This window comes from Micromonospora phaseoli (assembly GCF_900109115.1).
Classification (GTDB): Bacteria; Actinomycetota; Actinomycetes; order Mycobacteriales; family Micromonosporaceae; genus Micromonospora; species Micromonospora phaseoli.
In genome coordinates, this window is the sequence record NZ_FNYV01000016.1 from 1 (window position 1) to 57,671 (window position 57,671).

The following is a 57,671-nucleotide window of genomic DNA, read 5'->3' on the forward strand; positions in this document are numbered from 1 at the left end:
TCCGTCCGATGCGCTCGGCCAACACCAGCACCGGCGACGAGGTGAAAGGCGATCATGAATACCCGGCAACACATCACCAGGTGGTCCCGAAACCCCTTCGTGTGGATGGAGGTGGCCCTGCTCGCCGTATCCATCGGCACGGTCGCCCTGGTCACCTCGACCACCACCGCGACAGAACCAGCAGACCTCCACCAGCAGATCCTGACCCAGATGCGCACCACCCTCGAACAGTCGGACCCAGAGCAGCACAACCACGCCGGGCACACCGGCCAGGAAGTGACCAGCGAGGAGGCGGCCAAGCCGCCGGTGATCTGCGGGGTCCACGTCTACGGCTACGAACCCGCCGAGGTGACCTCGCTCGCCGACATCCACACCATCTACGGCTTCCACCTCTGCGGGATCGCCGAACCCAAACGCCCCTGGGACTGGGCGGTCAAACTCGCCGGCCCACTGATCATGGACATGACCACCCAACCTCCCGGCATCCAGGTCGTCGAGGCCACCGCCGACGTCATGTTCGTCGACCGGCTTCGAGAGATGTTCCCCGACAGGTACGAGGAGTTGGCGCTCAAGGAGGCGCTGGGCGCATCGGAAATGGCCGACCTACGCCGCCGATACGAAGCCGCCGCCGAGCTCTGACCATGACCGGACGGCCGGGCGCGCAGCCGTCAGGAGCCGGAGCGCCAGGCGGCCAGGACGCGGTCGATGTCGCTCCGGATACGCTCCCGCGCCTCGATGCGCGAGACCCCGGCCATCAGCAGCCGGTCGTACTCGGTGTCCTCGTGCCGCACAGAGGCGATCACCGCACGGGTCATCGCGTCGTCGTCCACCGCGCGGCCGGCCGCGGAACGTCCGACCCGACCACTCCCCCGCAGTCCGGTGTGCCCGGCGATCGCCTCTGCCCGGGAGGCCGGGCAACCCGGAAAGAGCCGACGGATCTGCTCCGCCATCCGGGCCATCAACGCCACATCCTGTTCAGCCCGGCGCTCCCGGTCCCGCTCACGGCGACGCAGCCGCGCGGCCTCGTCGCCCAGGCACTGCCGCTCGGCACTCTCCAGCCCCGCCGGCTCCACCAGCAGTCCCAACCGGTCGTACCGCTTACGCGACCGGTTGAAGCGCACCACCACTGCGGAGAGGACGCTGGCCTTCTTGGCCCGCCGCGTCATCGCCGCGTCCCCGGCCGGCAGGAAGACCAGATGATCCAGATCGGCGCAGGTCAGACAGAGAGTCTGCCCATCCTCGGAAACGAGCAGCTCACCGGTGCCCCGGCAGTCGACACAGCTCCACTGGGTCACGGCCGAGTGCACCACCAGGTCAGGTGGCGCGCTCCGCCGCTGTACCAGCCGCTGCCGGGCGGACTCGGAGAGCGCGGCCGAGGCCCAGTGCGTCCGGTACGCCCGCTCGACCTCCGGATCGCCGCCGGCGGTGAAGCGCAGTCGACGCCGGTCCCGGGTCGCGCCGATGTAGTCGACCTCGCCCGGATGCAGCCCCTCGGCCCGGGCCCAGCGACCGAGCATCTCCAGCGCCTCCAGCAGCCGCGACGCAGGCACCGCCGCCTCCCGCTCCAGCACCGGGATGCGGCCCTGGCGCCACCGGTCGACCACGTTGCCGGGGAGCCAACCGAGCGCGCCGAGCAGGTCCAGCGGCGAGACATACCGATGGCGACTCAGAGCGGCCTGCGCGGCGGCGAGAACCCGCCGCTCCAGCTTCGAGCCAATCGGCTGCCCATCCAGCGGGGTCGGGGTGGTCGGCATGATTCGCGAGGATAGCCAGCCGGCGGGATCGGCTGTCGACCGACGTGGCACGCCGAGGACGTCATTTCAGGTTCTTCGTAGCCACTATGCGATGCGCGCCGAGGCGACAGGGTGGGGAGAGCGGGCGGCCGGGTGATGCAGGCCCGGGTGGACACCCGGCGGGTTCCCGGTGTGGTCGGCGAGCCGCTGCAGGACGGCGATGAGCTGGGCACGCTCGCCCGCGTCGAGCGCGGCGAGAACCTCTTCCTCGTGCTGGTCGGCGACCCTGCGGGCCCGGGGTAACAGCTTGCGCGCGGCCCCGGTCAGGTGAATGGCGTGGGCGCGACGGTCGCCGGGATGCCTCCGCCGCTCGACCAGACCACGGTGCTCCAGGTCGTCGAGCAGGCCGACCATGACCTTGCGGTGAATACCCAGTGCGTCGGCGAGCTGCTGCTGGGTGCTCCCTTCGCCGTGCTCGAGGTGCATCAGGAGCCCGAAGTGGTTCGGCGCGATACCCAGCGGGGCCAGCCGCGCGGCGAACGCCTGCGCGATGTGAAACCCGAGCTGTGACAGCAGGAAGTTGGCCCGTCCGGCCAGCGGCCGGCGTTCCGCGCCTGGTGGAGGGTGGTCAGACACCCCGGTATTGTACCCTCCGCACATTGTCCGGTAAGGTGACAATAACCGTTGCTCCGTACCTGTGGAGGCGACCTTGCCCTGTCCGCTGCCCCAGTTCGCCGAGCCGGAGCCGTACGGATTCATCTACCTGGGTTTTCAGGCTGAGCCCGCGCAACAGCGGCCCGTCTACGCCCGCACCCCGAACCGGAATCGGACGGCCGCGCGGCTCGTGCAGGCTGTCCCCGCACTCACGCGACGCCCGGACGTCGTGTCCGTCGGCGTGTTCAGGGCGGTGTTCATCCCGCCGCTGCCGGGCGTGCCCCGGTACGACCTCGCGATGCTCATCCGCACCGTGGGCGTGGACCAACTGGAAACCGTGGGCACCTGCGACCAGGTCTCGGCCCTCGACGGTGAGCAGATCCTCGCCGGCGTCAACGTGGCCCGACTCGGCGACACCGAGGCCCGAACCGACGGCACCTTCCTGTTCAACCACTTCACCGCCGCACCAGACACCGACGCCGAAGCCGTCTGGCGCTCCCTCACCGGCTGGTACGTCACCAAGACCGGCGTGGACAACTCCACCGCCCTGCGACCCACCAGAGCATCGTCGTTCGCGCTCGTCAACTACGCGCGACTGCCCACCGGGCCGATCCGCTTCCTGGCCGGACAACTCGGGCGGCCGAGCTTCCATCGCTTCGTGCGGGCCACCCTCGACGCCCACGGGATGCGCGCCCTACCAGCCCTCCACCGGCTGGTCCACGCGTCGAGGTAACGCTCGTTCGAAAGGACCCCTCCATGCGCTTCTCTCGCCTTGCCGGCCTCGCCGGTATCGGGTTTGTCGCCATCCTGATCGCGGCCAACCTGCTTCTCACCACAGCGGGCTTCCCCACCCCGTCCGAAGCCGCGTCCATCGACGAGATCACCACAGTCTTTGCCGCCGAATCCGGGTCACTGCGCCTAGCCTCGGCGCTCCTGCCGACGGCCTGGTTTCTGGCCACGATCTTCGCCGTCGGAGTGTGCGTCTGCCTCCGGCGCGACGCACATACCCGCACAGACCCGTGGTCCCTCGTCGGTGTCGCCGGAGTGCTCATGCAGTCGGTGGTGTTCACCAGCGTCGAGGCCACCCGGCTCGCGCTGACGTCCGCAGCCCAGCACAACGCCGACGGCGTTGCCGGGCTCTGGGGCTTGTACACCGCCCTGTTCGGCTTCAACCAGGTGTTCCTGGCAACCGCGCTCGTCGGGTTGTCGATGTTCGGCATCCGCACCGGCGCCATGACCCGATGGCATGCCGGCACCGGCTTCCTCGCCGCCGCGCTGCTGTTCGTCACCGCCACGACGAGCCCCTACGGCGTTGGCGGCGTCAACCCACTGGCCCTGCTCGGCCTCGTCGGCTGGATCCTCTGGCTGGTGTGGATCGTGGCGTACAGCATCACCCTGATCCGATACCCGCCCGCACCCTCCGCTCCAACCGACAAGCGCTGACGGCCCTGACCTCCCTGGCGACGTCCACGATCCCTCATGAGCCCCGCCCTCAGCCGGGCCCATGCCCGTCTCAGGTCACCAGTCGGCCATCGGGGACAAGAACCACTTTGCCGGTCGTTGCCCGTGCCTCCAGAGCGGCGTGTGCCTGGGCGGGCCGTTACGGGAGCGGGCCGGTCTGCATAGCCATGGAGACCGTGCTGTCCGCAACCACCTTCGTCCCACCCGCCGGCGACTGGCTCGCCACCCACGCACTCGAACTGGTCGACCCGGTGAATACGGGCACCAGACCGGCGGCCCGTACGGCCTGGTCGGCCTGTGAGCGGAGCATCTCGCGGAGGTGCGGGACGGTCTTGTCCAGCGGCAGCTCCACCGAGAGCGAGACGCTGCACGAAGAGGTGGCGTTGAAGGTGGACAGGCCGATGAGGTGACCACCGGCGTAGAAGCCCTGCTCGGGGGTGAGGTTCAGCGGCGGCGGGACGAGGTTGTTCGGGATGCGGCCGGGCAGGTCGGGCCACAGCTCCGGGGGCAGGTAGTTGCCGAAGAACATCATGAGCAGGTCGTCGGTGGCGATGCCGACGTGGGGGCACGTCCCGCTGCTCGTCCGGCAGGGCACATCCTGGTTGTACGGGAAGTAGTCGTAGTGGTCGGCTCCGCCGTAGACGGCCCGGTGCTTGGGCTTGGCGATGGCGTTCCAGCTCGGGGCGTCGAGGGTGGCGTCGAAGTCGTCGACACCCCAGGTCAGCAGGCGGGGAACGGTGCCCTGGTGGATGGGTTTGGTGCCGTAGCCGGGCTGCCAGTCGTTCCACACCCCGCTGAGCGAGGCGACGGCGGCGACCTGGATGCGGGTGGCGAGGATGCCGGCGTGCAGCGCCCCGTAGGAGTGGCCGGCCAGGCCGGTCTTCGCGGCGGGAAGCAGCACCGCCTTGCCGGACCAGCCCTGCCGCATCCAGGTCACGGTGCTGGCGAGCACCTGCTGGGTGCCGGGGCTCTGCGCGGGGTGCACGTGGATGTTCGGCAACTCGGGCACGGCGACGATGTAACCGGAGCGGGCCAGCGCCGCCGGGGTACGGACCCAGCGCTGGTAGTGGTTGGCGTCCTGCGCACAGTAGCCGTGGGCGAACACGATCAACGGGTACCGTCCGCAGCCGCTGAGCAGCTGCGCCGTGCTCGGGCTGGGGTCGATGCTCGGGTGGAACACCCGCACACGGGTGGGCGCGCCGTCGCCCGGCCCGTACTCGCGCCAGCCCCAGAAGACAGGGGCCAGGGCGCTGGGCTGCCAGCCGAGGGCGCAGGTGGACGGTGGGGTGAGGGCGGCGGGTCGGATCTCGTCAGAGGTTGCATCGGCCACGGGTACTCCTCGCCGTGCGGACGGTCTGTCAGCGGCGTCTCACGCGCCGCTCAACCCAGCGTATTGGTGCAGGCCACGCGGGGTCGTCGGAGTTCCGCCGTTCTGCCGCTGATCCGACAGACCCCGTGGCCGGGTCCGGCGAAGCCCTGCACAGGGCGCACCCCGGCCAGAGTCTCGGCGGTTCGCACTGCCGAAGAGCAGCGGCGGTGCCATGTGGGCAACGCCTACCGGCGGTCGCCGCGCCAGATTGCGGTCATCACCGCCCGAGCCAACGACGGCTGACAGAGCACTGCCACGCTGTCCACGTACTGGTCAACAGCACCGACCGGCGGCAACGCGGCCACCTCGGGATCGTCGATACGGGCCAACAACGCCGCAGCGAACCGGTCCGCGTCGATGACCTGATATGGCCGGTCGAAGAACTGGCGCCGGGTGGCGTCAACCGGCACCGCGATACCCAAACGGTTCTGCCACTCGCCGACCTGCTCGTATGCCGCGCACAACGCGGCCTGCCGTCGCGTGCGGCTTGCGGCGACCAACGCCTCATCGCAGGCGGCGGCGATACCAGCGATGTCCGGCAGCCCGGCAAAGGCAGTGCCCAACCACTTGCTGTACGGCGGAAACCGACACGCCAGCAACAGACACTGCCTCATCACCTCGCGGACCAGGCGTGCGGCCACCACCCGGCTACCCACCTCGTCGCCGGCCTCGGCGGCGCGGCCCACGAACGCCTCCTCCGCACCGATGCGCATCCACTGGCAGGCCAGCACGTATCGCCACACGTCGTCCGGGTACCACTGGAGACGATCACGCAGCGAGGTCAACTCGCCGATGTCGTCGTGGAACACGACGCCGCCGGTGACCTCGGCCAACCGCTGCCCCGGGGTCGCCAGCCAATCCAGGACCGTCACGCCCCGGCGCGCGTCGAAGCCGAGCAGCTCATCACACCAAGCGCGGACATTGGTGACCACCACCCGGTGCGCCACCGGCCCGTCCGTCGGCGTCATCACCCGCACCCGCCCGTCGGAGGGCTCGAAGTTCGTCGGCCAGCCACGGAACCGCTTCGGCAGCCGCTCCGCCAGCACCGCCGAGATCGCTTCGCCGTAGCAGGCGACGTCGTCAGCGTTCAGGAACAGCTCCAGCCGCGGTCCCCAGTCGTGGTCCACCGAGCGTCCGCTGTCGAAGCCGAGCACATCCGACCCCGGCCCAAGCCGCGCGGCCGCGTACCGCAGGCCCGGGTACGCCTCGTCCAGCAGCGGCCGCACCGCCTCGACATAGAACGCCCGGCTCAGCTGCAACCCCGGCATGACGACGCCCGCACCCAGTCACCGTACGGACCACCTCATCGACGCCGCCACCACATTGCAACTCGTGCACCGCATCGCCGTGGTCAGGTCGCCGACGACCGCCTACCAGCCGGTCCGGGTATGCCGGCGTCAGCGCTTGCGGGCGACGAGTCCGACGAAGGTGTGGTAGGTGTCGCTCTGGCTCGGAGCGGCCTCACCCGGCTCCGGCCGCCACTCGGCCAGCGGCACCAGCCCCGGCTCCAGCACCTCAAGGTCTTCGACGAAGGAGAGGATCTCCTCATCGGTACGCCAACGACCGGTGCCGAGTGACTGGTTGAAGACGAGTTCGACCTCGCGCGCCTTGTGGGAGGCATCCGGGTGCCGCTCGCCAGGATCACGGAAGTGGGAGATCGCCACGTAGCTGCCGGACGGAAGCGGCTCGATCAGTCTCGTCGCCACCGCCTTCGGGTCCTCGTCGTCCCTGAGGTGATGCAGAATCGCGAAGAGCAGCAACCCGACCGGGCGGTCGAAGTCCAGGAACTGGCGCACCTCCGGGTGTTCCAGGATGGCCTCCGGCGATCGGATGTCGGCCTGGATCACCGTCGCGGCCCCATCGCTGGCCAGCAGCGCCCGCCCGTGCGCCAGCACGATCGGGTCGTTGTCGACGTAGACCACCCGCGCCTGCGCGTCGTGACTCGTGGCCACCTGGTGCACGTTGCCCTGCGTGGGCAGACCTGAACCGAGATCGAGGAACTGGTCGACGCCCTGCTCGGCGGCGAGGAAGCGCACCACCCGCCGCAGGAAGGCGCGGTTCGCCTGAGCGGCCTGCGGACCGTCCGGCGTGATCCTGAGGGCGTGCTCGGCGACGGCGCGGTCCACCGCGAAGTTGTCCTTGCCGCCGAGCATGAAGTCGTAGACCCGGGCAATGCTCGGAGCGCTCATGTCGACCCCGGACGGTGCCACCTCTGGACTGGTCACAGTTAGTCTCCTCGTCCTTACCGGATCACGGCCGGGCCGAACCACTTTGGACCGGGCGCCGCGACTGAGTGTAGCCATACGTCGAAACGGATTCGGCTCCTTCCCCTCAACGGCAGCTCCGACGATCAGCCCGCCGAACTACTCACCCTCTTCGGCCCGCAAGGAGCTCGTCTGGAAACGGGGCCACCGCCGCAGTTGGGGGTACCCGCGTCACACCGCGTCGTGCCATCCTGACCGAATGCGAGTCGTCTCGATTCACACGTACCCGGTGAAGGGGTGCCGCCGAATGGACCGCGACACGGCGCGGGTCGAGCCGTGGGGCCTGGACGGCGACCGGCGCTGGCTGATCGTGGACGAACACGGGCTCGGCCTGAGCCAGCACCAGCACCGGGAACTGGTGCGGATGCGGGCGGTGTCCCGGCCCGGCGGACTCACCCTGGAGGCACCGGGACTGCCCCCGCTCGATCTGGCCGAACCGACCGGCGGCGAGGCGATCCAGGTCCGGGTCTACCGGGAGCGGCCGCCCGCACCGGTACGCGCCGCCGGCCCCGAGGCGGACCAGTGGCTCAACCGACTGTTGGGGCGCGCCGCCCGCCTGGTCTGGCTCGGTGACCCCACCCGCAACCTCGTTCCCTGGCAGGTTCCGGCCGGCTCCGGCGCCGAGCTGAGCTTCGCCGACGGCAGTCCGCTGCTGCTGGCCAACACCGCATCGCTGGACCAGTTCAACGACTGGCTGCTGGAATCGGGCAGCACCGAGGGGCCGCTGCCGATGATCCAGTTCCGCCCCAACGTGGTGGTCAGCGGCGCCGCGCCATGGGCCGAGGGCGAGTGGGTCGGCCGGCGGATCAGGATCGGCGGGGCCATCTTCCACGGCACCAGCGAGTGTGACCGCTGTGTGATCGCGACGATCGACCAGGACACCGCTGAACGGGGGCGCGAGCCGCTGCGAACGCTCGCCGCACGACGGAGAATCGGCCAGAAACTCCTCTTCGGACTCCAGCTGACGGTGCGGACCGAACCGGGCGGACCATCCCACGAAGGTCGGACGGTCAGCGTCGGCGACACCGTCAAGGTGCTGGACTGACCGGGAACGCGCCGTTGCCCGATCCCACGCGTGTCCAGGCCAATCACGTCGTAACTGCCCGAAACGGCTCAATGAACCGCCGCTTGCCGATCAACCTATAGTTGCCAACGATGACTGACGGAGTGTTCCGCTTCGAATCATTCGACTTGGATGTCGTGCGCGGCCGGCTCAGTTGCAAGGACCGGCCGATCCATGTCGAACCGCGCGCCTTGGCCCTGCTTTGTCACCTCGTCAAGAACCGAGATCGCGTGGTGACGAAGGCCGAGTTGCTCGATACGGTGTGGCGCGGACGTTTCGTCACCGAGGCCGCCCTCACCACCGCCCTGCGGACCGCCCGCCGGGCGGTCGGTGACGACGGCGTCTCGGACCTCGCCCACCAGGTGAGGTGCCCCACGCTGATCATCCATTCCCGGGTAGCCGCGTCCACATCCACCGGCATGCCGAGCAGGATCGCGGCCTCGGCCCTGCCGGCAGCCACCACGGCCGGCACGGCACCGGCATCGAGTGCCTCGTCGTACCAGAACAGGGCCCGGTCGGGCGTGGCGAAGCGCAACTGGTCCGCGGCCTGCTGGTAGACGGTGGCCGCCGTGGGAGTGCGGGCGCGGGCCGCCTGCAACTGCTCGGCAGCGCGAACCGGGTCCGCGCCGGCGGTCAGCAGGGCGCTCGCCACGCAGTCGTGCAGCCGGCGGCGTTCCGGCGGCGACAGGTCGGCGAGAACCGCGCGGGCGACCGCCGGGATCATCCGTTCACCGTCGGGCACCAGCAGTCCCTGGTCGTACAGCGAGCGTGTCGCCGCCGCCTGCGCCGGATTCAGCCGAGCGGCGGCGCAGACGACGTCGTCATCGAGATCCAGGCCGAGCGCGAGAATCGTGGCCAGTTCCGCGGTGTCGCGGCCGATCCCGGCGAGCCGGCGTTGCAAACGGGCGACCAGCGCGGGTGGCGTGCCATCCGGGGCAGCCGCCACTGCCTCGGCCACGGCGGCCAAGCCTGCCGAGGCGGTGTGGACCGCGGCCACGTGCTCGGCGGTCGCCGGTCCGCCGAGCACGGCGGCGACCATTGCGGAGAGGGCGTCGTGGGCGAGTGGGCCGAGGTGTTCGACCGTGCCCAGGGCCGCGACCGCCTCATCGAGGTCGGCCAGCTCCGGCCCGCTGATCGTGGGACGGCGGCTGATCGCCATCGACACCCCGGTGCGGGCAGCAGCGGCCAACATCAGTAGCGCCTCCGCCGGCAGCCGGTGTGCATCGTCGACCACGACCATCGCGCCGTCGGTACGGGCGCGGGCAAGGAGGGCACCCAACTCCTCGGCGGACGTGGTGGCGACCGGGAGGACCGGCCGGCCGGCGGCTGCGGCGACCTCGCCGAGCCGACGGGATCGCCCGGCGCCGTCCACACCCACCACCACAGTCACCCGTGCGTTTCCTTTCGCCCTTGTCGTCCTGACAGCTCATGGTTGGCGGAAATGTGGCTGCCCCGAGGTGTACAGCGGAGGTCACCCGCCGGCGAGGCGGAAGAGTTCCGCGTGGACCTGGCGCTTCGGAACTCCGAGCCGGCGCAGGGTGTCCAGCACGGCCAGAGTGAGCGGCGGTGGACCGCAGATGAAGACGTCCCGTTCGGTGATGTCAGGTACGAGCGTGGCGAGGTTTGCCGGCGCGAAGGGGTTGTTGTCCGGTCCGGTGCGACCGGACAACAGGTGCAGCCGAGCACCCCGGGCCTGGGCGAGATTCTGCAACTCTCCGATAAGGACGGCCTTGGTGGCGTCCCGAACGCGGTAGAGGATGACCACGTCGGTCAGGTCCGGGTCTTCCAGCAGGGCGCGGATCGGCGTGACACCGATTCCCCCGGCGATCAGCAGGGTCGACTCACGGACGCGTTGCGACGCGGTGAGTGCGCCGTACGGTCCCTCGGCGAAGACCCGGGTGCCGGCCCGTAGACCACGCAGCCCCGAGCTGGTGGTGCCGACACCTTTGGCAGTCAGCCGCAGGGAGCGGCCGTCCGGGGCGGCGGACAGGGAGAACGGGTTCACCTGCCACCACGGATTGTGACCGGGAAAGCGCCACAGGAAGAACTGCCCGGCGCGGGCGGGCAGCAGATGCAGGTTCCGCCCGGTGATGTGCACCGAAACCGCGTTGTCCGGTTCGGGAACCACAGCGGCGACCCGTAGTCGATGCCGGGCGTTACGGACCAGCGGAAGAAACAGCCGGCCGATGAGCAGTGCGCCGATGGCCAAGGCCCACAGACCCCACCAGTAGATCTGAGTCAGGGCGTTACTGGTGAACGAGGTGCCCTTGTACACCTGGTGCAGCACGGCGAGCAGGATCGCCGCGTAGAGCAGCAGGTGGACGGTGTGCCAGACCTCGTACGGCAGGCGCTTGCGGGCGGCCTGCACCGAGAACGCGACCACGACGACCATCACGGCGACGGCGATCATCCCCAGCAGAACCGGCATCTGCCGGGACAGGGTGACCGTCTCGCTCAGGAACGAGACGTTGCTGTAGGTGGCGAAGCCCAGCAGCACGACCACCGGGTGCAGCACCGCGAGCCAGAAGATCGCGAACCCGGTCCACCGGTGCCAGACGGTGAGGTGATCCATGCCGAAACCGCGGTCCAGTAACGGCAACCGCGCAATCAGCAGCAGTTGCACGACCATCGCGAAGGCCAGATACAAGCCGAGGAGACGACCTATCGAACCGAGAACGTTGTACGCCGGCGGCCCGGCCAGGAAGAACATCGCGTGGACCACGACCATGTTGACGAGGAGAAAGGCCAGGGTCACGACGCGCGCGACCCTGGTGGGGTGGAGGGTGGTCGACATCGGTGGCTGAGAGATAGCGGTCATCCCGTCTTCCTATCGGTCCGTCATATCTGGGGCACCGCGATCCGCACGTCGTCGCGGGCCCCGCACAGGCCAGGCCCCTCGGCCGATCTTGTGCCAGCGACATCGGCGTCGGAGCCCCGGCTTGTTCTCACCTGCGCGGCCTTCCTCGACAGAAGGGCTGCGACTGCAGCCCCACCTATAGCTTCCTGGCCCGGCACCCGCAAGGCTTGGGGAAGATCTGAGGAACTGCTGAGGGGCCAGCCCGGTGTGCGGCCGCCGGATGCTCCCGCCGCCGCAACCGTTGGCCGGCGGCGGAAGTGGCCGTCCCAGCGCCGAGTACGACGTAGGTTCCGGGGACCAGCGAGTCGAGGGCTCCTACTCGTCCTCAGCGAACACGACCTCGCGGCGCTTGTGAATCGTCGGGAGGACGGCGAGGACGAGCGCCGCCACGGCGAGGGCCAGGAGCACTGCGGAGATCGGCCGGGTGAGGAAGACCGACGCGTCGCCACGGGAGATGATCAGCGCCCGCCGCAGGTTCTCCTCAAGCAACGGGCCGAGGACGAAGCCGAGCAGCAGTGGCGCTGGTTCGCAGCCGCACTTGATCAGGGTGTAGCCCAGAATCCCGAAGAACGCGATCGCGTAGACGTCGTACGCGTTGAAGCCCAGGGAGTACGTGCCGATCGCGGCGAACAGGATGATCATCGGGAACAGCACCTGGTACGGAATGCGCAGCATGCGCACCCAGAAGCCGACCAGCGGCAGGTTCAGCAGCAGGAGCAGCACGTTGCCGATCCACATCGAGGCGATCAGGCCCCAGAACAGCGCCGGTTCGTCGGTGAGGACGTTCGGTCCGGGGGTTATGCCGTGGACGATGAACGCGCCGACCATCAGCGCCATCACCGGGTGAGCGGGCAGCCCCAGGGTGAGCAGCGGGATGAACGACGTCTGCGCGGCGGCGTTGTTCGCCGACTCGGGACCAGCGACGCCCTCGATCGCACCGCGTCCGAACTCCTGCGGCCGCTTCGAGATCCGCTTCTCGAGGGCGTACGAGGTGAACGAGGCCAGCACGTGGCCACCGCCGGGCAGGACGCCGAGCGCGGCGCCGAGACCGGTGCCCCGCAGGATCGGGCCGACGATCCGGCGCCGGTCCTCGCGCGTCGGCCAGAGGTTCCTCACCTTGCTGATGACCGCCGCGCGGGTCTGCTCGTTCTCCAGGTTGCGCAGGATCTCGGCCACCCCGAACATGCCGACGGCGACCGACACGAAATCGATGCCGCCGTACAACTCGCGCTGGCCGAACACGAACCGCGGCGTGCCGGTGTAGATGTCCTGACCGACCGTGCCGAGCAGGACGCCGAGCGCAATCATCGCCAGTGCCTTGAGCGCCGTGCCACGCGCCAACGCGATCGACACGATCAGGCCGAACAACACCAGCGAGAAGTACTCGGCCGGGCCGAACTTCAATGCGACCCGGGCCAGCGGTGGGGCCGCGACGGCCAGCGCGACGGTCGCCACCGTACCCGCGATGAACGACCCGACCGCGGCGGTGGCCAGGGCCGCGCCGGCCCGACCCTGCCGGGCCATCTCGTGCCCGTCCAGCGCGGTGACCGCCGACGACGACTCACCGGGCACATTGATCAGAATGGCGGTCGTCGAGCCGCCGTACTGAGCGCCGTAGTAGATGCCGGCCAGCATGATCAGCGCCGTCACCGGCTCGAAGCTGAACGTGATCGGCAGCAGCAGCGCCACCGTCGCCGTCGGCCCGATGCCAGGCAACACCCCGACCGCCGTTCCGAGCAGCACACCCACGAAGCAGTAGAGGACGTTCTGCACCAGGAAGGCGACCGAGAAGCCCAACGCGAGGTTGTCGAGAAGTTCCACGTCTCAGTCCGACCCGACGCGTCAGAACCCGAGCCACGGGCCCCATAGCGGGATCCGTAGCTGAAGTCCGACGACGAAGATGAGCGTGCTGGCCACGGTCAGTCCGGCGGCCACGGCCACGGCCGTGAGCAGCCGCACGCGCGAGCTGGCCAGCGTGGTGAGCAGGGCGGTCACCGCCGACGTCGGCACGAATCCGAGCCGCCGGACGGTGAATCCGAAGAACAGGACCGCGAGCGCGATGACGGCGATCGCCCGCCAGGGAACCGGCCCGAACGAGACCACCTCACCGGCGATCAGTCCCTTGAGGACGATTGCCAGACCCAGGGCGGCCACGGTCGCGCCGACCAGCAGCGGGAAGGCGCCGGGGCCCATCCGCAGTGGAGTGCCCAGCTCGTAGCCGAGCGACCTCACCACGAACGCACCACCGATCAGAACGAAGACTCCCCCAGCGAGGACGTCCGGGAAGGACCGGCGGCGCTCCACCTCAGGAGGCCTCGACCCCGGAGTCCGCGATGACCTTTGCCCAGGTGCCGAGCTGCTCCTCGAGCTTGGCCCGGTGCGCCTGCGGGGTCGCGGCCTCGGCCGGTACCGGCGCGGTGCCGAGCTTGGCCATCTGCTCGATGACTCCCTGGTCGGCCAGGGCCACCTGCAACGCCTCGGACAGCCTCTGCACGACCTGCTGCGGCGTGCCGGCCGGGACGTAGAGACCGTGCCACACGCTGACCTGGAGCTGAGGCAGCCCGGCCTCCGCCGTGGTGGGCAGGTCGGGCAGGCTCTTCACCCGCTCCGGTGTGGTGACCGCGTACGCCTTCACCTCACCCGCGGAGATCTGGCCACTGGTGTTGGTGGTCTGGTCGCACATGAAGTCGACCTGGCCGCCGACGAGGTCGGTCAGCGCCGGGCCGGTGCCCTGGTACGGAACCTCCTGGAGCTTGACACCGGCGGCGGTCTGGAACAGCAGACCGCACAGGTGCGACGCCGCACCGATGCCGGCGTTGGCCAGCGTGACCTTGTCGGCGTTCGCCTTCACGTGGGCCACCAGGTCCGCCAGCGTCGCGGGCGCGAAGTCCTTCCGGGCGACGACCGTCATCGGCACCTCGGTGACGAGCCCGACCATCTCGAAATCCTCGAGCGGCTGGTAGCCCAGGTTCTGGTACAGGGCGGGCGCCGTTGACATGCCGATGTGGTGCATGAGCACCGTGTAGCCGTCGGGCTCGGCCTGCGCGACCTCGCCGGCACCGACCGTACCGCCCGCACCCTCGACGTTCTGAACGACAATCTTGGCACCGAGCTCTGCGGCCATCGGCTCGGCGATCATGCGGGTGACCGTGTCCGTCGGGCCGCCCGCACTGAACGGCACGACGAACGTGATGTTCTGGTCCGGGTAGGCCTCGGCTCCCCCGCCGCCGGTGGCACCTCCGTCGCCCGAACAGGCGGTGACGAGCGAGACGAGGCCGATCACGGCGATCACCCGCGCGACGGCCCGGTACCTGCTGGTCGTTCCCATATCGCGGCCTCCTCGTCTACGCATGCGCATCCGTCGACGAGTGCGCGGCCTCAGTCTCGGCTGGCGGGCACGCGGATGGTGTCAGAGGAATCCCAAGGAATGTGCCGGATGTCAGACAAACCCAAAGAACTCGAACCGGCCCGAGCGCCGATCCGAGGCGTACAATTCGCGGGTATGCGGATCACCGTCATCGAAGATGACGACCGCGTGGCGCGAAGTCTGGTGACCGTCCTCGCCCAGGCCGGCTTCGAGGTCCACCGCATCGCCACCGCCGCCGAGGCCGTGCGCGCCGCCCCGTCCGACGTTGTCCTCGTGGACCTGGGCCTACCCGACGGCGACGGCCTCGACGTGATCCGCAGGCTGCGTGACCGCCCGGAGACCGCCGTGATCGCCGTGACAGCACGCTCCGAGGAGCACGACCGGGTACGCGGCCTGCGCGCCGGCGCCGACGACTACATCGTGAAGCCGTTCGGCATCCCGGAACTGCTGGCCCGGATCGACGCCGTCCTGCGGCGCACCCGGGCGGCTCGTGCGCTGAGCCACCCGGACGGGCCACTCGTTCTCGGCCCGATGCGCATCGGCGTCGGCACCCGCGAGGTCACCGTCGACGGCGCGCCCGTGACGCTGACCCGCAAGGAGTTCGAGCTGCTCCTGCTGCTGGCCCGCCGGGCACCGAACGTGGTGAGCCGCGACGTCATCCTCGACCAGATCTGGGGCGCGACCTGGGAGCCCTCGAGTCGCACCCTGGACACCCACATCGCGACTTTGCGGCACAAACTCAGGCCGGCGGTGCTCATCCGCACGATCCACGGAGTCGGCTATCGGCTCCTGGCCGACCAGCCGGAGCTGATCGGCTGACGCGCCGTGCACCGTCGCCTGCTCGCCGTTCTCGTGCCCCTCGCGGTGCTGCTCGTCACGGCACTCGGGGTGCCGCTCAGCGTCACCGTGGCCGAGCGGGAGATGCAGGAGACCTACGTCGACCGGCTGGGCGACGTCGGCCGGTTCGCGTCGCTGGCCGAGACCGCGCTGTCGACCGGGCGGACCGAGGCGCTCCACCATGAGTTGACGCGCTACCACAAGCTGTACGGCATCCCGGTCGCGCTGATCGACACCTCGGGCACGGTGCTGCTCGGACCGGCCGGCGCCTACCAGGAGGCGGCGCGCGCCGAGCCGACCCTGTCCCGGATCGTGACCGCGGCGCTGGCCGGGGCGCGGTCCGAGCCGTCCTGGGAATGGGCACCGTGGAACGACTCCGCCCTCGTCGTGGCCGAGCCGGTGGGCCGGGACAGTGAGGTCGTCGGCGCCGTCGTGACGATCTCCGACCTGTCGAAGACCCGCGAACGCATCCTCGTCCGCTGGGCCCGGCTCGCCGGTCTCGGGCTGCTGCCGCTGATCGCCCTCACGGCCGTCGCCTGGCCGGTTTCGGCCTGGGTGCTCCGGCCGGTGCGGAAACTGGACACGGCGACCTCACGGATCTCCGCGGGCGACCTGACGATCCGCGCCGACGCCCAGGCCGGCCCGGTCGAGCTACGACGGCTGGCGGAGTCGTTCAACACCATGATGGACGCCGTGGAGAACGCCGCGCAGCGGCAGCGGGCGTTCGTGTCCGACGCGTCGCACCAGTTGCGCAACCCGTTGACCAGCCTCCGGCTCGCGGTCGAGAGCCTCGAGGCACACCTGCGACCGGAGGGCAACGGACGGCAGGTGTACGACGTCGCCGTCGACGAGCTGAAGGCGATGCAGCGAATGCTGAACTCGCTGCAGGCCAGTGCGCGGATGGAGAGCATGCGGACGGCGTCGCCGGTGGATCTCGACGAGGTGCTGGCAACCCGGGTGGACCGGTGGCGGGCGCTGACGGCGAGAGCGGGGCAGACACTGGCGGTCGACGTGCCACCAGGGCTGCGGTTGTTGGAGCCGCCGGGCGGACTGGGCAGCATCCTGGACGAGCTGATCAGCAACGCGTTACGGCTGTCGGACGCGCAGGTGGTGCAGGTGACCGCCCGAGTGGCCCCCGGTGGTGCAGGCGCCGGACGTGGCAACGGCGCCGCCGCCGGAGGCGCGGTCACCATCACTGTTCGTGACGACGGCCAGGGGATCGACGTCTCCGAGCGGGCCAAGGCGCTACGGCGGTTCTGGCGGTCGCCGCGGCACCAGAACGTACCCGGGACCGGCCTGGGGCTGGCGATCTGCGCCGATCTGGTCGGGGCGGCCGGGGGCGAGCTGCGACTGGAGGAGGGCCTGCCGCGTCCGGACGGGTCCGGGCACGGGTTCGCCGCGGTGATCGCGTTGCCGGTCGTTCCGCAGGTCGCGTCGTCGTCCGGCGCGCCGGCCCGGTCACCGGTCTGAGGACCTGGTCCGGTCACCGGCCCGCCGCTGTCTGCGCTCAACGCTTACGATCGCGGAACCAGGCGGCTGCACCCGGATGAAGCGGGATCGATGCGGTGGAGATGCCGGTACGCACGTTGATCTGCCACGCCTCCGGGACGGCTTCGGCGTCGTCCCGGCTTTCGGACGCGATCGTCGGGGTGTGCGTGAAGATGGTGTCGGTGATGGCGTAGACCAGGTCCTCGGGCAGGTCGTCGCGCGCGAGAAGCACGTTCGGCACGGCGACGGTGCGGGTGGCCGGGACGTCGACGTAGGCGGTCGCGGGGATCATTGCCGGAGCGTAGGGGCCTGGGTACGCCGTGAAGAGCGCGTTGGCCTGTGCGTCCAACGGGATCAGCCGGACGGGGTGCCGCTGCGCCAGCTCGGTGATGGCGGGTGTCGGCACCCCGGTCAGGGAGAACATCGCGTCGATGTCGCCGTCGGGCAGTGCCGCCGCCGACTCGGCCTGGCTGAGGAACCGACCGTCGGCGTTCACCTCGCCGAGTGCCAGAACCCGCAGCGACGTGAACTCGGTGCCCGAGTCGCGGGCACCGAGGGACACCCGCTTGCCTTCGAGGTCCCGGAACTCGTCGATCGCCGCGTCGGCCATGACCACGAGATGAAGGTGGCTGTCGTAGAGCCGGCATATCGCCGAGAGCCCCGCGGGCGCGCTGCCGTCGGTCGTGATCAGTACGTCCAGGCTCGTCAACCCAAGGTGCACCGCGCCGGACCGCAGCATCCGGATGTTGTCGGTGGACGCCCCGCTCGGCACCGTGGTCACCGTGGCGCCCGGCACATGTTCGGAGATGTGTGCGGCCAGCGCACCGCCGATGCGCCGGTACACCGCCCCAGCCGGCCCGGTGGCCAGCCGCAGGTGGACCTCGTCGACCTCGGGCTGCCGGGAGCAGGCGACGAGCGACCCTCCGGCGGCCAGGAGCACCGCCCGGCGGCTGATCCGTGGCTCCAGGCTCGCCATACCGAGATGATACGGACGGCTGCGGGCGCGCAGCGGTCAGTCGAACCAGTTGGAGACAGCGCCCCGACTCGAACGATCCGCCGCTGCGGTCATCACCTGCCGACCTGCGGAAGCCCAGTCAGCTTGTCGCGGACGTCAGCGGCCTCAGCGTGGCCGAGTTCGTCGAGGATCCGCAGTGCCTCCCGCCAGAAGTCCCCGGCTGCAGTGACGTCGCCGGCCGCGCGGTGCGTGTCGCCCATGTGGTTCAGAACCAGCGACTCGTGGTACCGGTCCGTCGCCTCGCTGTAGAGCGCGAGGGCCTGCCGGTAGGAGCCCAGGGCCTGCTCGTGGTCACCGAGGTGATGGTAGGCATATCCCAGGCTGTCCCACGTGTCGGCCTGGCCGGGCCGATCGCCGATCGCCTGTTGCACCGCCAGCGCCTGACGGCACAGGGCGAGCGCCGACCGATAATCGCCCAACTGGATCTGGTACCAGCCGATCGTGTTGAGTGAGTCTGCCTCGCCCGCCGGGTGCTGCGCCGAACGGTAGAGCGTCAACGCCTGCTCCGCGTGGTGGAGCGCCTCGGTGAAATGCTGGCGGCGGTCGGCCACCCACCCCAGGTTCAGATGTGCGGACGCCGCGCCGGCCAGATCACCGATCCGCTCGTACAGCTCCAGGGCGCGCCGGTAGCACGCCGTCGCCTCCCCGAATTCGCCCATCCGGGCGTACGCGAGCCCGATGTTGCGGTGGGCGTATGCCTCGCGCTGGAGGTCGCCGAGTCGCCGGGCTGCCTCCAGCGCGACCGACTGGGTGTCTGCCCAGTTCTGCCAGTGTCCGCTTCGTTGCAGGTAGCCCGCGAGCGCCCAGCCGAGCCACCATGTCCGATCGTCCATGCAGGCATCGGTCGACGCGTCCTGGACGGCGAGCAGGTTCTGCCGTTCCACCGCGAACCAGACCGTCGCGTCGGCCCGGCTGTCGAAGTGTCTGGGCCCGACCGGCGGTCGCCCCGGCCGGGTGGCATCGCGGTGGGGGTCCAGGACCCGGCTGGCGCCGATGGCACCGGACAGGTAATGGTCGAGCATCCGCCGAGTCGCGGCACGTCGGTCGGTTGCACTGTCCACGGTGCCGGCCACCTCCAGCGCGTACACCCGCAGCAGGTCGTGCAGCGTGTACCGATCGTGTGGTTCTTCTTCGATCAGACTGCCGCGCACCAGCTCGGCGAGCGGCGCACGCACCCGGTCGACGGAGCAGTCGGCCAGGCTCGCCGCGGCCTCGACTCCGATGTCCGGACCGGTGTGCGCGCCGAGCAAGCGGAACAGCCGGGCGGCCTCCGGGCTGAGCACGCCGTACGACCAGGAGAAGACCGCCCGGATGTCGATGGTCGTCTCGTCGCCCCGCAGGGCGTCCAATCGGTCACGCTCCGCGCGCAGGTACTCGACGAAGGAAGCCAGTGGAAGCTCCGCCTGGACAGTTGCGCGGGCGGTCAGGATCGCCAGCGCCAGCGGGAGGTGCCCGCACAGGCGGCCGATCTCGGCTGCCGCGTCGGGCTCGGCCGCGAGCCGGGCGGCACCGAGACGGCGACCCACCAGCTCACGGGAGTCCTCAGGGCTGAGCGCCTCCAGGCCGACAGCTGTGACGTTTTCGACCGCGACCAGCCCGGTCAGCCTGTTGCGGCTGGTTACCACGGCAGCAGAGCCGGCACTGCCGGGCAGTAACGGCCGCACGTGCTCGGCGTCGCGGGCATTGTCCAGGACGACCAGGACCCGCCGGTCGGCCAGCAGGCTCCGGTAGAGGTTGACCCGCCCCTCCTGGCTCTGCGGAACTCGCCTCGGGGCGACGCCGAGGGACTCCAGGAAGGTCCGCATGGCCTCGTGCGCCGACACGACCGGCCCGGTGGGATGAAACCCACGGAGATTCACGTATAGCTGGCCGTCCGGAAAGTGCTCGCGGACCGAGTGCGCCCAGTGCACGGCGAGTGCGGTCTTCCCGGTGCCGGGGCCACCCGAGATCGCCGCGATCGCGGCCGCCGGCTGCGCGTCCACGGTACCGGGCAGCAGCCGGTCCAAGCCCCGCAGGGCGCTGGACCGTCCGATCAGGATCGAGGTCGCCGCGGGCAGTTCACAGGGGGTGACGGTGACGTCCGTATGTTGGACGGTGGCCCTCCCCGGTGGCGGCCCGCCGGGCAGCTCCTGGCGGAGGACCCTCAGGTGGGCGTCGGCCAGCTGAGGCCCGGGCTCGACCCCGAGTTCCTGGACGATGCGCGCACGGACGGCCGCGAAGTGGTGCAGCGCCTCGGCTTGCCGTCCGGAGCCGGCCAGAGCCAGCACCAGACGGGCGTGCAGCCCTTCGTGCAACGGCTCCTCACGACTCAACGGATCGAGCCAGCGCACCGCTGCGTCGTAGCGCCGGAGCTCGATCGCTAGATCAGCGAAAGCCAGTGTCGCGACGATTCGCTGTTGGGCGGCCACCACCGCGGCGGGGTGCTGGTGGATCGCCGCATCGACCGGTCCGCGCCAGCACTGCAGCGCCCGCTCGTAGTCGTCGTAGGCGTCTTCACGCTTGCCCTGACCACGAGCCTGCTTCACCAGGTCGTCGAACCGGGCCAGATCGATCTGGTCGCGGTCCAGAGCCAGCCGGTAGCCGGTGACGCCGGTGACGACGACATCCGAACTCGATCGGGACTCCCGCTCCGGCTCCAGGATCTTGCGGAGCGCGCCGACGTACACGTGGACCAGGTTCGAGTGCGTAGCCGGCGGACGGCCGTCCCAGAGCACCTCGACGATGTCGGCCGTGCGCACCAACTGCGCGGGATTCAGCGCGAGCAGTCCGAGTAGCCGGCGCTGCATCAGGGAATGGATCGACACCTCGCGGTCGTTGTCGTGCACGGCCAGCGGGCCGAGTACGGCGATGTGGATCCCGGCGCGGCGCGGTCGCGGCACGGGTCCAGTGTTCCCGAAATCGCTGAGGCCGACGGCCGATGCCAGCCGCTGCAGGGTCTGCGGCCGTGGTGACCCACCGCCACCGCGTTCCAGATTGCGCACCGAACGCACGCTGATGCCCGCCCGCAGCGCGAGATCCGCCTGAGTCAATCCCAACGAGGTGCGTCGCGTTCGCAGGATGTCCCCGATCGCCTGCGAATCGCCGCCTTCGGCCTGCGTCAAGGTACTCCCGTTCGGATCTCTCCGGCGTCGCCCTGGATGCGGCAACCTCCTGGGCCGATTCTGCCGGTTCCGTTGCCGCCATCACCAAAACGACAGGCACTTTCCCAGCTCAGGCCGGGTGCGGCAACCGGAACAAGGTACAGCCCTGCTTAAGATCATAGCCGGGTGGGTGCCGATAGCGTGACGGGTATCGCTGTAGTCGGTGACGCGGGGGCTCATCGGCTGCAGCGATTCCGCGTTTGCCGATCAGGGTGCCCGCATCCTGTCGGTGAGCACCAACGCGGCCCACGTCATCCGGCCCGAGGGCACCTGCGGCGCAGGCTCAGGCTGCCTGACCCACCACCTCCAGCGCCGCCCGGTAGCCCACATGCTGCACAACGATGTCCACGTCGAGAGCGGACTGTACCGCCCGGGCGACGTCCTCCCGGACCGTCGCGAGGGCTTTCGTGCCGAGGTCGGTCAACCAGGCGCGGATCAGCAGCAGGCGAAGTTCCGAAGCGGCCAGTTCGGCGACCTCCAGGCGACCTGCCTGCTCGGCCCGGGCCAGCAGCCGGTCGGCGAGCACGGCTGGCGCCTCGAGTTCGCGGCCGACAAGGCCCAACACCAGCCGATGCTGCTCCATCCGCGCGGCCAGGGCGTCGGCAACCAGCACCACGCCCGCTGACGCCCAGTGCCGTACCACCGGATTGTGCCGGCTCACCACCACCATGAGCGGGCTCAGCTCGTGCCCGTCGGCCTGGCGGCGCAGCTCCAGCAGGTAGCTGGTGGTGAGCGCCTGGAGCCGGCGCTGCGCGCGCTGCACCGGGTTGAGGGCGGTCACCCGTCGGACACCGCCGGCCAGTGGACGCAGGGATTGCAGCGCCCGCTTGGGCGAGTCCTCGAACGCGTCCACCACGTCCTGCTCCAGCTCGGCTCGCTCCTCGCTGGTGAACGCCTCGCCGGCGAGGAACTCGGCGAACGCGACCGTCTCTTCCAGGTGACCCCGGGTCAACCGGTATCCCCGAGAAGCCGCGACCACGGTGGCCGCCGCCGCGGGGTCAACCGACACGTCGGCGCGCGGAAAGCCGCTCGCCTGCTCCAGCCAGTGCTGGGTGGCCAGCGGGGTACCGGCCCACCGACGGGCAGCGTCCCCGCGAGCCTGCTCGGCATCGAACAACGGTGTCGCGGTCGCGATGCTGACCTGTGTGGACATGAGAACCTCCGGCGATCGGTGACGCGGGCGGTGTCGGACCGGTCGGCCCGCACATCACGCATTCGTCGGCCACCCGCTGCGTGGTTCCCCGGTGTCGGTAGGGAACCGCTTCATGCCGCCACGGCGAACCTCGGCTATCGCGACCCTCATCAGGGACGCGTTGGGGGAAGGAGCCGGAGGATGGCGTACGTCGGTATCGACAGTCAGGGCGCGCGGACCCTGGGCGGGGTACTACGCGACACCGCGACCCGCGCGGAGGCGGTGCGGCGCCAGACCGTGGGCGCACTCAATCTCGCCGAGCTGACCAGCCAGGCGCCGCTGCAACTCGCACTTGTCCAGGACGGGTTCGCCACCCTGGGTACCGGCGTCATCGACAAGGCCGACCTCGCCGAGCAGTTCGCGATCGACCCACGCGGAGTAGCCACCAGCCTCGGTGCCACCACAGCCGAACTCCGCAGTGTGCTCAACGCGCTTCTCGGTTTCGCAAGCCCACGAGATCTGCGGGCCGTCCTCGTCGGCCTCGCCCCCGCGGGTACGAATGCGGCGCTGGACGAGGCACTCGGGCGCCTGTCGCCGGTGCTGGTGCCGGCGCTGCTGGCTGGGCAGCGGCCCGAGCTTCCCGCCGAACTGCTGCCCGACCTGCGCGTGCTGGCCCTCGCGCTGGGCATCGAGCACGTCGGCCCCCCCGGGCCAGCGGTGGAACGGGAGCAGACCGGCCGTGGGTTCCTCGGCCTGTTCCGCAACCGGGCCGAGCAACGCACCACCGAGGTGTTCTGGCAGGACTTCTGGTCAGACGGCCGCGCCGTCGACGACGTGCTGGCCGACCCGGAGCGACTGCTGGACTGGGTGGCTGGCACCTTCGAACTGGACCACCGCCTCGCCCGCGCGGCGGACCTGCCACGACTTGGCGACGTGCTGGCCACGCACGACTTCGCCACCGTCGACAGCGCACCGGCAGAGCTGGCTGCGAAGATCGCCGCCGCTGAACTCGAGTTCGCGGCGATCGTCGACTGGCTACCCGCACACCTCGTGGGCCGGGACGCGACCGCACCGAACGACATCCAACTGGGGCAGACTCTCATCTTCGCCGCCCGGGTCGGCTGGACCGACCCCGGCGCCACGGCCGCGACCCAGTCGGCCCGGTTCGCGGCGGCGGTGGAGTTCCTGCGCGCCAACCGGATGATGCAGAGCGCGCTGCTGCCCACCGGATTCGAGGGCGACACCGATCCGACGGCGTTCTTCAACGAGGCGGGCATCGATCTCGTCCTGAAGCTCGGGCGCACGGCGGGGGTCATCGACGACGCGTACACCGTCGGCCTGGCCGGGCTCGTGGACCAGGCGATGACCGGCGCCGGGGTCGATCTGGGCAGTGCGACGCCGATCGACCTGACCCAGCCGGTCCAGCAGCAACTCTTCCTCCTGGTGGCGAGTCAGATCCCCCGCTCGATGGCACAGTCACCGACTATCCAGGCCCAGTTCGTCGGGGCGCTGAGCTACCTGCGGGGCGCGACCGACGGGCCGCAGTTGCGCGACCGCGTCAACCGGGTGGTCGCGGCGTTCCGCGCCTTGGCCGTCGTCGGGGCCCCGGCGCTCACCGAACGCGAGCTGACCGCCGTGGTGGGCGGCAACGTGGTTGACGCGCTCGGCCGCAGTCGGCTGCGGCTGCGCAGCCGGGAGGCGGTCGAGGACAACCCCGAGTTCCTGATTCTCGCTCGCCAGTGGGGCATCCCCGGCGGCCGGAGTCAGGACCTCGGCAAGTACAAGCTCAACATCACCTTCGACGATCTCGGTGTGCTGACCGACATCAGCCGCAGGAAAAAGAAGAAGAAGGGCTTCCTGTCCCGGATCTTCGACACCGTCAAGTCGATCGGCAAGGCCATCGTGACGGCCTGGGAGGACAACCCGTTCAAGGCGATCTTCCAGATCGGCAAGATCGCACTTGGCGTCGCCAGTCTCGTCGTACCCGGCCTACAGGCCGTCGGGATAGCCACCCTGGCGATCAACGCGGTCGAAGCGGTGAGCCATGCCATCGAAGGGAACTGGCTGGGCGCCATCGGAGCGGGCCTGGCCGCCTTCACCGCCGGTGCCGACCTGCTGGGGGCGGCAGCCGGGGCGGCGAAGCTGGTCGGACAGAGCACCATCGTGGGCGGTCTCTTCGATGCCGGCGGCACCCTGGACGTACTGCGCAACGCCAAGCGCGCCTTCGACATCGGTGCGTCGGTGTTCCAGGCGTCCCAGGCGGACACGGTGGTCGGTGCGATAACCGCGGGGCTCGGCGCGGCCGGCAGCGTGCTGGGCAACGGCGGACCGCTGCTGGCGAGCCTCGACCTGATCGACAAGAGCCTCGCGCTCGACCTGGTACGACTCGGGACATCCGTAGGAGACGTCAGCCGACTCGTGACCCCGGCCGTCGGCGTGATCCAGGCTCTCGACCGAGGCGACGCGCTGAGCGCGTTCAGCAACGGCCTCACGGTCATCTCCGCCGGAGCGACGGCGCTGCTCAATCCCAGGGGAGTCCTCGGTGACCAGAAGACCGTCGCCGGAACCGCGTTCGACTTCGACCAGAAGACCCGGACCGACCTGGCCGACCTGGCCAAGGGCACCGGGATCGTGGCGAACCTCGCACGGGCCATCTCCGCAGTCGACGCGGGACGCCCGTTCGCCGCCGGTCAGGCACTCGCCCAGGCGCTACGGATCACCCGTACGTCGCCGCCGGACGGGCCGGATGCGGCCGCTATCGCGGTGCGGGTCGCCGAGGTGGGCATCGTGCTGGAGGGCGTGTTCCGGGGTGCCGACCCGAGGCTGGCCGCACCCGCGATCATGCAGCGCCTCAGCCAGGTGGTCGAGTCGCTGCGGCCGACCGGTGCACCCGGCAGCCCCCGCACCCCGAGTGAGCCGCTCACCCTGTTCGGCGGCGCAGCCACCACGCCCCCGGCGACCAGCACGTTCGGCACTCTCCCGACGTTGATCGAGACGGCTACGCCGAGCGGTGCTGCGGTGACCGGTAGCCTGGCGGGCCGCGCCGGGGAGAACATCCTGACGGGCGGAGCCGGGGACGACGTCCTGACGGGTGGAGCCGGGGCAGACACGCTCAGCGGCGGATTCGTCCTGGCGCAGGCCACCGGCGGGCCGGCCGCCGGACGGCCGACCATGACGCTGCCCGGCTCGACGACGCCGATACCGCTGCAACCGGGACTGCAGTTCATCCCGCCCGGCGCGCAGGTCGTGGGTCCCGACGGCACCGTGTACGGCGGCGACGGCGGATCGGTACCGGGTGCGAGACCCGGCGCGATAGGTCTCCCGGGTGGAATGCTGTCAGCCCCCGGACAGATCAAGGAGCTTCCCGGCGGCTACCGGCTCTTCTTCCTCGACCGTTCCGAGGACATGCCGCAGAGCCGGCTGGACGAGCTGGACGGCACCGGCGGCGGTGACGGTGACACTCGCCTCGCCGGCCTCGCCGGCGCGTCGCTCCTCGGCGGCTCCACCAGCCACCCGCTGCTCGGCGGTCCCGCCAACGACGTGCTGCTCACCGGTGCCCGGGACGAGCTGGGGCGCATCGCCCTGCCCGACGATCTCGGCCCCGACCTGGAGTCGCCGTTCTATATCCCGATTCCGGCCGAGCCACCGCTGCACCCCATCGGGCAGCTGTTCGTGCCGCCGGCTGCGTACCCGCCCTACGTCTGGGCGGCGCCGCAGAACCTGGCGTTCGTCCCCAACCATGTCCTCGACGGCGGCTCGCGTACCAAGGAGGGGATCCTCAACATCGTGGGCTGGGGCGCCTCCGCCCAGGGGCCCCACAACGCGTCCGAGTCGGTGTACGTGGGTGTGCGCAACGGCGTCCTGCTGATCGACAACGACACGGCCCCGGTGGATGGTCTCACCATCGGCGGCGTGGCCGGCGTTTCGTTCCAGGGAGACCGCTACGGCCTGGTCACCTCGATTGCCGGCGAGGTGAATCTCGGCCCGATCCTGGACCTGCGGCCACCCACCCTTGCCCTCGACGGGATGGCAGCAGTGAACATCCCCTTCATCGGCGCGTTCGGGTTCCGAGCCAACAACGACGGGTATCGACCCGCCGAGCACAGCGACTTCTCCGAAGGTCTGGCGAGCGGCCCGGGTGCACTGGTCAGCGTCAAGTATCCGGTCAGCGGGGATCTCGCGGTAGAGCGCATCGCCGAACTCGCCGGCGTGTCCACAGCGGACGTGCTCGTCGCCCAGCACGCGCCACCGGGCAGTCTGCTGGCGTTCGACGTGCGGGATGAGTTCCGGTCACCGTTCGACCCCGCGTTCACGGATCGGCCCGGATTCCCGGACCCGGACATCTGGTCCGCTGCCGCCCTCGACCTCGACGGCGGCCTACCGGACGGCTTCTCCGTCGATCCGGGCGGAGAGTATGCGCCGCCGCCGGACGACCTGTACCGCTACGGCACCGCGGGATCAACGAACCTGGCCAGCTGGGATGACGTGTCCGCGCACGAGCTGCCCGATCCCTACCACACCGCGTACGACACGATGATCGGCCTCGGGGCGCCCCAGGGCACCACCGTCGACTTCACACACGACGACGACTTCTGGGCGCAGATGCAGACCTCGGCCGCCTACGACGACGGGGCGCCGGCCCTGCTGGGCCCGGCGCTCGACGCGGTGACCTGGGATCCCTACCTGGAGTCGGTGCCCGGGATCGACATCAGCTACGACGAGTTCGCGCCGATCGACCTCGATTTCGACGACGGCTGGTCGGACTGGTGAGCGAGGGAACCGAAACGGTACCCCGCAGCGAATGCAGACGACCGAGGCGACACCGGTCGCCCGGGAAGACCACATCGGGAGGTAGCAGTCATGAACGTCGGAATGCTCGGCGGCGACGTCGCCCAGATCCAGCAGCACGCCATCGCGTACCGCAGCCTCGGCGACAACCTCGCCGCCTGCGGCGGCAACGTCGTCTCGACGACGGACAGCGCGGTCGCCGGTCTCCAGGAGCAGATCACCAACGCCCAGACCGCTGTGGTCTCGGCGCTGCTGGCGGTCAGCCAGGAGTCCCGCTCGGTGACCACGAGCTTCGGCGGCGTCCAGTGGACCGGCGCCAACCGGACCCAGGCCGAGGAGGTCGGTGTCGAGCTCGACGCACGGGTCAACGAGACGACGGTGCGCGTACAGGAGATCTTCGAGACCTTCCGGGCCGACCTCGCCCGCCTCGGCGGAGAGCTGAACGACGTGGCCACCCAGTTCAACGCCGTCGCTGTGGCGGCCGGCGAGTCGGCCGGATCGCTCGGTCAGGCGATGGACGCGCAGGCCGTCCAGCTCGACGAGATCATGAACACCGGGATCACCCGGGTCTGAGTGGTGGGTCGCCGTGCCGGGGGCCGGGGTTGGTACTGACGCCCCGGCCCCGCACATGTGTCCCGGCACCGCCCTGGAAGGGAGCGTCGTAATGCCATTCGCGGAGGACTACGAGGCCGCAGCCACCGTCCTGGACGCGGCGGCTCAGATGACCGGCACGCTCATGGAGCCCGCGCGGGCAGCGATCGGCACCGGCTCCATGATCGGTGGCCAGCTGACCAACATCGTGACGGACGAACTGGACGCCGCAGCCGCCATCCTCGATCAGGTCGCCACGGAGCTGACCCAGCTCGCCGTCACCTGCCGGGAGCGCGCTGAGACCTGTCGCGAGGCCGTAGCGGCCGAACGCGACTACACCGCCGCGTACGAGGAGTACCGCACCGAGCTGCGGGACCGGCAGGAGCGCCCGGAGCCGGGCGATCCGCCCGTGGCACCTCAGCCCCCGCCGGCACCGCCGTCGTGGGCCAACCATTGAACGAGCGCCGAAGTTGTCCCGCTGGCGCGGTCACCGGTAGTGGCGGACCGCGCCAGCCTGCTGTGCTCAGGGGTTCAGGACCGCCGTCATCACCACCAGGCCGGACGGGGTCGGCGGCGCTCCCTCCGTCTGAAGGGTGACGCTGAAGGTGGTGTAGTCCGCAATGTCCACGCCACTCCACAGCTCGATCGGTACGCCGCTGCGACGCTCGTGGAACGACCCGATCGGTACGGTGCCGCGCGGTCCCTTGAGCCACGCCGCGTAATAGGAGCCGGGCGCCGCGGCGGGCAGCCCGACCGGCTCCAGCACGACCGACGCTCCCGACCGGGTGTCCACGACGGACACCGTGCCGCGCGCTTCCGGAGCCAGGTCCGTGCCGGCGGCGACGTATACGTCGGCGCGCGGTTGCGGGTCGAGCATCCGGTCGACGGCCAGGACACCAGCGGTGAACACCGCGGCACCGAGGGCGGCGGCGGGCAGCGCCCAGGTGAGCCGGCCCATCCGGGGACGCCACTGTGCCGGGTGCCACCACCGTGGGCCGGGCTCCGGCGCCGGGACCGTGGTGGCCGGGCCGCCGGTCGGCGGCACGGGCGCGGACACCGCCCCGGGCGCGGAAAGCGGCTCGGACGCGGACAGCGGCTCGGGCGCAGGTTCGGGCGCAGTCAGCGGCTCGGACGCCGGCTCGGCTACGCGCTGCTCGACAACCCGCTGCTCGACAACGCGCTGCTCGGCGGCGTGCGCCCGCACCCGGCTGAGAATGCTGTCGCGCAGCGCCGGCGGCGGACCGGATGCCCAGGTGGTCTCGGCGCGCAACTCGGTGACCACGGCAGCCAGCAGGGCCGGGTCGGCGCTCTGCGCCGCCGCCTTCTTCCGCCCGGGGGTGCGCCTCGCGTGCCGATCGAGGTGCCCGGCCAGCAGGTCCACGAACTGTTCGTCTGCGCCCCCGTCGGTCTGTGGTGCGGTGCTCACCCGTCGCTCCTCCCCTCGCTGCCCGCTTTCCCGATTGTTGTTCGCCCCCCGGTGCCCGTCTGGTTCGCGTCGTCGCCCGACTGCGGGGGATCCCGCACGTGGGCCAGCAGTTCGGCCAGCCGCCGGTGCGCCCGGTGCGAGCGCGACTTGACCGTACCCAGTGGCAGTTCCAGCCGTTGGGCGATCTGCGCATGGGTCAGGTCATCGAAGAACGACAGCCGGATGATCTCCCGCTCGTGGTCGGCGAGCTGACGCAGCGCCTCCTGCACCTTCCAGGACAACCATGCCACGTCCAGGTCGGGTGCCTCCACCACCGCGTCCTGCTCGGCCTCGTGGCCACCCCGGGTGGGTCGCAGCTCGCGCCGGATCAGGTCCAGCGCCGTGTACCGCGCGATGGTCAACAGCCACGGGCCGAGATCCCGCTCCGGGTCGTACGCCGACGCGGAGTTCCACGCGCGGATGAACGTCTCCTGGAGGGCTTCCTGCGCGAGGTGGTCGGCGCGGGTGACAGTCATGGCAACGGCCCACACCGAACGCGAGTAACGATCATAGACCTCGCCGAGCGCGTCGGCGTCCCCCGCCCGGAAACGCACGAGCACGGCGCGCGGCAGCTCGCGCCGCCCGTCCCCCGTGTCGAGTGGTTCCGCCGACGAGCCGGATACGGCTGTCGTACCCGGCGCAGATCTTTCGGCCACCGACCCACGATACGCAATTGATCGCTCCGCGTGAATCTGCCGAACCCACGTGCTGGGCGGGAACCACCGGCACGCCCGACGGCGAACTGTGGTCATGAGGCTCAGCGTCCGCATCGAAGAGCAGCGGCCGGTCCGCGATCTGGCCGGCCCACGGTTCACCACCCGTGACGTCTGCCTGGTAACGGTCGCCCCGGACGTCACCGTCAGTGAGCTGCTCGACCGACTGGTCGGACCGGTAACCGCCCGGGTCGCGGCCGGTGAACTGGTCATCGAGGTCGACGGCGCGGAAGTTCCCGGCGACACGGTGCTGGCGGACCTGCCGATGTGGGCCGGCTCGGAGCTGAGCGTGCGGCCGGCAGCACCGGGCGGCCCGGCTCACCGGTCACCCGGCGGGCCGGCTGGGCGGCCCGTCGTCGAGCTGAGCCGGGTGGCCGGGCCCGACAGCGGCCAGACCATCGCACTCGACCACGGCACGTTCGCGATCGGACGCAGCCGACAGGCCGGAGTGGATTTCGGACCGGTGGCCCGGCCGCTGGTGCACATCGAGACGACCGCACAGCTACGGGTCACCGCCACGGCCGTCGACGACGACTGCCCCGTACGGGTGGACGGACGGGACCTCACCGACGACGAGACGGACGCCGACCTGCTCGACGGCACCTACCTGCGGCTCGGCGACACAGCCTTCCGGGTGGCACCCCCCGCCGACCCACCTACCCCCCTACCGTGGCCCGCGCCGTCGACCGGCGAGGCACCAGCGGGCCGCGAGCCGCTGATCCGTACCCCCCGGGTGGCCACCACCGCGCCGGCGGAGCAGGTACCCGTGCCGGCCGCGCCGGCACCCGTGTCCGTACCCGCGCCGCTGTCCTGGCTGCTACTGATCGCGCCACTGCCGATCGGCGTGGTGATGGCCTTCGTGTTCAGCCCGTTCTTCCTGGTCATGGTCGCGATGACGCCGATGATGGCGCTGGCCCGCTGGGTCGAGTCCAAGCACCGTGCCAAGAAGGACGCCATCCGGATGGCCAGGGAGTCGGCGGCGGCCGCAGAGCGGTTCGGCGCCGACCTGGACGCCACCCGCTCCGCGGTGGCCGCGGCGGCCCGCGCCGCCTATCCGGGCCTGGCCGGCCTGGTGCGCCGGGCCGCGTCGGGTCGAGATCTGTGGGAGGTACGCCCGGGCGACGCGGACGAACTGCAGGTGGTGGTCGGCGTGGGTGCCCGACCCTGGCTTCCGGAGCTGGGCCGGCGCGGCGCCGAGGAGTTGGCGGGACGGCCGGAGCTGAGCGAGGCGCTCGCCGAACGGTCTCGCCTGTCGGACGTACCGATCCACGTCAGCCTGCGGGACCGCTCGGGGCTGGGCGTCGTCGGCACCGGCACCGCCACGCGCAGCGCAGTCGCCGCCGTCGTGTTGGATCTTGTCACCCGGCACGGACCGGCCGACCTGGCGCTGGCCCTGGTGGTGCAGCCGGACCAGCTGGCCGCGTGGGACTGGTTGAAGTGGCTGCCCCACCTCAGCGGTGACGACGGGACACTGCGGGTCGCCTCCGACCCGGCCGCCACCGAACAACTGCTCACCCGGCTGGCCGCCGACACCGCACCACCGTCTCGCACCGCACTCACGGTCGCGGGCGGAGCCGGCACGGGCGGGGCGGGCGCCACGCACACCGTCGTCGTGGTGGACGGCGACGACCTGTTGACCGGGCGCGTCGCCTCGATGCTGGGCCGGCTCGCCCGCGGCAGCGGCCGGACGCTGGTGGTGAGCGGGCGCACGGAACGGCTGCCTTCGGTGTGCCGGTGCTTCCTCGAACTGGCGCCGGACGGCACCGCCGACCTGACCGACGCGGTCACCGGCGAGCGGACGTCGGGCCTGCTCGCCGTGCGGGCCGCCGAGGGGGTGTGCGGGCAGGCAGCCCGCGCACTCGCCCGCTGGACCGACCCGGAGCAGGCGGTCGCGACGGCGTTGCTGCCGGCCCACGCCCGCCTGGTGGACCTGCTGCGGGCCGTGGTGTCCGGCCCCAACGGGCTGGGGCGGCCGGTCGAGGAGCTCGACCCGCTGTCGATCGGGGAGTGGTGGCGGCGTGGCGTCTCCGGGATGCAGGCCACCATCGGGATGACCGAACGCGGCCCGTTGACCCTGGACCTGCACAGCGACGGACCGCACGGTCTTGTGGTGGGCACCACGGGTGCGGGCAAGAGCGAATTCCTGCGCACGGTGGTGGCGTCGCTGGCGTGCGCGCACTCGCCGGACGCGCTCACCTTCCTGCTCGTGGACTTCAAGGGTGGCGGCGCCTTCGACGCCTGCGCCGGGCTGCCGCACACCGTCGGGCTGGTCACCGATCTCGACGAACACCTGGCCGCGCGGGCGCTGCGCTGCCTGCGAGCCGAGTTGCGGCACCGGGAACGGCGACTGCGCGAAGCCGGTGTCAGCGACATCGGCGACCTGGTGGCCCCCGACCCGGCGCTGCCGCGGCTGCTCATCGTGATCGACGAGTTCGCCACCCTCGCGGTGGAGCTACCCGGCTTCCTCGCCGCACTGGTCGACGTGGCGCAGCGGGGCCGCAGTCTCGGCATCCACCTCCTGCTCGCGACGCAGCGGCCGCAGGGCGTCGTGGACGGCAAGATCCGAGCGAACACGAACCTGCGGGTAGCGTTGCGCGTGCAGGACGAGGCGGACTCCCGGGACGTGCTGGGCACCCGGCAGGCAGCCGACATCGACCGGCGCAGGCCCGGCCGCGCCTACGTCCGGCTCGGTGCCGGCGAGGTGGTCGGGGTGCAGACCGCATTGGTGTCCGCGGCCACCCCACGCGGTCAGCGCCAGCGAATCGAGGTCGCCCCGTTCGCACTGCTCGCCGACCAGGGGACGACCATGCGGGAGGACCAGCCGGACGGCGTACCGACAGATCTTGAACGCTTGGTGACCGCGATGGTGGATGCCGCCGACTGGGGTGGCTACCCCCGGCCGCGGGTGCCCTGCCCGCCACCGCTGCCACCCGAGGTCGACGCCTGGAGCCTGGCGGCCGACGTCGACGGCACGGTGGACGCTCCTGGTCCGGTGCCGCTCGGCCTCGTGGACCTGCCCGACGAGCAGCGCTCCGACGTGTGGTGCTGGGCGCCGGAGGCGGGCGGCACGTTGGTGCTCGGCGCCGACGCGGCCGCCACCGGCGCGGTGCTCGCCACCGCCTGCCTGTCACTCGCGCGCCACCGCGCCCCCGACCGGCAGAGGATCTTCGTACTGGAGGGCCTCGGCACCGGCCTGGGAGCGCTGGCCGGTCTGCCGCACGTGACCGCGGCGGTCGGCGTCGACGACAGCGAGCGGCTCGCCCGGGTACTCGACCAGGTGGACGCCGAAATCGCCCACCGACGCGCGAGCCGGTCCGCGGGACCAGACGTCCTGCTGGTGGTGGCCGGCTGGGACGCGCTGATCGAAGGGGCCGAACGAGCCGGCATCGGCGAGGTCGGCGCACGACTGGAGCGGGTGCTGCGCGACGGCGCACCCGTCGGGATCCGGCTGCTCATCTCGGCGTCACACGACCGCGGCGTACCCGGCCGGGTACTCACCCAACTGCCCACGAAGCTGTGTCTGCGCCTGGCCGACGCCAACTCGTACACCGGGCTGGGCCTGCGGGCCCGGGACGTGCCCGAGCTCACCGGCCTGCGAGCCATCGACACGCACACCCGACGTGAGATCCAGATCGGACGTCACTGCGACGGGCGGCCGGGGGCGCTCGCCGGCGCGGTGGCCCGGGTCGCCGCCGACTACCCGGACGCGGTTCCCGCGCCCACCGTCACGGTGTTGCCCGAACTGGTACCCGCCGGCGAGGTGCTGTCCTCGTCCACCGCGGGCGGGCCGGTCTGGCGACTCGGCATCGGCCGGCACTACCGCGACCTCAGCGTCGCCACGCTCGCGCTCGGCCCGGGCATGCACGCGGTGGTGGCAGGCCCCGCCGGCAGCGGTCGCACGGCTGCGCTGCGGCTGCTCGCCGCCGCCGCCCGCGCCAGCGCACCCGACGCCCGCGTGCTCGTGGTGGCCGCCGACCCGGACGCCTGGACCGGCACCCAGGTCACCGAGGTGGCGGGCTCCTTCAGTGAGTTGACCAGCCAGCCGACCACGGGACGGGCCCTGCTGCTGGTCGACGGAATCGAGTCGCTGCCCGACGCCGGGCCGGCACTGGACCGGCTCCTGCCGGGCCTTCCGGCCGGCATCCACGTTGTCACCGCCGGCCGGACCGACGCCTTCCGCGGCATGCAGCCGTGGCAGCGGGCGGTGACCATGTCGCGAACCGGGCTGCTGCTGCGCCCGGCGCCGGACGACGGCGAGGTGCTCCGGGTCCGGCTGCCGCGCGAGGCCCCGCTCCGCCCACTGCCGGGACGCGGCTATCTGGTGGAGGCCGGCGGATTGGCCCAGGTCCAGGTCGCGTTCCTGGCCCAAGCATCCCCCGGCGCGCGGTTGGCCATGCCGGTCAGGGTTTTCGCTGGGGAGGCACGATGAGCAGCCAGTCGGCGTACGGCGTAGGGGTGTGCCTGAGCGCACACGGTGTCGTGGTCGCGGTGGTCCGCGCCAACCCGATGCGGCTGGCCGCGGTCGCCGAGGTCGCCGGCAGCCTGACGGGAGCGAAGCCACTGTCGCGGCGGCTGGCCCGCGCACGGCGACAACTCGGCCTACCCCGCTGGTGCTCGACGTCCATGGTGGACGAACTCGGCGGGCCGGGCGAGACAGGTGGCCACGGCGGTCGGCGCGGGCACAATGGTCCGGACGGGCCGGCGACGTCGCGGCCGGAGTTCGCCGCCCTGCTCGCCCGGGCGGGATTCCTGCCGACCGCGGTACTGGTACCGGCGCAGCTCCGCCACCTGCGCAACAACGTCGATCTGGGTGTCGGCGTGGCCGTCGACCGACGGCTCATCGAGGCGATGGCAGACGAGGCCCACGGGTGGGCGACGGCCGCGGCGCTCAACGCGTTCCCGGAGCCGAGCATCGCCGGCCGCGGGGGTCGACATGTAGGCCCTGACGACTTTGGCAGTGATGTCGGACAATGGGACAGCCGCACAGCGGAGACCGGATGGGCCGTGGAGCGCGTGAGCGCGTCCGGTGAGCGCGAGCAGCAAACGGAGGAGACGCCATGCGTAGCCCGATGAGAGGTGTGAAGGTCACCGTCGCCCCCGGCGAGCGGCGGCCCATGTCACCGGCGACCCGCTGGCTCATCATCGGACTGGCCTGGGTCCTCGCCTCCGCCGCCGTGCTGGTGGGCTCCCGGTACGCCGTGGACGCCTGGGTCGGCGACTCCGGGACCGTCCCGGCGACCGCACTGGACGCCCGCTCGTTCGGCGCCGCCTCGGCAGCTCCCACCGACCGGGCGGTCGCCGGCTCCACCCGCCTCATCCCGGTGAAGCCACAGGTGCTGCTCGACTCGCGCAAGGTCGGCGCGCTGCCCGCCGGCGTGGACGTGACGGTGCCGGTGCCCGAGACGCCCGCCGGCACCAGCGCTGTGCTGGTCGAGGTCTCGATCCTGGCCGCGAAGGGCCCCGGCGAGGTCACCGTCGGTCAGGGCACCGACCGGACGACCGTGCTGCGGGTACCGAAGGCCGGCGCACAGACGTCCGCCACCGTGGTGGCCCACCTCGGCCCCGACGGCGACCTGCGGGCCAGCACCACCGGCGGAGGCGATCTACTGATACGACTGGTCGGCGTGTTCGAGCCGGCGGAGCGGTCCGACGCCGGCCGCATCGTGGCGGTACCACCCGCCCGGGTGGTGACCCTGGTGCCCAGGACCGACGGCAAGAAGGCAAGCGTCGCGCTCGCCGATGTCCGGCAACTCGCCGACGCCGGCCCGATCTCGGCGGTGATCCTGCAGGTCTCCGCCGACGTGGGGTCCAACGGTGGGCTCGTCTCCGCAGGGACGCGCGCCGGTGACCTGGACCAGACCGTCTACTGGTCGGCGACCAGCGGCAGTGACCGCACCCGCAGCGGACTCATGGTCATTGCGGTCAGCGAAGGGTCGGTGCACCTACGGTACGAAGCGGGCACGGAGATGCGAGCGAACCTCGTCGGCTACGTCACCGGCGCGGGCGCACCCGAATCCACCGAAGGGCTGGTGGTCCCCGTGCCGCCACACACCCCCGAGCCGGTACGCGCCACCGAACAGTCCGATGTCGAGGTCGCGCTGGGCACCACGGAAACGCTCGCAGATGTGCCGGTGGACCGCATCGCGGCGGCGCTGGTGACCGTGACCGCCACGGGCGACGCCGAGGGCGGTGTCAGGGTGGGCGGCAAGCCGACCCTGACCGCCGCGAAGGGCGTCGCACGCTCGGTGGCCACTCTCATCGAGACGCCGCAAGCGACGGTACGAGTCCAAAGCGCCGTGGCCGCCACCGTGACCGTCACACCACACGCCCTGGTCTTGACCGGCTGACCGCTACACCAATAGCAACTCGGCCAGCGTCCCGTACCCACGTCGACCGCGTACCCAAAGAGCGTCTTCGTCACCGAGTGAGGCCACGTCCTGCCTCCGGATCGCGCACCCATCGAGCTTGCCACCAGCTTCGACGCCACCCAGCCGGCGCAGTGGAACCGGGTGGGGTCGTCCGCCACCGCCGCATCGAATCACTGAACCCGGACGTCTCGCACCGACCGCGCCTCGGAGTCAAGATCGATGCAGCCGGCTACGCGTCGCTGGTGGGAACTGAGTGTGAGCCGACAGCAGCGACCCTGTTCGGGCTCGGCCGTCAGGACAACAAGGGGCGCACCACCTACGCCATCGTCAGCGAGGAATACGGTGTGGTGCAGTGGAGTCCGAGTAAGAAGGAGATCTACGTGGAGTTTCTCGGCGACGCCCCGATCGACACCACGTTCAGCCTGGTCGACCGAGGCGCGGTCTGACTCGGTACATCGCTGCCCGCCGGGGTCGATGCCGCTGCGTTCCACAGAGCATGCGCGCCCCCCGCCCCGCCGGCCGGCCGGCCGGTGGCGGAACGGCTAAAGCTCCACCTTCGCGCCTGGCGCCGAGCGGCGCCTGGCGCGTCGCCTGACCGTATCCGCGCTGATCAGCAGACCAGGGATGGCACCGAGCAGCCAGATCGCGATCAGCGGCCAGTGAACCAGCGCACCCACGGCCCCACGGATCTGTGGGACCTCTCCGACGACGTATGACGCCTGCGGGTCAGAGCTGCGGCAGGCCAGCGAGTAGGCACCGGGCAGGGAAACGTCGAAGGACGCGACCCAGGCATAGGAGGCCGCATCGCCTCCGTAGCCGCCGGGCGCGATGGTGAGCAACTCCGCCGACTGGGCGGGCGTGCCGACGCCCGTGACCTGGCAGTCAGGATCGCGTGGTGCGAATCCCACCGCGAAGATCGCATATTGGCCTGGCGCTGGCAGTCTCAACTCCCCCAGCTCACTGGCCGAGGCCGCATACGGCCCCACTGCCCCGTACTCGACCGGGCCGAACCGCGCGGTGCTGCCCTCGGCGCCAAGCTGCACCGTCGTCTGCGCGAGCAGGGCGCCCACCACGGCGACGATTCCGCCAGTGACATAGCCACGTCGAGTCGCCGCTCGGCTGCGGCGCACGCGACCTCGCTCGATCAGGTAGCCGACCATCGCACCGCAGATCACCAGGGGAACGCTGCCGAACAGCACGCTCCGCCACTGGGCCACACCACTGAGCGGAATAACCCACCGGTAGACAGCCATCGTCGCACCCAGGAACACCGCACTGATCAGCGTGGCCGCGACCACCGCCGCCGCCACCGCCGAGGCGGTGCGACGCTGCCCGGTGTACCAGGTCCACTTCGCTGCCACCACGGCGGCGAGCACCGGCACTGCCCCGACGGTCCACCACAGGGCCGTCGAGACCTCCGGGTCCTCCTCCCACCGGTGAGTCCCCTCGAAGACCATCAGCGGAGCCGGCACCGTCACCAGTACCCACACCGCCAGCGCCACCGGGCCGGGAAACGTCCGCCCCACCACCCGCCAGGTTGCCGCGTTCATGCACCGATCATCGAGCAAGGGCCTGTGTTTCGAAGCCCCGATCCGAACCAGACCCAGATGGAGCCTCTACCACGCCCGGACCGACCGGCGGGCAGGTCGACGCGGGCCACGTGGGCGAAGCGGTCACCGAAGGAAGCGGCGATGGTGGCGGGGCTGTCCAGGGGACCACGAATCAGCTCCCGATCCGGGCCCAACCCGCGCCACCGCCGCCGATGGGTTGGCTGCGCGGTCGCCGGCGGCAGGCGTCAGCTGAGCTGTTGGGCCAGTCCGACGATGATGCCCTCCGGGCCGCGGACGTAGCAAAGCCGATAGACGTTCTCGTACTGCGCCAACTCGCCGACGAGTTCGCCGCCATGGGTACGCAGGCGGGCAACGACGTCCTCGATGTCGTCGACGGCGAACATTATGCGACGAATGCCCAGCGTGTTCGCCGGTGCATCCTTCGGCTCGGCGCTGATCGCCTTCGGCGTATGGAACATCGCCAGCTCGATCCGCCCGTGGCCGTCCGGGGTCCGCAGCATCGCGATCTCCTGTCGGACATCGTCGATCCCGATGACACTCTCGACCCAACGTCCCTCGACTGGCGCCCTGCCCTCCAACTCCATGCCGAGCTCGACGAAGAACGCAATGACAGCGTCAAGGTCGTCGACAACGATCAGGACGTTGTCCATCCGCTGGATCGCCACGCGCGGGCCTCCTCAGCCTCGTAGGGAAGCGGTGGCCGCATCCGTTCCTGGGACGGAGCCGCCACGCCGCTCTGGACAGACTGTGCACCAACTTCCGCGGAAAAGGTCGCAACGCGGCAGTGCCCACCAGGCGCGAGTCGTCCCGAGCACCGCACCCCAGTCGCGCCGCGACTACGGCAGCCTGCGTCCATCCGGCCTGTGGGCGAAGATGAACCCGCCCTCGACGTTCGGGGCTGGGCGGTGCGTCATCTCGGCCTCGACGGTGAAGCCGGCGGTGTCCAGCCAGGCCGCGATCCGGTCCGGTCGGCGGCGGTGCACGTACACGTTCATGGGGTGTCCGCCGTAGCCCTCCGTCTTGAGCTGACTGCCGTCGCCGGCGTGGAACCCGAGCAGCATGACCCCACCAGGTCGTAGCACCCGGTGGAACTCGGCAAGGGCCGTGGCTACCTCGTCGTCGGGGACGTGGATCAGGGAGAACCAGGCGAGCAGGCCGGTCAGGTAATCGTCGGGCAGTTCGAGGCGCGTCATGGAGCCGACCTCGAAGCGTAGGCCCGGATGGTCCCGTCGGGCCACCTCGATCATCGCGGGTGACAGGTCGATGCCGAACGCGTCCAGGCCGACGCTGTGCAGGTGGGCGGTGATCCGGCCAGGGCCGCAGCCGACGTCGGCGACCGGTCCGTTGCCCTGGGCGCGGACCAGTTCGGCAAACAGGGCGAGGATGCCCCGCTGGAACGGTTCGCGGGCCAGGGCGTCGCGCAGCAGGTCGGCGTAGCTGACCGCCACCCTGTCGTAGGAGATCCGGGTGTCGTCGAGCCAACCTGGAACAGCCATGCGCCGCACAATAGCCCCGACTCGGCCAACCGCATCGGCCTGGCAACCTCGCTCCAGCCGACGCGGCATGCGTCGAAGGCCGTGCGTTGCGTACAGTTCCTGGTCGGACGTGGGGTGGGCCGGGCAGATCCGGCGCAGGAAACGGGATGAGACAGCGGCGGCATGACGGCGGACAAAATTACCGAAAACGGTCAGCAGGGCATCGACCGCGGCCGGCTGGAGACCTGTCTCAGCGTCTTTGAGGCGTTGGAGGACCTGCCTCCCGATCACCCCGACGTGGTGCGGGTGCAGCGGGCCACCGCGAAGCTCTACAAAATGATCAAGCAGCGGCGACGCGAGGAACGGCGAGACGCCCTCGCGGCGGCCGACCGCGCGGTCACGGCGGCCACCGCCACCGGCGCCCCGGGCCGGATCGACGACGAGACCCAGGGCATCCCGCTCGCCTCCCCCACCACCGGCACCACGGCCGGCGTCCTGCACAATCCGCGCGGCTGCTACGTCTGCAAGCAGCGCTACCGCGAGGTGGACGCCTTCTATCACCAGCTCTGCCCGCCCTGCGCCGCGCTCAACCGGGAGCGCCGGGACGCCCGCACCGACCTGACCGGCCGGCGCGCGCTGCTCACCGGCGGCCGCGCGAAGATCGGCATGTACATCGCGCTGCGGCTGCTGCGTGACGGCGCGCACACCACCGTGACCACCCGGTTTCCGCACGACGCGGTCCGCCGATTCGCCGCGATGCCCGACAGCGCGGACTGGCTGCACCGCCTGCGGATCGTCGGGATCGACCTGCGCGACCCCGCCCAGGTGATCGCCCTCGCCGACTCGGTCAGTGGCCAGGGACCACTCGACATCCTGATCAACAACGCGGCGCAGACCGTCCGCCGCACTCCCGAGGCGTACGCGCAACTGGTCGCTGCGGAGGCGGCGGCCCTGCCGGACGGACCGCTGCCGGAGATGATCACGTTCGCCAAACCGGCCGGCCGGAGCGACCCGGCGGGCATCCTGACCGCCCCGCCGCAGCCGGCGATCACCCCGCACGCGCTCACCGCGCTGGCGCTGACCAGCGGCTCTGCCTCACCGGAGCGGATCGCGGCCGCCACCGCCATCGACGCCGGCGGTCTGGTGCCGGACCTCGACCCCGTCAACAGCTGGGTGCAGCGGGTGCACGAGGTGGACCCGGTCGAACTGCTCGAAGTGCAGCTGTGCAACGTGACTGCGCCATTCGTGCTGGTCAGCCGGCTGCGACCGGCGATGGCCGCAGCGACCGCCCGCCGCAAGTACGTGGTGAACGTGTCAGCGATGGAGGGCCAGTTCGCCCGCGGCTACAAGGGGCCGGGGCACCCGCACACCAACATGGCCAAGGCCGCGTTGAACATGCTGACCCGGACCAGCGCCGAGGAGATGCTGGCCGATGGAATTCTCATGACCAGCGTCGACACCGGCTGGATCACCGACGAGCGGCCCCACCCGACGAAGATGCGGCTGGCCGACGCCGGCTTCCACGCCCCGCTGGACCTGGTCGACGGCGCGGCCCGGGTCTACGACCCGATCGTCCGCGGCGAGCAGGGCGAAGACCTGTACGGCTGCTTCCTGAAGGACTACGCACCCAGCGCCTGGTGATCACCGCGCCCACCCCGCCGCCGGGCTCGGGCCGACACGGTCACCACCGTGCGCCCTCGCCCTGCCCAGGAAGTTCGCATTCGGCGGCGTGATCAGAGCGCGAAGGAGACGAAGAACGGATTGCGAACCGGGGCTCCGTCGGCTTTGAAGCAGCGAACCTGGATGCCTTGGTCCGAGTCCCACTCCGCAACCTTGCAGTAGTGCGGGCCCGGCCCCTCGGCCGTCACCTGGACGTTTCCCTTGTCCATAAATCCATCCATTGACGTGTTCACCCAGTACAGGCCCTCCTCCGACCCGACACCACGCTTCACTGTGATGGTCGGGTTGACGAGAGGGTCGTAGGTCCACTGCTCGTCTGGATGCACCTCGCCACCCTGTACCCAGGTGTAGGCGCCCCACGGCGTCCATACCAGACTGGCATCGCGGGAGTAGGTGAAGGTGAAGAGGGAGTCGCTCAGAGCCCCGTCCGCGTTGTAGCAGTTCACATCGACCTGGGTGGACGCGGGCAAAGTGAAGAAGTAGGCCACCTTGCACCGATGGGACTCCTGGAAGTAGGCAGTCACCTGGACATGGCCCTTCTCAGCCTTGGGATCGAGCCCCTTGTTGCCCATTCCCTGCAAGGAGACCTGGTAGCGACCGGTGCCCAGATAACTGATCTTGTTGGAATGACCCATCGAGTTGAACTGCTGATTGAGGGCCGGCTCATGAGTGCGGCGCTCGTCAGTGCTCGTCAGGTAGGCGAAATCACTGATCCCCCCGTACCACCCGGCGGCATTCGCCCAGCTAGCCGCGAACTCCGAATCGAGGCGGGTGCCGGAGGCGTCGAAGCAGTGCACCCAGATGGCGACGCCAAAATAGGTGACCTCACCCGTCTTCGGATCCTCGAAGATGGAACGGTTCATGTACGCCACCGAGCAGTACGATGCCGTGTGGCCGTGAGCGGTGACATGGGCGACTCCGAGATTCGCCTGCGGCTCGGTGGCCAGATAGGTCATCAGGATCAGGTACTCGCCGGGCCCGAGGCGACTGACGTTGTTCGGGCGTCCCGCCGAGTTGTAGTTGCGGGACGCGGGTGGCGTGTACGAGGTCCCCACCGGCTCGGATGGCTTGTCGACGTACACGTACGCGTAACTCTGCTCGAACGCGGCGGCTTGTACCGCCGGCGTGGCCACGGTGAGCAGTCCGGCGGCTGGCAGCAGCGCCGCCATGGCCAGCGCGGTGCGGCGGGCCCAGCGGTATCTTACGTACATCGTGGAATTCCCCTCTTCATGCCCGGGCGGCAGGTTCCTTTCAGCACGGACGAGCAGATCCCAGCAGACCCGCGGGGCCGTCAGCATGAGTGCCCGGGTACTCAGATCGGAACGAAGGGTGCAGTCGCTCGGCGATCCGCCGGCTCTGTTCGCCGCCCGAAGGTTCGCCCCGCCTTGCTCGTCAGCGTGCAGCCCCCTAGCCTGGATTCACGGACGTCGATGAATCACCCGCGGCGGCGTCTCGGTGGCGCAGGGCTGCCCCTGTTCCCGCTGTCCGCACGCGCTTTGCCGGGTGGTTCGAGCGACGGGGGCATGTGATGCGACGGCGATCGGCATGGATGGTCCGGCTGGCCACCGCCGTGGTGGTGGTCGGGAGCTTGGTGGCCTCGACGGCTACGGGCGGCACCGCGCACCGGCCCGCTCCCCCGCCCACCGCCGTGGTCGACTGGAGCGCTGAGCGGCAGACGGTCGACGGCTTCGGTGGGGCGTTCGCGTTCCACAAGGCGGGTGGGATCCAGCGGCTCGGCGAACCGCTGGCCTCGCGGATGCTTGACATGATCTTCGACGACCAGGCCGGAATCGGTCTGGACATCGTGCGGGTCATGGTGGGCGACGGCGGCGTCTGGGGCGACCAGAGCTATGACGGCCCGACGCAGACGATCGCCCCGGAGCCGGGCATGTTCGTGTGGGACCAGCCAGACTGGGCGCAACGCAAGGCCGACTTCGACGCGCACCAGGTCTGGCTGATGCGGCAGGCGCAGGTGCGCGGCGTCGAGACGATCCTCGCCAGCGTGTGGAGCCCGCCGGCGTGGATGAAGCAGAACAACAGCGTGACCTCCGCCGGCTCCGCCGGCCTGCCGAACAAACTGCGACCCGACATGTACCAGGCGTTCGCCGACTACCTCGCCGAGTACGTGCTCGGCTACGAGCGCGAGTTCGGCATCAGGATCACGCACCTCTCACCGACCAACGAACCCGACATCACCACCGGCTACTCCAGCTGCCAGTGGACGGCCGAGGAGCTGCGGGTCCTGGTGCGCGACCACCTCGGTCCCACGTTCGAGCGTCGGGGGGTGGCCGCGAAGATCGTGCTCGGCGAGGGCGTCGGCTTCCACGAGGGGTACGCGCTGCCGGCGATCACCGACCCGGCGGCGAACCAGCACGTCGACGTCGTCGCGGCGCACGGATACTCCGGGCTGATCGACGACGCCACGCGCGCCGCGCCCACCGCGTTCACCACCTCACACGCGCTCGGCAAGACCATCTGGCAGACGGAGTACATGAACCAGGGCGCACCGCGCGACCGGCTGTTCGTCAACAACACGATCAGCGACGGCCTACGCTACGCGACCCTCATCGGGAACCTGTTCGACGAGACCCGGCTGAACGCCTACTTCTGGTGGTGGCCGGTGGCGAACAACGGCGCCGACGGCTCGGACCTGATCCGCCTGGTCAACACCGGCACCCCGCAGAGCGGCAACCCGACCGAGAACGGCCAGTACCGCATCTTCAAGCGGTACTACACGTTCGGCCAGTACAGCCGCTTCATCGACCCCGGCGACGTGATGATCGGCGCCACCAGGACGCCGGTGCCCGGGGTGACGCTCACCGCGTACAAGGACGAGGCAACGCACGACTTCACCATCGTCGTGGTCAACAACAACGCGGACGACGTGCCGCTCACCGTCGATCTCGCGGGCGGCTTCCCGCTTCCGCCGGAGAGCAGGCAGGACTGCAAGAAGGGCGGCTGGGCCACCTTCGTCAACCCGATGTTCCGCAACCAGGGCGAGTGCGTCTCCCACGTCGCCGCCGGCAAGGGGCCCCGTCCGTCGGTGGTGCCGTACCGCACGTCGGGCAACGAGAACATGAAGAAGCTGGCCGACATCCGCACCCACGGCGGGTCCTTCAGCACGAACCTCCGTGGCCGCAGCGTGACGACGTTCGTACCGAAGTGGTCCGAGCTGCCCGCACTGCCCGACCGCAAGGACGTGTTCTCCACCTACCTGGCCGAGGAGAACGACGGGCAGTCCGCCGGGCTGAGGGTGGTCACCACGCCCGAGCACGGCAGGGTCGTCACGGGCGTACGCGATGGCAGCCACCTGCGCTGGGCGAATGTCAACTTCGCGGACGGCTCGGCGGCGGGCTTCGCCGACCAGAAGGGCCAACTGCGCCTGCACGCCACCGTCGCTCCCAAGGCCGGCGGAGTCATCGAGGCACGGATCGACGGGCCGAACGGACCGCTCGTCGGCTCGATGACCGTGCCGCCGGGGTCCGGCGCCGACTGGGTGACCGCGACGACCTGGATCGACACCAGCCCGGGCGCCGCGAACGGCTTCCACGACCTCTACCTGGTATTCACCGGCGACGACGGCGCGCTCTTCGCCGTGGATCGCGCCGAGTTCAGCGACTGACGGAGCGTCGTTGCCGCCAAGGCAGCGTTGCTGACTCCTCGGCGATCCAGCTGCGGCGCCACGGCGGGTCACCGCCCAACCGACATCGCCCGAGCACCCTGCGGCCGACCGCCGACCGCATCGACGCCGTGACCAGGAGCAACCCGAGCACGTAACAGCCCTGGAACACCCTTGACATCGAAAGCCGCACCTGGCCACACTACCCACGCTAATTCGATTTAGCAGAGTGCCAGGTCCACAGAGTGCCAGAACGGGTCACATCCCGGGGCAGGGAGCCCTCGTGGCCCAGGAGGAGGCTCTTCATGTCCCACCACCACACCGCGTCTCGTCCCGCGGACCCAGTGGCTCCTCCAGCAGTAATCCGCTGCATCCCAGCCTCGGGATTCGTCGGCACTATCCGCCATCGGACGCCATACATGCCGGGTCAGAAGATGCCCGCCACGGAGGTGAAACACGGAACCCTGGTTGCCGGTGTCCTACCAAGACCGTGAGATCCGAATCAGGCCACGAATAGGGACTACAGAGGAGTATGTTCAGATGAGGAAGGCGATCGGAAGGCGCAGGCTCAGGCGTGCGATCTCGTTGCTAGCGATAATGTCCCTGGGTGTAGGCGCCGTCGCCTCCGCGCCGGCTGCCGCCGCAGGCAGGCCCGCAGTTGCAGAAGGCGCGACCGTAACGGCGGACCGAAGCTCACCGACCGGATACACCGTCAAGTTCGTCTACCACAATCCCAACGCCACGCAGGTCCGCCTTGCCGGGGACCTGACGCTGCTCGACGTCAATACCGGCAACACGCGGTATCAGCCGGAAGAGTGGCAGCCGGGGCGGTACCACGCCGGAGGTACCGAGTTCCTCAGGGACATGACCAGGGATTCGAAGGGGAACTGGTCGGTCTCCGTCCCGCTGCACGCCGGCAGTCTCAGCTACTGGTACCGGGTCTGGGACCCGACCCAGGGTTGGGAGAACAAGCGCATCTGGGATCCCGCCTCGACGAACCCCAGACCCCCGGGCGAGTCATCGTTCCGCGTCCGGAACAACGACGTTCTCGATGCCGTGTACGTTCCGTACGCCAAGAAGCAGAACGACCCGGTGCTGAAAGAGCGTGCGGAGTACGAACTCCCAATGGCCAACCGCTCACAGCGGGGCCAAGTCCAGTACATCCCCTACACGACCATCCTGGGCGACAGTGGCCATTACCTCGGCGTCTACCTACCGGCCAACTACGACGCCAACCGCGCAGAGCCGTACAAGGTGGCGTATCTGGCCCACGGCATCTTCGGTGACGAGACCGACTTCATGGTCCCTGCCAATGTCCCGAACATCCTGGACAACATGACGGCGAAGGGCGAGATCGAGCCCACCGTGGTTGTCACCATGGGGAATCACTTCACGGGCACCAGCCTCGGCTTCGCCTCCTACAACCAGACCAACGCCGCCAACAACCTGGTCCAGACGATCCTCCCCCTCATCGAAGAGAAGTACAACGTCTCGACCGAGCGTGCTGGGCGCGCCTACGCCGGGTTCTCGTACGGCGGGATGACCGGCGCCCACGTCATCAGGGGCTACCCGACCACGTTCGCGTTCTATGGACACTTCTCCGGAAATCCGTCCCTCACCACGCAGGACTACGACAACGTCGCGGACGCGGTCGGGGACGATGACCTCTTCGTCTTCCTCGGCAACGGCGTCTTCGAGGGCAATCTCAACGCCCAGAACGCCATCGCGAACAACTTCCGGGCTCGTGGGTACGCCGCGCAGACGACCCAGGTTCCCGGCGCGCACGACGGGATGACGGCGAGCCAGCTGTTCACGATCTTCGCCAGAGACCACCTGTGGTCGGGGGTCGACTCCGTCTCGGTGACGCCCGCGAGTGTGCAGCTGACGCGGGGCTGGAACTGGGTCAGGCAGTTCAACGCTCAGGTGACGACCAACGACGGTGTGAGCCCCGCAGTGACGTGGTCGGTCAAGGGAGCGACCTCGAAGGACACCACCATCTCCGCAGCTGGTCTGCTCTCGGTGGCCGCCGCCGAGAGGTCGTCGTCGCTCACCGTCGTGGCGACGTCGGTGGTCGATCCGACCAAGGCGAGCTCAGCCCGGGTCACCCTGACGCCTCCGGGCACGGCGAAGACCGTGGTGAAGGCGAAAGCCGCACCTGCGTCGATCGTCCGTGGTGGCACGTTCAAGCTGGACGTCGACGTGCGGGCGCAGTCCCGGCACAAGAAGACGCCGAAGGCGACCGGTGAGATCGCCGTGACCTTCGGCGGCACCACACAGGTGGTTCCGCTGACCGGCGGCTCGGCCGTCGTCAAACTGCCGACCAGCGGACTGGAGGCAGGGGCATACCCGGTCCACGTCGCCTACTCCGGTGACTCGACCTACGCTCCCGCCGCGGCCGTGCATCAGAAGCTGCGAGTTCGGTAGCCAGCAGCACGGTGGGCCGGCGACGTCCCGTCGTCGGCCCACCGTGGTGGCCGGGCCCGGCCACCGTTTCGTCGGCGTGTTCGCCCGGAACGTCAGCCGCTCACGACCCCCGGACCGCCTCGATGATCGTCTCGGCGACCTCGCTCGGTTGGGACACCGCCATCGCGTGCGAAGCGCCGACGACCTCGCGCTGGCCCCGCGGGTCGGCCCGCTCGGCCATGAACCGATGTGCGGCGACCGGAATGTTCTTGTCGGCGTCCCCGAACACGAACCAGTTGGGCAGCGATCGCCAGACAGGGTCGCCGGAGAGCCCGTCACTCAGGGCCTGTTCGGTGACCGGCCGCTGGGTGCGGGCCATGAGCGCGGCAAGGTCGGACGGCACGTCCGCGGCGAACTGCGCGTGGTAGGCGTCCTGGCCGATCGCCACCTCGTTACCGCCGGTCGACAACGGGTACTGCACCAGCGTGTCGGCGAGCGTGCTGCCGGGAAACTTCCCGGACAGCGACAGCGCGGTCTCACCGGTGTCCGGACAGAGGGCGTTGACGTACACGAGGGCCCGCACCGACGGTTCGTCAGCCGCGGCCTGCGTGATCACCATGCCGCCGTAGGAATGGCCGACGAGGACGACCGGGCCGCCGATCCCACGTATCACGTCCCGCAGGTACGCGGCATCGCCTGCGACGCCCCGCAGCGGATTGGCGGCGGCCACCACACCGTACGCGGCGCCCAGCCGCTCGATCACACCGTTCCAGCTCGCCGACTCGGCGAACGCGCCGTGCACGAGGACGATGGTGGGCTGCGGATCGGGCATGGCGCGCGCTCCCTTACTCCATGACGTGTCCAGCCGGCGGCCACGCCGGTACGCCTGCATACCCGTTTCCCGAGGGTGAAACCTCGGCGGGGACCGTGCGGGACGGACTCCTTATGCCTTCAGTGCCCCAGCAGATACGCGGTTAGCCGGTCGGCGAGTTGCTTCGGGTGGCTCAGTGCCACCGAGTGGCCACCATCGATCTCATCCGGAACTACACCGAGCCGGTCGGCGGCCACACGGCGCTGGAAATCCGCCAGGAAGAACTGATCCTCGCGGGCGATGAGCACCTTCGTCGGTACGTCCGGCCAGGCATCCAGAGGCCACGGCTCGTCCCACTCCACGCTGACCTGTTCCCGGCCGTGCGCCGCCGCCTCCGCAACGACCTCGGCCGGCACACCGTTGTAGAACTGTTGCTCCTCGCTGAGCCCTTCCGCGCCGCGGTATCCGGTGTTGTCCCACCAGTCGCTGGGCCTCTCACCGGGCGCCGGCACCATCGGAGTGAGCAGGACGATCAGCCGCACCGGCAGGTTGTCCGCGATCAGCGGCGCGGTGAACGCCCCATACGAGTGTCCGACGACCACCAGGTCGCTCCGGTCACCGATCGCGGCCGCGACCGTTGCGCGGAATTCGGTGAACCCCGCTGAGGTGTCCTCGATCGGCAGCTCCGGCACCACCACGTCGTGGCCGAGGCTGGCCAGCTCAGGGACCAGAAGATGCCAATCCCAGGCGCTGCCCCCACCGCCGTGGATCAGAACGAAAGTCGTCACGCCTCGAAGCCTCACACACGGGTACGACAGCCAGCACAGAGCGCGGTTCGCTGTGAACACGCCGATGACCGGAAACCTGATCATGTCGGGAGCGAAACACTTGTCCCTCACGTGGCGTCATGCCACATAGTCGGTGACGTGGCGGAGCACCTGACCGTGGGACGTGTGGCCGAGCTGGCGGGGGTAACCGTCCGCACGCTGCATCACTATGACGAGATCGGCCTGCTGCAGCCGTCCACCCGGACCGCAGCGGGATACCGGGCCTACTCCGCGAGCGATGTAGAGCGGCTGCGGGAGGTGCTCGCCTACCGGCGGCTGGGCTTCGGTCTGCGCGAGATCGCGGATCTGGTTGACGACCCGGCCACCGACGCAGTCTCGCACCTGCGTCGGCTACGCGGCCTGCTGCTGGAGCAGCGCGACCGTGCTGCCGCCATGGTGATTGCTATCGACAGGGAACTGGAGGCACGGGCAATGGGGATCAGGACGACGCCAGAGGATCAGTTGAAAGTCTTTGGCGCGCAGTTGTACGACGCCATCGGATCCGCGTACCCAGCGACGCGGCGCACCGAGCCGCGGATCGCCGCGCGCATCTGGGATGCGCTGGGGGACGCACGGACGGTGCTGAACGTCGGGGCTGGCACCGGCTCCTACGAACCCCCCGACCGCGACGTCACCGCGGTGGAGCCGTCGGCGGTGATGCGGGCACAGCGTCCCCTGGGAGCGGCGCCGTGTGTGGCCGCCGCTGCGGAAAGTTTGCCGTTCGAGGACCAGTCCTTCGACGCCGCGATGGCGGTCAGCACCGTTCATCACTGGCTGGACCCGGTCGCCGGGCTGCGTGAGATGCGGCGGGTGGCCCGCCGCGTGGTGGTGTTGACCTACGACGCCGATGACACCGGCTGGCGACAGCGGTTCTGGCTGACCCGCGACTACCTGCCTGAGTTCGCGGACCTACTCGTCGGCTGGCCATCCCTGGCCGACCTGACCCACGCGGTCGAGGGACGCGCGGAGCCGCTGCTCATCCCGTGGGACTGCGCCGACGGCTTCTTCGAGGCGCACTGGCGCCGGCCCGAGGCGTACCTGGACGAACACGTGCGCCGCGCCGTATCGGTATGGACCAGAGTCGGGCCGGAGGCCGAGCGGCGGGCAGTAAGCACACTCCACGAGGACCTCTCCTCGGGCCGGTGGGCCGAGCGCAACCGCGAGCTCGCCGCCCTCGACTCTGCGGAACTCGGCCTCCGTCTGCTCGTAGCCTGAACACCGTGCATGGGAACGCCAGCAAGGAGCCGACCCGCCGCGATCAGTAGATGCTGTCGGTGACGCCGGGCCGGCATGGCGCGCTCGGCCTGAAGGTCCTCGACGATCCTGGACGACCCGGTCGACGCGTCATCGACGCCACCCCCGAAGCTCCGCAAAATCCTGTTGGCGACCACGGCGCCCACTGCTACCTTTCCCAGGCCGTGCGAGAGAACAAGGAGGTGGTACCCGTGGACGAATCGACATGGGTGCTCCCCTCTGGGGTCACGGTCGGGCGATAGATCGTCCGGGAGCGCCGCCCACGAGCACTCCCGAAAGGCACGACCATGCGATTCACTCACGAACAGCGCCTCGACGACGGCGTACTCGAACGCGAATTCACCCTCGACGAGATCCCCGGCATCCTGTGGACACCCGCATCCGCATCCGCACCTACGCCGCTGATCCTGCTCGGCCACCCCGGCGGACTGCACAAGATGTACCCCCGACTGGTGGCCCGGGCCCGGCACTGCGCGGCGGAGGGCTTCGCCGCAGCCACCATCGAGCTCCCGGGGGGCGGTGACCGGCCCCGTTCCGCCGCCGCCGAACAGGCCCGTGCCGACCTGCACCGGGCACTGGAGGCCGGCGAGCCCGTCGACGACGAGATCGTCGACCGGCTCGTCCTCCCGCTGGTCGACAAGGCGGTCCCGGAATGGCAGGCCGCCCTGGACGCCCTCCTTTCGCTGCCCGAGATCGGCGGCCCGGTCGGGTACGCGGGAGGGGTGATCGCCATCGGCATCCGGCTGGCGGTGGTCGAGCCGCGCATCTCGGCCGCCCTACTGTTCGCCGGCAGTTACGTGCCCCGCACCATGTTCGAGCAGGCCCGGCAGGTCACCATTCCACTACAGGTCCTGCTGCAGTGGGACGACGAAGGAAACGACCGGCAGCTGGCCCTGGACCTGTTCGACGCCTTCGGCTCCAAGGAGAAGACGCTGCACGCCAACATGGGCGGGCACACCGGCGTCCCACACTTCGAGGGGGACGCCGGGAACCGGTTCTTCGCCCGGCACCTGAAGTGAAGCCGGGCCGTCCGGCCGACAGCAGACGATAGGAGTTGTCGGGCAGGAGGCCGCTCATCGAGGGCAGGTCCCGGCCATCCTCGATGGCGGTGGCCAGCAGACGCGCACTACCGCCCCGACCGCGGCGGTACCGGCCGGTCGGGGCGGCTCGTCTCCAGGCCTCCGCACCAGCCCCGACGTGTACGGACGACCACCGATTTCCGGATCCTGCCCCGGAGCACCATAGAACAGGCAGGCGCCGACGACCGGGGCAGGAATCCACCTGCACCCTTCTGTCGCTGGTCGAGCGTAGGGCTCAATGGTCAGCCGCGCGGCGAGCGGCGCGTTCGTGGCGGTCGACTGCTCGGGCGTAAGCGATGGCGAGGAGCCGGTCGATCTCGGGCAGTACGTGGGGCCCGGGCATGACGATGCTGCCGAAGCCATACAGCGCGTAGCCCGGGTGCGGTACGAGAGTGTCCAGCCGGGCGAAGTCGAACTCGTGCCGGTGCTCCTCGAAAGCCTTGGGTGGGAAACCGAACAGGCTCTCGAACTCAGTTCGGCCCAGGTCCAGGTTGAGGCGGAAGACGCCGGGCCGGTCGAGTTGGGAGGCGTCGTCGAAGCCGGGCACGTCGTGCTCGACGATAGTGGCGAACGGCTGGCGGCGGTCGGGGCCGACATGGAAGAACCGGTCGCCCCAGGCGCCTTCGGGTGATCCGTTCTCCTCGCTCGCCACGATCTGCTCGACGCCGGGCAGCGCGAGGATCCGGTCGGCGAGCATCGCCGCGTCGACGCCGGTCGGGATGTGCAGCACCGCGTCGGCGTGTTCGATAGTGGCCTGATCCAGCGGGAAGTAGCGGTAATCGTGCGTTCTCCGCTCGGCCGCCGCTATGTCGGATGCCCGGACGTACCGCGGAAGCGTGGTCTCTTGCTGGAGTCTGCCTTCGTAGGTCGACCGGGTGGGTACCTCGATGCCGAGCGCGGGGCTCGCGCCGAGGCTACCGACGATCACCGCGTACCGGCCCTCCAACAGCGATGCGATGATCGCGCCGGCGCCGGCCCACGAGACGTCCACTCCGGCCATAGTCATCGTGCTCGACTGCCGCTGAAGATGCGTGTTGTGCGCGAAGACCAGCGTGGGTCCGCGGTATGCCTCGGCCGAGCGGATCGCGAGTAGGTTTTCGGCCATCAGCGCGTCTCGGACCCCGGCCAGGCGGGCGAAGCGTTCTTCCCGCTTCAGTGGTGCGGCGGCCGCTGCGTGGTAGCGCAGCACCGCGATAGCGGACGTGGCGTGCACGAACGCCGTCTGCCAGTCCTCGGCCAGTCGGGGTGCGTTCAGGTACAGCTCGGTCAGCAGGTCGTCGGCGAGCACCCGCAGGCGCTGGGCGTCGGCCGAACGCCCGATCGACCTGCCGGGCTCCCAGATCGCTGCCATGTCGCTCCACCGAGCCTCGTCCCCGATCAGGTCGTCGATCTCCGCTGATCGGTCCAGGCCGAGAAATTCGCAAGCCCGGGTGAGGTAGCGCCGGGGACTCGGGGCGCCCTCGATTTCCAGCGGGGCGTCGAAGCCGTGGAACGTCAGGCGCTCGGAGGCCGACCGTCCGACGTTCCACTCGCGCATCCGCAGCAGCAGGTCGCGATTGGCCGGCGCGGCGCCGAGCCCGTGGCTGAACCCTTCGGTGAGCGCACGGTCGAGTGCGACCGCGGTGGAGCCTTGGACGAACTCGTTGGCGATCAGCCCCGCCGCCCGATCGCTCTCCAGCGCGATCGACCGGTAGCCCTGCTCGGCCAGCGACATGAAGGTCTCGTTGCGGATCTGGAGGAAGGCGGACTCGCCGTGCGTCGGCTCGCCGAGCGCGAGCAGAGTCGGCGGTACGGCCAGCAGGTCGAGAAGGGAGGTCATTCCATCAACCGTATCGTTGAACCTCCGGTTGAGACTTGTGAGCGATGGAGCGCGGTGACAGCCACGAAATCCTCCAACCCAGGGGTACGCCGACCGGTCGACCTCGCGCGCCGGCACGGCCTCTCCGCGCAGGCCGTGCGCAACTACGAACGAGATGGCGTCCTGCCGCCGGCCCAGCGCAGCCCGACCGGCTACCGCCGGTTTACCGAGGTGCACGCCAAGGCGCTGAGCGCCTACCTCGCGCTGATCGCGGGCCACGGCTACCCGGCCAGCGGCGACATCATGCGTGCCGTCAACCGGGGCGACATCGACGCCGCATTGCGCATGATCGACCACAGCCACGTCCTGCTGCAACGCGACCGGGCAACCCTGGACGCGGTCGAGACGACGGTCGCCATTCTCACCGGTTCGCAACAGCAACCGCAGAGCCGCAAAGCCGTGCCGATCAGCGTGCTGGCCCACCGCCTCGGCGTACGACCCGCGACCCTGCGCAAGTGGGAGCGGGCTGGGATCTTGCAGCCGGCGCGCGATCCGGCGACCGGTTACCGCGTCTACTCACCAGACGATGTCCGCGACGCGGAACTCGCTCACCTGCTGCGCCGCGGCGGGTACCGGCTCGACCACATCGCCGGCGTGCTGCGTCGGGTGCGCCAAGCCGGTGGCACCGAACCGCTCGCCGCGTCGCTACGCCAGTGGCGGGAACAACTCACCGCCCGCGGCCAAGCCATGCTCACCGGGGCCGCCCGGCTCGCCGAATACCTCGACGCCGACACCAAGCCCGCCGTACGGCGCTGAACACCCCCTGGAACGCCCGCTCAGCAGCGTTAGCCGTTTTGGTCAAGCTCTGGTCGGTGCCTCGTCCGTCGTCTGTCCCTGCACAGCCGTAATGGGGTTGGTCCCGGCAGCGTAACCCGGAGCCTCGCCTGTGCTGTCTTCCCGGTCCACGATCTCGTTGTCTGGCCGGACCTTCAACCACCTGGCTGATCGCATCCGTAGCCACCGTAACCAGCGCCGATCCTGGTGACGGCACCGCTGCCGGCCCGCGCTGTCCCGCCGGAAGAAGGCCGTGAACCGGGCCCACGCGAAGATCCGCGTCCTCGTCGAACGCGCGATCGCCACCCTCAAGACCTGGAGAACCCTGACCAAGCTGCGCTGCTGCCCACACCGCGCGACCACGATCGTGCAGGCCATCCTCGTCCCGCACCACGTCGACACCAACCGCCACCCAGGATGAAAAGCATCTCATGGATAGTGGGCGCGGTCCCGCGCGTCTGTGGTGGTGAATGAGGCGTACCGGATGGAGCTGAGCGTTGGACGACAAGGCGAGAGCCAGATTCGGTGAGTTCGCGCAGAGCCGGACCGCCGCCCTGATCAGGGCGGCCTACCTGCTCACCGGCGACCAGCATGCCGCCGAGGATCTGGTGCAGTCGGCGTTGGCCAAGACGTACGTCAAATGGCCGACGATCCGGCACGAGGACCCCGAGGGGTACGTGCGCGCAGTGATGTACCGCGAGCGGGTCAGCTGGTGGCGGCGCCGGGGACGACTACGGGAGACCCTGGTCGGCTCGCCGGTCGAGCGGGAACACCCGGACGACAGCGGCCATGCCGACCTGCGGCTGGCCATGCGGGCAGCCCTGCTGCGCCTTCCCGTGGCGCAGCGCGCGGTGCTGGTCCTGCGGTACTACGAGGACCTGCCCGAGCGACAGGTGGCCGAGGTGCTCGGCTGCTCGGTCGGGACGGTCCGCAGCCGGACCCACCGGGCGGTCGGTCGGCTGCGTGAGGTGCTGCCCGATGCCGAACTCGTGCTGGAGCTGAAGCGATGAACACCCCGATCGACGACCTCATCCGATCCACCCTTACCGATCTTGCCGAGGAGGCAGTCCCGATGAATCTGGCAGATTCCGCCGTCGACCGGGCGCGCAAGCGTCGTACCCTCACCGTCTCCGTGGGGGTGGCGGGCGTCGTCGCCGCCCTCATGGTCGGCACGCCGCTGGCGTTCGCGGCCGTGAACCGGGACGCCCCGCCGCCGTCCGCTCCCGCCGACCAGGCGCCGGCCGCCTCCCCCAGCCTTGTCCCGATCAGCCCTGTCCCGAACGGTCCTGACCTGCCCCCGCCGGGAAAGCTGGTCAGCCCTGTCCCGATCGATCCCGACCTGCCCAGCCCTGTCCCGACCGGTCCTGACCTGCCCCCGCCGGGAAAGCTGGCCAGCCCTGTCCCGATCGATCCTGGCCTGCCCAGCCTTGTCCCGATCCGGTCCTGAACTGCCCAGCCCTGTCCCGATCCGGTCCTGACCCGTCCCCGCCGGTGGGTCCGAAGGGTCCGGGGGTTCCTAACTCCAGGTCCGTCAGCCCGTCATCCCGCCCCGGACGGGAGTCGGCCACCGCCGGGCTTGCCGGATGGCTCGTCCACCATCCGGCAAGCCCGGCGTCGGCGGCGGGCCCACGGTCCGCCGCCGACGCGCCGTCCGGTATCCGTGCCGCAGCCCGGCAGCAGGCCGCTGGCCCGGTCGGTGAGAGCCGGCGGCTCAATCCAGGTCGATCCGCTCGGCCAGCGCGATCACGTCGTCGACCCGATAGTGGGGCGGTCGCAGGTCTCCGGCGTCGAGAAGGTCGCGCAGCCCGCCCCACGTCTCATCAACCGGATCGGGAACGTAGCAGCGCAGCTGCGTCGTCAGCCGAGCAATGATCACGGCGTCTTTCTCAGCGGTCTCGTCGAACGGCATTGCTCGATCCCCGGCCAGCTGGCCCAACATTCGCCAGCGGTGACCGGTCGGCTCGCACGCCACCGTGACCCCGGCGAAGCCTTTCGCCGCAGCCTGCCTACTCGCCTAGTCCAACGCCGCACCCAGATCCCAGGCATGGCACCGGAAGGTCTTACGCGCCAACACTTTCGAGTCGCGGTGGTTGACCACGACCGTTTGCATCTTGTCTGCAAGATCGATGCCGACGATCGCGTTCACGGACGGGTCCAACACCGGCAACCGAGCAAGCCGCGCGTTTGCGGTTGCGATCACCACGGGACACACCGCTACCGTTGCCCATGAACGTCCTCCTCCTGCGATGGGACACCAAGCCCGACAGGCGCATCAGGGGGACGTTCCTACATCCTGCGCTGACACGCAGGACGTCTTTCTATGCCGATGAGCGTGCCGCCCGTGCGCCGCCGTTAGCCGTAGTACTCAACCAGACAGAACTCGTGGCCCTCCGGGTCGGCCATGACAACGACCACACCCTCCTCGTAGTCGTGCCGCTCACCGGTGGACCGGCCACCGAGCTTGATGACCGCCGTCATGGCCTCGTCGATATTGTCCACGGAGATGTCGAGATGAATTCGCACCTTGCCTGATTTGAGCTCAGCCACTGGCTGGAACACCAGCCGTGGCTGCGGGTCACCTCGCTCGCCTAGGTAGACCCAGCCCTCCTGCGACGAGCCGGGCTCGCGACCGAGCAGGGCGCTCCAGAATCGGGCTACCCGCTCGGGATCAAGGCAGTCGATCGTCACACCGGACCAGACGTTCGCCATGCGCCGATCCTGACAGAGCACGTCCACCGAGAACGTGACCTACGAACCCGAACGCAGACCCAGGGCACTGTGCTGCACGGCTCCGGCGGGAACTTCCCGGTTCCCCGACCTCTTGCGGGTCAACCTCACCAGCTGCTGCCGGAGTTCTTTCGCCGGCTCTCCGAGAACGATCGCGCTGAGCACCAACTCCAGCATCAGGCAGTCGTACTCATCATCGGCGCTGCGATAACGCTCCGGGTCGCGTTCCACCACGGCCTCGACGACCCGGCGGTGCCCACGAACAATCTTCTCGATGGTGTCGCTGAGGTTCTTCAGCAGGTGCCACCGGTCGGCGACCTGAATCGCGTCAGGTGCGCCCTTGCGGGTGCCGTCTAATGGTGAGATCAGCTATTGGAACTGTTGGAATGCCCGGGATTGAGGGGCGCGTCTTCTAGCGTTTCGCTGGTTGGAGCCCGTACTCGGCCAGCCACTGGAGCAGCTGTTGGCGGGTGGTTTCCACGAGGCGGCCTCCGGTGAAACGGATGTCGTCAGTCACCTCTGCCACGCTGTCCGCAGGAGGCACGAAACGCTGCGCTTCCTCGTCGGTCGTGAACTCGGCTTCCGCGAGGACCAGGCCCTGTAGATGGCCGCCGAAGACGTCGACGCCCAAGGGAGGCACGCTGAAGCGCGTCTTGGACAGCAAGGTGGCCGGCAGCCGGGCAAGCAGGTCGTACTCGGTTGGCGACAAGTACGTGTTCGTGATCAGTCCCTGAACGGCGCCCGGTTGAGCGACCGGCACTTTCTGGGTCAGTTTGAGTTCGCAACCGCCGTCTGGCCAGTCGGCGCGCCGTAGACGCAGGCGGGTTCCCACCAAATACCGGTCGGTGATCGTCCGGGTGGCCGTCACTGCTGACGGTATCGGCGGTTCAGCTAGGAGAAACCGCCGTTCCCGTTCGACGCGAGCGTACTTTCCCGGGCAAACTGACTCACCTCGAATGCCGCCGGCCTTGTCGGTCATCAGGAGATCTTGTCAGCCAATGCCGCTTTCGGGCAGCGTGTTTCCGTGGCTTTCGAGGTCACATCAGCCTTGCCCGCCGACTGACCTCGGCGGCGTAGGTGGTCCAGTCTCCGTTGGAGAGTTGCTGCCATTGGATGGCGGCTTTGATGTGGATGCCGAGCATTTGGCCGGGATCGCGGCGGGGACCTCGGCGGCGGGCATGAACAGTGCGGTGTTGCGACTTTGACGTGGTTGCAGCCCGTGCGCGCGCAGTCGTCGTGCGAGGGCGTCTTCGGTGAGTGGACGTCCTGGCCATCGTCCGGGGAACAG

The 57,671-nt window shown here is 70.0% G+C and carries 48 protein-coding genes and 2 pseudogenes; 24 read left to right on the forward strand and 26 right to left on the reverse strand.

What is annotated here, in order from left to right; translation table 11 throughout:
• The first annotated feature begins 54 nt into the window (after positions 1-54).
• Positions 55-639: a hypothetical protein gene (locus BMY89_RS27415; protein WP_092383022.1), complete on the forward strand. Its 585-nt coding sequence runs from the start codon at positions 55-57 to the stop codon at positions 637-639.
• Between the two features lie 29 nt (positions 640-668).
• Here the strand turns inward: BMY89_RS27415 and BMY89_RS27420 are convergent, their stop codons facing one another.
• The gene (locus tag BMY89_RS27420) at positions 669-1,754 is read right to left on the reverse strand and encodes a DUF2293 domain-containing protein (protein WP_092383024.1); all 1,086 of its coding nucleotides are present in this window, start codon (positions 1,752-1,754) and stop codon (positions 669-671) included.
• An 84-nt stretch (positions 1,755-1,838) separates the two neighbouring features.
• Positions 1,839-2,369, reverse strand: coding sequence for a MarR family winged helix-turn-helix transcriptional regulator (locus BMY89_RS27425; protein WP_232521577.1), 531 nt, complete (start codon positions 2,367-2,369; stop codon positions 1,839-1,841).
• 73 nt (positions 2,370-2,442) lie between these two features.
• Here BMY89_RS27425 and BMY89_RS27430 point away from each other — a divergent pair, with 73 nt between their 5' ends.
• Both BMY89_RS27430 and BMY89_RS27435 read left to right on the forward strand, forming a co-directional pair.
• Positions 2,443-3,120, forward strand: coding sequence for a hypothetical protein (locus tag BMY89_RS27430; RefSeq protein ID WP_092383163.1), 678 nt, complete (start codon positions 2,443-2,445; stop codon positions 3,118-3,120).
• A gap of 23 nt (positions 3,121-3,143) precedes the next feature.
• Positions 3,144-3,830 carry a hypothetical protein gene (locus BMY89_RS27435; protein WP_092383028.1) on the forward strand — a complete coding sequence of 229 codons (687 nt, stop codon included), beginning with the start codon at positions 3,144-3,146 and terminating at the stop codon, positions 3,828-3,830.
• 157 nt (positions 3,831-3,987) lie between these two features.
• On the opposite strand, the gene BMY89_RS30725 is transcribed toward BMY89_RS27435, so the two are convergent.
• The 3 genes from BMY89_RS30725 to BMY89_RS27450 form a co-directional block, all read right to left on the reverse strand.
• Positions 3,988-5,178 carry a PASTA domain-containing protein gene (locus tag BMY89_RS30725; RefSeq protein ID WP_092383030.1) on the reverse strand — a complete coding sequence of 397 codons (1,191 nt, stop codon included), beginning with the start codon at positions 5,176-5,178 and terminating at the stop codon, positions 3,988-3,990.
• A gap of 224 nt (positions 5,179-5,402) precedes the next feature.
• Positions 5,403-6,485: a DUF4037 domain-containing protein gene (locus BMY89_RS27445; RefSeq protein WP_092383032.1), complete on the reverse strand. Its 1,083-nt coding sequence runs from the start codon at positions 6,483-6,485 to the stop codon at positions 5,403-5,405.
• Between the two features lie 129 nt (positions 6,486-6,614).
• Positions 6,615-7,442 carry an SAM-dependent methyltransferase gene (locus tag BMY89_RS27450; RefSeq protein ID WP_092383034.1) on the reverse strand — a complete coding sequence of 276 codons (828 nt, stop codon included), beginning with the start codon at positions 7,440-7,442 and terminating at the stop codon, positions 6,615-6,617.
• Between the two features lie 238 nt (positions 7,443-7,680).
• On the opposite strand from BMY89_RS27450, the gene BMY89_RS27455 reads away from it, so the two are divergent.
• From BMY89_RS27455 to BMY89_RS31605, 3 genes are all read left to right on the forward strand, one after another.
• Positions 7,681-8,526 (forward strand): MOSC domain-containing protein, encoded by an 846-nt coding sequence (locus tag BMY89_RS27455; RefSeq protein WP_092383036.1) that lies wholly within the window; start codon positions 7,681-7,683, stop codon positions 8,524-8,526.
• A 110-nt stretch (positions 8,527-8,636) separates the two neighbouring features.
• A complete protein-coding gene (locus BMY89_RS31600) occupies positions 8,637-9,101 on the forward strand; it encodes a winged helix-turn-helix domain-containing protein (RefSeq protein ID WP_092383038.1) in 465 nt (154 codons plus the stop codon).
• 101 nt (positions 9,102-9,202) lie between these two features.
• On the forward strand, positions 9,203-9,742 hold the full coding sequence (locus BMY89_RS31605; RefSeq protein ID WP_092383040.1) for a hypothetical protein: 540 nt from the start codon (positions 9,203-9,205) through the stop codon (positions 9,740-9,742).
• A gap of 273 nt (positions 9,743-10,015) precedes the next feature.
• Here the strand turns inward: BMY89_RS31605 and BMY89_RS27470 are convergent, their stop codons facing one another.
• From BMY89_RS27470 to BMY89_RS27485, 4 genes are all read right to left on the reverse strand, one after another.
• Complete coding sequence (locus tag BMY89_RS27470; RefSeq protein WP_092383042.1) at positions 10,016-11,362, reverse strand: ferredoxin reductase family protein; 1,347 nt, start codon at positions 11,360-11,362, stop codon at positions 10,016-10,018.
• Between the two features lie 354 nt (positions 11,363-11,716).
• Positions 11,717-13,222: a tripartite tricarboxylate transporter permease gene (locus BMY89_RS27475; protein WP_092383044.1), complete on the reverse strand. Its 1,506-nt coding sequence runs from the start codon at positions 13,220-13,222 to the stop codon at positions 11,717-11,719.
• A 21-nt stretch (positions 13,223-13,243) separates the two neighbouring features.
• Positions 13,244-13,705 (reverse strand): tripartite tricarboxylate transporter TctB family protein, encoded by a 462-nt coding sequence (locus BMY89_RS27480; protein ID WP_092383046.1) that lies wholly within the window; start codon positions 13,703-13,705, stop codon positions 13,244-13,246.
• A gap of 1 nt (position 13,706) precedes the next feature.
• Entirely contained in the window at positions 13,707-14,729 is a 1,023-nt protein-coding gene (locus BMY89_RS27485) for a tripartite tricarboxylate transporter substrate-binding protein (RefSeq protein ID WP_092383048.1), read from the reverse strand.
• 174 nt (positions 14,730-14,903) lie between these two features.
• On the opposite strand from BMY89_RS27485, the gene BMY89_RS27490 reads away from it, so the two are divergent.
• Entirely contained in the window at positions 14,904-15,587 is a 684-nt protein-coding gene (locus BMY89_RS27490) for a response regulator transcription factor (RefSeq protein WP_092383050.1), read from the forward strand.
• Positions 15,588-15,593: 6 nt separating this feature from the next.
• The gene (locus BMY89_RS27495; RefSeq protein WP_092383052.1) at positions 15,594-17,075 is read left to right on the forward strand and encodes a sensor histidine kinase; all 1,482 of its coding nucleotides are present in this window, start codon (positions 15,594-15,596) and stop codon (positions 17,073-17,075) included.
• Between the two features lie 37 nt (positions 17,076-17,112).
• Here BMY89_RS27495 and BMY89_RS27500 read toward each other — a convergent pair whose 3' ends face one another.
• The 4 genes and pseudogenes from BMY89_RS27500 to BMY89_RS27510 all read right to left on the reverse strand — a co-directional run bounded on the left by BMY89_RS27500 (position 17,113) and on the right by BMY89_RS27510 (position 22,401).
• Positions 17,113-18,069: a TAXI family TRAP transporter solute-binding subunit gene (locus BMY89_RS27500; RefSeq protein ID WP_175510440.1), complete on the reverse strand. Its 957-nt coding sequence runs from the start codon at positions 18,067-18,069 to the stop codon at positions 17,113-17,115.
• 92 nt (positions 18,070-18,161) lie between these two features.
• Positions 18,162-20,987 carry an AfsR/SARP family transcriptional regulator gene (locus tag BMY89_RS27505; RefSeq protein ID WP_232521579.1) on the reverse strand — a complete coding sequence of 942 codons (2,826 nt, stop codon included), beginning with the start codon at positions 20,985-20,987 and terminating at the stop codon, positions 18,162-18,164.
• A gap of 30 nt (positions 20,988-21,017) precedes the next feature.
• Positions 21,018-21,254: pseudogene (locus tag BMY89_RS31610) on the reverse strand (helix-turn-helix domain-containing protein); the annotation flags it as partial.
• Positions 21,255-21,531: 277 nt separating this feature from the next.
• Positions 21,532-22,401, reverse strand: coding sequence for a hypothetical protein (locus tag BMY89_RS27510; protein WP_092383057.1), 870 nt, complete (start codon positions 22,399-22,401; stop codon positions 21,532-21,534).
• 180 nt (positions 22,402-22,581) lie between these two features.
• Here BMY89_RS27510 and BMY89_RS27515 point away from each other — a divergent pair, with 180 nt between their 5' ends.
• The 3 genes from BMY89_RS27515 to BMY89_RS27525 all read left to right on the forward strand — a co-directional run bounded on the left by BMY89_RS27515 (position 22,582) and on the right by BMY89_RS27525 (position 28,216).
• On the forward strand, positions 22,582-27,150 hold the full coding sequence (locus BMY89_RS27515; protein WP_092383059.1) for a calcium-binding protein: 4,569 nt from the start codon (positions 22,582-22,584) through the stop codon (positions 27,148-27,150).
• 90 nt (positions 27,151-27,240) lie between these two features.
• Positions 27,241-27,741 carry a hypothetical protein gene (locus BMY89_RS27520; protein ID WP_092383061.1) on the forward strand — a complete coding sequence of 167 codons (501 nt, stop codon included), beginning with the start codon at positions 27,241-27,243 and terminating at the stop codon, positions 27,739-27,741.
• 91 nt (positions 27,742-27,832) lie between these two features.
• Positions 27,833-28,216 (forward strand): hypothetical protein, encoded by a 384-nt coding sequence (locus BMY89_RS27525; protein WP_092383063.1) that lies wholly within the window; start codon positions 27,833-27,835, stop codon positions 28,214-28,216.
• Positions 28,217-28,282: 66 nt separating this feature from the next.
• Here the strand turns inward: BMY89_RS27525 and BMY89_RS27530 are convergent, their stop codons facing one another.
• Both BMY89_RS27530 and BMY89_RS27535 read right to left on the reverse strand, forming a co-directional pair.
• On the reverse strand, positions 28,283-29,185 hold the full coding sequence (locus BMY89_RS27530) for an anti-sigma factor (protein ID WP_139218021.1): 903 nt from the start codon (positions 29,183-29,185) through the stop codon (positions 28,283-28,285).
• Entirely contained in the window at positions 29,182-29,880 is a 699-nt protein-coding gene (locus tag BMY89_RS27535) for an RNA polymerase sigma factor (RefSeq protein ID WP_170147788.1), read from the reverse strand. The genes BMY89_RS27530 and BMY89_RS27535 overlap by 4 nt, the downstream gene beginning before the upstream one ends.
• A gap of 94 nt (positions 29,881-29,974) precedes the next feature.
• On the opposite strand from BMY89_RS27535, the gene BMY89_RS27540 reads away from it, so the two are divergent.
• The 4 genes from BMY89_RS27540 to BMY89_RS30110 all read left to right on the forward strand — a co-directional run bounded on the left by BMY89_RS27540 (position 29,975) and on the right by BMY89_RS30110 (position 36,751).
• Positions 29,975-34,366: an FtsK/SpoIIIE domain-containing protein gene (locus BMY89_RS27540; protein WP_170147787.1), complete on the forward strand. Its 4,392-nt coding sequence runs from the start codon at positions 29,975-29,977 to the stop codon at positions 34,364-34,366.
• On the forward strand, positions 34,363-35,010 hold the full coding sequence (locus BMY89_RS27545) for a hypothetical protein (protein ID WP_111313880.1): 648 nt from the start codon (positions 34,363-34,365) through the stop codon (positions 35,008-35,010). Before BMY89_RS27540 ends, BMY89_RS27545 begins: the two co-directional genes overlap by 4 nt.
• On the forward strand, positions 34,995-36,284 hold the full coding sequence (locus tag BMY89_RS27550; RefSeq protein WP_139218023.1) for a hypothetical protein: 1,290 nt from the start codon (positions 34,995-34,997) through the stop codon (positions 36,282-36,284). Before BMY89_RS27545 ends, BMY89_RS27550 begins: the two co-directional genes overlap by 16 nt.
• Positions 36,285-36,547: 263 nt before the next feature.
• The gene (locus BMY89_RS30110) at positions 36,548-36,751 is read left to right on the forward strand and encodes a hypothetical protein (protein WP_139218024.1); all 204 of its coding nucleotides are present in this window, start codon (positions 36,548-36,550) and stop codon (positions 36,749-36,751) included.
• Between the two features lie 96 nt (positions 36,752-36,847).
• On the opposite strand, the gene BMY89_RS27560 is transcribed toward BMY89_RS30110, so the two are convergent.
• The 3 genes from BMY89_RS27560 to BMY89_RS27570 form a co-directional block, all read right to left on the reverse strand.
• Positions 36,848-37,807, reverse strand: coding sequence for a hypothetical protein (locus BMY89_RS27560; RefSeq protein ID WP_232521580.1), 960 nt, complete (start codon positions 37,805-37,807; stop codon positions 36,848-36,850).
• A 293-nt stretch (positions 37,808-38,100) separates the two neighbouring features.
• Positions 38,101-38,541 (reverse strand): VOC family protein, encoded by a 441-nt coding sequence (locus BMY89_RS27565; protein WP_092383075.1) that lies wholly within the window; start codon positions 38,539-38,541, stop codon positions 38,101-38,103.
• Between the two features lie 171 nt (positions 38,542-38,712).
• Complete coding sequence (locus BMY89_RS27570) at positions 38,713-39,372, reverse strand: class I SAM-dependent methyltransferase (protein ID WP_092383077.1); 660 nt, start codon at positions 39,370-39,372, stop codon at positions 38,713-38,715.
• Positions 39,373-39,534: 162 nt separating this feature from the next.
• Here BMY89_RS27570 and BMY89_RS27575 point away from each other — a divergent pair, with 162 nt between their 5' ends.
• On the forward strand, positions 39,535-40,992 hold the full coding sequence (locus BMY89_RS27575; protein WP_092383079.1) for an SDR family oxidoreductase: 1,458 nt from the start codon (positions 39,535-39,537) through the stop codon (positions 40,990-40,992).
• A 92-nt stretch (positions 40,993-41,084) separates the two neighbouring features.
• Here the strand turns inward: BMY89_RS27575 and BMY89_RS27580 are convergent, their stop codons facing one another.
• Entirely contained in the window at positions 41,085-42,329 is a 1,245-nt protein-coding gene (locus BMY89_RS27580) for a hypothetical protein (RefSeq protein WP_092383081.1), read from the reverse strand.
• Between the two features lie 230 nt (positions 42,330-42,559).
• Here BMY89_RS27580 and BMY89_RS27585 point away from each other — a divergent pair, with 230 nt between their 5' ends.
• Both BMY89_RS27585 and BMY89_RS27590 read left to right on the forward strand, forming a co-directional pair.
• Positions 42,560-44,653: a glycoside hydrolase gene (locus BMY89_RS27585; protein ID WP_092383083.1), complete on the forward strand. Its 2,094-nt coding sequence runs from the start codon at positions 42,560-42,562 to the stop codon at positions 44,651-44,653.
• A gap of 537 nt (positions 44,654-45,190) precedes the next feature.
• Entirely contained in the window at positions 45,191-47,074 is a 1,884-nt protein-coding gene (locus BMY89_RS27590; RefSeq protein WP_092383085.1) for an alpha/beta hydrolase-fold protein, read from the forward strand.
• Positions 47,075-47,174: 100 nt separating this feature from the next.
• Here BMY89_RS27590 and BMY89_RS27595 read toward each other — a convergent pair whose 3' ends face one another.
• Entirely contained in the window at positions 47,175-47,885 is a 711-nt protein-coding gene (locus tag BMY89_RS27595; protein ID WP_092383087.1) for an alpha/beta fold hydrolase, read from the reverse strand.
• A 119-nt stretch (positions 47,886-48,004) separates the two neighbouring features.
• A complete protein-coding gene (locus BMY89_RS27600; RefSeq protein WP_092383089.1) occupies positions 48,005-48,652 on the reverse strand; it encodes an alpha/beta fold hydrolase in 648 nt (215 codons plus the stop codon).
• 138 nt (positions 48,653-48,790) lie between these two features.
• Here BMY89_RS27600 and BMY89_RS27605 point away from each other — a divergent pair, with 138 nt between their 5' ends.
• Positions 48,791-49,906 (forward strand): MerR family transcriptional regulator, encoded by a 1,116-nt coding sequence (locus BMY89_RS27605; protein WP_092383091.1) that lies wholly within the window; start codon positions 48,791-48,793, stop codon positions 49,904-49,906.
• Between the two features lie 326 nt (positions 49,907-50,232).
• On the forward strand, positions 50,233-50,964 hold the full coding sequence (locus BMY89_RS27610) for an alpha/beta hydrolase family protein (protein WP_092383093.1): 732 nt from the start codon (positions 50,233-50,235) through the stop codon (positions 50,962-50,964).
• Between the two features lie 295 nt (positions 50,965-51,259).
• Here the strand turns inward: BMY89_RS27610 and BMY89_RS27615 are convergent, their stop codons facing one another.
• Positions 51,260-52,843, reverse strand: a complete 1,584-nt coding sequence (locus BMY89_RS27615) for a DUF6194 family protein (RefSeq protein WP_092383095.1) — start codon at positions 52,841-52,843, stop codon at positions 51,260-51,262.
• A gap of 54 nt (positions 52,844-52,897) precedes the next feature.
• Here BMY89_RS27615 and BMY89_RS27620 point away from each other — a divergent pair, with 54 nt between their 5' ends.
• From BMY89_RS27620 to BMY89_RS27635, 4 genes and pseudogenes are all read left to right on the forward strand, one after another.
• Complete coding sequence (locus BMY89_RS27620; RefSeq protein ID WP_170147786.1) at positions 52,898-53,638, forward strand: TioE family transcriptional regulator; 741 nt, start codon at positions 52,898-52,900, stop codon at positions 53,636-53,638.
• Positions 53,639-53,867: 229 nt separating this feature from the next.
• Positions 53,868-54,077: pseudogene (locus BMY89_RS27625) on the forward strand (transposase family protein); the annotation flags it as partial.
• Positions 54,078-54,153: 76 nt separating this feature from the next.
• The gene (locus BMY89_RS27630; protein ID WP_092383098.1) at positions 54,154-54,666 is read left to right on the forward strand and encodes a SigE family RNA polymerase sigma factor; all 513 of its coding nucleotides are present in this window, start codon (positions 54,154-54,156) and stop codon (positions 54,664-54,666) included.
• Complete coding sequence (locus BMY89_RS27635) at positions 54,663-55,103, forward strand: hypothetical protein (protein WP_092383100.1); 441 nt, start codon at positions 54,663-54,665, stop codon at positions 55,101-55,103. Before BMY89_RS27630 ends, BMY89_RS27635 begins: the two co-directional genes overlap by 4 nt.
• 264 nt (positions 55,104-55,367) lie before the next feature.
• Here the strand turns inward: BMY89_RS27635 and BMY89_RS27640 are convergent, their stop codons facing one another.
• The 4 genes from BMY89_RS27640 to BMY89_RS27660 form a co-directional block, all read right to left on the reverse strand.
• On the reverse strand, positions 55,368-55,565 hold the full coding sequence (locus tag BMY89_RS27640) for a hypothetical protein (protein ID WP_139218025.1): 198 nt from the start codon (positions 55,563-55,565) through the stop codon (positions 55,368-55,370).
• 105 nt (positions 55,566-55,670) lie between these two features.
• Complete coding sequence (locus tag BMY89_RS27645) at positions 55,671-55,859, reverse strand: hypothetical protein (RefSeq protein WP_092383104.1); 189 nt, start codon at positions 55,857-55,859, stop codon at positions 55,671-55,673.
• Between the two features lie 149 nt (positions 55,860-56,008).
• Positions 56,009-56,365, reverse strand: a complete 357-nt coding sequence (locus BMY89_RS27650) for a VOC family protein (RefSeq protein WP_092383106.1) — start codon at positions 56,363-56,365, stop codon at positions 56,009-56,011.
• Positions 56,366-56,795: 430 nt separating this feature from the next.
• Positions 56,796-57,362 (reverse strand): CYTH domain-containing protein, encoded by a 567-nt coding sequence (locus BMY89_RS27660; protein WP_092383108.1) that lies wholly within the window; start codon positions 57,360-57,362, stop codon positions 56,796-56,798.
• Positions 57,363-57,671: the final 309 nt, after the last annotated feature.

Excerpts from the sequence above, each read along its gene's own strand:
- BMY89_RS27595 (WP_092383087.1), bottom strand. The coding sequence starts at position 47,885 with ATGCCCGATCCGCAGCCCACCATCGTCCTCGTGCACGGCGCGTTCGCC.
- BMY89_RS27485 (WP_092383048.1), bottom strand. The coding sequence starts at position 14,729 with ATGGGAACGACCAGCAGGTACCGGGCCGTCGCGCGGGTGATCGCCGTG.
- BMY89_RS27525 (WP_092383063.1), top strand. The coding sequence starts at position 27,833 with ATGCCATTCGCGGAGGACTACGAGGCCGCAGCCACCGTCCTGGACGCG.
- BMY89_RS27470 (WP_092383042.1), bottom strand. The coding sequence starts at position 11,362 with ATGACCGCTATCTCTCAGCCACCGATGTCGACCACCCTCCACCCCACC.
- BMY89_RS27435 (WP_092383028.1), top strand. The coding sequence starts at position 3,144 with ATGCGCTTCTCTCGCCTTGCCGGCCTCGCCGGTATCGGGTTTGTCGCC.
- BMY89_RS27445 (WP_092383032.1), bottom strand. The coding sequence starts at position 6,485 with ATGCCGGGGTTGCAGCTGAGCCGGGCGTTCTATGTCGAGGCGGTGCGG.
- BMY89_RS27575 (WP_092383079.1), top strand. The coding sequence starts at position 39,535 with ATGACGGCGGACAAAATTACCGAAAACGGTCAGCAGGGCATCGACCGC.
- BMY89_RS27615 (WP_092383095.1), bottom strand. The coding sequence starts at position 52,843 with ATGACCTCCCTTCTCGACCTGCTGGCCGTACCGCCGACTCTGCTCGCG.
- BMY89_RS27610 (WP_092383093.1), top strand. The coding sequence starts at position 50,233 with ATGCGATTCACTCACGAACAGCGCCTCGACGACGGCGTACTCGAACGC.
- BMY89_RS27650 (WP_092383106.1), bottom strand. The coding sequence starts at position 56,365 with ATGGCGAACGTCTGGTCCGGTGTGACGATCGACTGCCTTGATCCCGAG.
- BMY89_RS31600 (WP_092383038.1), top strand. The coding sequence starts at position 8,637 with ATGACTGACGGAGTGTTCCGCTTCGAATCATTCGACTTGGATGTCGTG.
- BMY89_RS27640 (WP_139218025.1), bottom strand. The coding sequence starts at position 55,565 with ATGCCGTTCGACGAGACCGCTGAGAAAGACGCCGTGATCATTGCTCGG.
- BMY89_RS27580 (WP_092383081.1), bottom strand. The coding sequence starts at position 42,329 with ATGCTGACGGCCCCGCGGGTCTGCTGGGATCTGCTCGTCCGTGCTGAA.
- BMY89_RS27455 (WP_092383036.1), top strand. The coding sequence starts at position 7,681 with ATGCGAGTCGTCTCGATTCACACGTACCCGGTGAAGGGGTGCCGCCGA.
- BMY89_RS27635 (WP_092383100.1), top strand. The coding sequence starts at position 54,663 with ATGAACACCCCGATCGACGACCTCATCCGATCCACCCTTACCGATCTT.
- BMY89_RS27585 (WP_092383083.1), top strand. The coding sequence starts at position 42,560 with ATGCGACGGCGATCGGCATGGATGGTCCGGCTGGCCACCGCCGTGGTG.
- BMY89_RS27660 (WP_092383108.1), bottom strand. The coding sequence starts at position 57,362 with ATGACCGACAAGGCCGGCGGCATTCGAGGTGAGTCAGTTTGCCCGGGA.
- BMY89_RS27540 (WP_170147787.1), top strand. The coding sequence starts at position 29,975 with ATGAGGCTCAGCGTCCGCATCGAAGAGCAGCGGCCGGTCCGCGATCTG.
- BMY89_RS27550 (WP_139218023.1), top strand. The coding sequence starts at position 34,995 with ATGCGTAGCCCGATGAGAGGTGTGAAGGTCACCGTCGCCCCCGGCGAG.
- BMY89_RS27490 (WP_092383050.1), top strand. The coding sequence starts at position 14,904 with ATGCGGATCACCGTCATCGAAGATGACGACCGCGTGGCGCGAAGTCTG.
- BMY89_RS27570 (WP_092383077.1), bottom strand. The coding sequence starts at position 39,372 with ATGGCTGTTCCAGGTTGGCTCGACGACACCCGGATCTCCTACGACAGG.
- BMY89_RS27500 (WP_175510440.1), bottom strand. The coding sequence starts at position 18,069 with ATGGCGAGCCTGGAGCCACGGATCAGCCGCCGGGCGGTGCTCCTGGCC.
- BMY89_RS27420 (WP_092383024.1), bottom strand. The coding sequence starts at position 1,754 with ATGCCGACCACCCCGACCCCGCTGGATGGGCAGCCGATTGGCTCGAAG.
- BMY89_RS27545 (WP_111313880.1), top strand. The coding sequence starts at position 34,363 with ATGAGCAGCCAGTCGGCGTACGGCGTAGGGGTGTGCCTGAGCGCACAC.
- BMY89_RS27520 (WP_092383061.1), top strand. The coding sequence starts at position 27,241 with ATGAACGTCGGAATGCTCGGCGGCGACGTCGCCCAGATCCAGCAGCAC.
- BMY89_RS27415 (WP_092383022.1), top strand. The coding sequence starts at position 55 with ATGAATACCCGGCAACACATCACCAGGTGGTCCCGAAACCCCTTCGTG.
- BMY89_RS27590 (WP_092383085.1), top strand. The coding sequence starts at position 45,191 with ATGAGGAAGGCGATCGGAAGGCGCAGGCTCAGGCGTGCGATCTCGTTG.
- BMY89_RS27515 (WP_092383059.1), top strand. The coding sequence starts at position 22,582 with ATGGCGTACGTCGGTATCGACAGTCAGGGCGCGCGGACCCTGGGCGGG.
- BMY89_RS27510 (WP_092383057.1), bottom strand. The coding sequence starts at position 22,401 with ATGTCCACACAGGTCAGCATCGCGACCGCGACACCGTTGTTCGATGCC.